This window comes from Planotetraspora kaengkrachanensis, from assembly GCF_016862895.1.
Taxonomy (GTDB): domain Bacteria; phylum Actinomycetota; class Actinomycetes; order Streptosporangiales; family Streptosporangiaceae; genus Planotetraspora; species Planotetraspora kaengkrachanensis.
Genome location: NZ_BONV01000003.1, coordinates 56,928 through 112,268 on the forward strand (window position 1 = coordinate 56,928; position 55,341 = coordinate 112,268).

Annotated in this window: 57 protein-coding genes (2 of these 57 running past the window's edge); 36 read left to right on the forward strand and 21 right to left on the reverse strand. The window is 70.7% G+C overall.

The features are described 5' to 3' along the window. Positions 1-549 carry the 5' portion of an alpha/beta fold hydrolase gene (locus Pka01_RS04905; RefSeq protein ID WP_203881377.1) on the reverse strand. The gene continues 321 nt to the left of window position 1, outside the view, so the window shows 549 of its 870 coding nt (coding positions 1-549); it begins with the start codon at positions 547-549; its stop codon lies beyond the left edge, outside the window. A 231-nt stretch (positions 550-780) separates the two neighbouring features. On the opposite strand from Pka01_RS04905, the gene Pka01_RS04910 reads away from it, so the two are divergent. Next, entirely contained in the window at positions 781-1,356 is a 576-nt protein-coding gene (locus Pka01_RS04910) for a flavin reductase family protein (protein WP_203881378.1), read from the forward strand. A 32-nt stretch (positions 1,357-1,388) separates the two neighbouring features. Here the strand turns inward: Pka01_RS04910 and Pka01_RS04915 are convergent, their stop codons facing one another. Both Pka01_RS04915 and Pka01_RS04920 read right to left on the reverse strand, forming a co-directional pair. Beyond that, positions 1,389-2,276, reverse strand: coding sequence for an IclR family transcriptional regulator (locus Pka01_RS04915; RefSeq protein ID WP_203881379.1), 888 nt, complete (start codon positions 2,274-2,276; stop codon positions 1,389-1,391). Positions 2,277-2,349: 73 nt separating this feature from the next. Continuing rightward, complete coding sequence (locus Pka01_RS04920; protein WP_239114746.1) at positions 2,350-3,513, reverse strand: acyl-CoA dehydrogenase family protein; 1,164 nt, start codon at positions 3,511-3,513, stop codon at positions 2,350-2,352. 50 nt (positions 3,514-3,563) lie between these two features. Here Pka01_RS04920 and Pka01_RS04925 point away from each other — a divergent pair, with 50 nt between their 5' ends. Both Pka01_RS04925 and Pka01_RS04930 read left to right on the forward strand, forming a co-directional pair. Beyond that, a complete protein-coding gene (locus Pka01_RS04925) occupies positions 3,564-4,637 on the forward strand; it encodes an acyl-CoA dehydrogenase family protein (RefSeq protein WP_203881380.1) in 1,074 nt (357 codons plus the stop codon). A gap of 151 nt (positions 4,638-4,788) precedes the next feature. Beyond that, positions 4,789-5,016 (forward strand): hypothetical protein, encoded by a 228-nt coding sequence (locus tag Pka01_RS04930; protein ID WP_203881381.1) that lies wholly within the window; start codon positions 4,789-4,791, stop codon positions 5,014-5,016. Between the two features lie 69 nt (positions 5,017-5,085). Here Pka01_RS04930 and Pka01_RS04935 read toward each other — a convergent pair whose 3' ends face one another. Both Pka01_RS04935 and Pka01_RS04940 read right to left on the reverse strand, forming a co-directional pair. Further along, positions 5,086-6,036 (reverse strand): hypothetical protein, encoded by a 951-nt coding sequence (locus Pka01_RS04935; RefSeq protein ID WP_203881382.1) that lies wholly within the window; start codon positions 6,034-6,036, stop codon positions 5,086-5,088. 276 nt (positions 6,037-6,312) lie between these two features. Further along, positions 6,313-8,595 carry an HNH endonuclease signature motif containing protein gene (locus Pka01_RS04940; RefSeq protein ID WP_203881383.1) on the reverse strand — a complete coding sequence of 761 codons (2,283 nt, stop codon included), beginning with the start codon at positions 8,593-8,595 and terminating at the stop codon, positions 6,313-6,315. 560 nt (positions 8,596-9,155) lie between these two features. Here Pka01_RS04940 and Pka01_RS04945 point away from each other — a divergent pair. Together Pka01_RS04945 and Pka01_RS04950 are read left to right on the forward strand one after the other, a co-directional pair. Next, positions 9,156-9,899 carry a sugar phosphate isomerase/epimerase family protein gene (locus tag Pka01_RS04945; RefSeq protein ID WP_203881384.1) on the forward strand — a complete coding sequence of 248 codons (744 nt, stop codon included), beginning with the start codon at positions 9,156-9,158 and terminating at the stop codon, positions 9,897-9,899. After that, positions 9,896-10,999 carry a Gfo/Idh/MocA family protein gene (locus tag Pka01_RS04950; protein ID WP_203881385.1) on the forward strand — a complete coding sequence of 368 codons (1,104 nt, stop codon included), beginning with the start codon at positions 9,896-9,898 and terminating at the stop codon, positions 10,997-10,999. The genes Pka01_RS04945 and Pka01_RS04950 overlap by 4 nt, the downstream gene beginning before the upstream one ends. Positions 11,000-11,019: 20 nt before the next feature. Here the strand turns inward: Pka01_RS04950 and Pka01_RS04955 are convergent, their stop codons facing one another. Beyond that, a complete protein-coding gene (locus Pka01_RS04955) occupies positions 11,020-12,162 on the reverse strand; it encodes an ROK family transcriptional regulator (RefSeq protein WP_239114747.1) in 1,143 nt (380 codons plus the stop codon). 104 nt (positions 12,163-12,266) lie between these two features. Between Pka01_RS04955 and Pka01_RS04960 the strand changes: the two genes are divergently transcribed. From Pka01_RS04960 to Pka01_RS04985, 6 genes are read left to right on the forward strand one after another with little or no spacing between them, the layout of a single operon-like run. Continuing rightward, positions 12,267-12,995 carry an amino acid ABC transporter ATP-binding protein gene (locus tag Pka01_RS04960; protein WP_203881386.1) on the forward strand — a complete coding sequence of 243 codons (729 nt, stop codon included), beginning with the start codon at positions 12,267-12,269 and terminating at the stop codon, positions 12,993-12,995. 21 nt (positions 12,996-13,016) lie between these two features. Beyond that, complete coding sequence (locus tag Pka01_RS04965; protein WP_203881387.1) at positions 13,017-13,937, forward strand: glutamate ABC transporter substrate-binding protein; 921 nt, start codon at positions 13,017-13,019, stop codon at positions 13,935-13,937. Continuing rightward, positions 13,937-14,581, forward strand: coding sequence for an amino acid ABC transporter permease (locus Pka01_RS04970; protein WP_203881388.1), 645 nt, complete (start codon positions 13,937-13,939; stop codon positions 14,579-14,581). The genes Pka01_RS04965 and Pka01_RS04970 overlap by 1 nt, the downstream gene beginning before the upstream one ends. Beyond that, entirely contained in the window at positions 14,578-15,387 is an 810-nt protein-coding gene (locus Pka01_RS04975; protein ID WP_203881389.1) for an amino acid ABC transporter permease, read from the forward strand. The genes Pka01_RS04970 and Pka01_RS04975 overlap by 4 nt, the downstream gene beginning before the upstream one ends. A 19-nt stretch (positions 15,388-15,406) precedes the next feature. Then, entirely contained in the window at positions 15,407-16,357 is a 951-nt protein-coding gene (locus Pka01_RS04980; protein ID WP_239114748.1) for an asparaginase, read from the forward strand. Continuing rightward, positions 16,354-17,100: a copper homeostasis protein CutC gene (locus Pka01_RS04985; protein WP_203881391.1), complete on the forward strand. Its 747-nt coding sequence runs from the start codon at positions 16,354-16,356 to the stop codon at positions 17,098-17,100. Before Pka01_RS04980 ends, Pka01_RS04985 begins: the two co-directional genes overlap by 4 nt. Positions 17,101-17,166: 66 nt before the next feature. On the opposite strand, the gene Pka01_RS04990 is transcribed toward Pka01_RS04985, so the two are convergent. Beyond that, positions 17,167-17,667, reverse strand: a complete 501-nt coding sequence (locus tag Pka01_RS04990; RefSeq protein WP_203881392.1) for a hypothetical protein — start codon at positions 17,665-17,667, stop codon at positions 17,167-17,169. Positions 17,668-17,852: 185 nt separating this feature from the next. Between Pka01_RS04990 and Pka01_RS04995 the strand changes: the two genes are divergently transcribed. Together Pka01_RS04995 and Pka01_RS05000 are read left to right on the forward strand one after the other, a co-directional pair. Beyond that, complete coding sequence (locus Pka01_RS04995; protein ID WP_203881393.1) at positions 17,853-18,449, forward strand: dihydrofolate reductase family protein; 597 nt, start codon at positions 17,853-17,855, stop codon at positions 18,447-18,449. Positions 18,450-18,490: 41 nt separating this feature from the next. Further along, positions 18,491-18,841, forward strand: coding sequence for a YciI family protein (locus tag Pka01_RS05000; RefSeq protein WP_203881394.1), 351 nt, complete (start codon positions 18,491-18,493; stop codon positions 18,839-18,841). A 32-nt stretch (positions 18,842-18,873) separates the two neighbouring features. On the opposite strand, the gene Pka01_RS05005 is transcribed toward Pka01_RS05000, so the two are convergent. Further along, positions 18,874-19,431 (reverse strand): TetR/AcrR family transcriptional regulator, encoded by a 558-nt coding sequence (locus tag Pka01_RS05005; RefSeq protein WP_203881395.1) that lies wholly within the window; start codon positions 19,429-19,431, stop codon positions 18,874-18,876. A gap of 83 nt (positions 19,432-19,514) precedes the next feature. On the opposite strand from Pka01_RS05005, the gene Pka01_RS05010 reads away from it, so the two are divergent. The 3 genes from Pka01_RS05010 to Pka01_RS05020 all read left to right on the forward strand — a co-directional run bounded on the left by Pka01_RS05010 (position 19,515) and on the right by Pka01_RS05020 (position 22,713). Continuing rightward, a complete protein-coding gene (locus Pka01_RS05010; protein WP_203881396.1) occupies positions 19,515-20,291 on the forward strand; it encodes an alpha/beta fold hydrolase in 777 nt (258 codons plus the stop codon). Between the two features lie 60 nt (positions 20,292-20,351). Further along, on the forward strand, positions 20,352-21,224 hold the full coding sequence (locus Pka01_RS05015; protein WP_239114749.1) for a D-alanyl-D-alanine carboxypeptidase family protein: 873 nt from the start codon (positions 20,352-20,354) through the stop codon (positions 21,222-21,224). Positions 21,225-21,321: 97 nt separating this feature from the next. Next, entirely contained in the window at positions 21,322-22,713 is a 1,392-nt protein-coding gene (locus Pka01_RS05020; RefSeq protein WP_203881398.1) for a pyridoxal phosphate-dependent decarboxylase family protein, read from the forward strand. Between the two features lie 64 nt (positions 22,714-22,777). Here the strand turns inward: Pka01_RS05020 and Pka01_RS05025 are convergent, their stop codons facing one another. After that, entirely contained in the window at positions 22,778-25,231 is a 2,454-nt protein-coding gene (locus tag Pka01_RS05025) for a M14 family metallopeptidase (RefSeq protein WP_203881399.1), read from the reverse strand. A 233-nt stretch (positions 25,232-25,464) separates the two neighbouring features. On the opposite strand from Pka01_RS05025, the gene Pka01_RS05030 reads away from it, so the two are divergent. Then, positions 25,465-26,007 carry a DUF4240 domain-containing protein gene (locus Pka01_RS05030; protein WP_203881400.1) on the forward strand — a complete coding sequence of 181 codons (543 nt, stop codon included), beginning with the start codon at positions 25,465-25,467 and terminating at the stop codon, positions 26,005-26,007. 8 nt (positions 26,008-26,015) lie between these two features. After that, complete coding sequence (locus tag Pka01_RS05035) at positions 26,016-26,378, forward strand: hypothetical protein (protein WP_203881401.1); 363 nt, start codon at positions 26,016-26,018, stop codon at positions 26,376-26,378. A gap of 17 nt (positions 26,379-26,395) precedes the next feature. Here Pka01_RS05035 and Pka01_RS05040 read toward each other — a convergent pair whose 3' ends face one another. After that, complete coding sequence (locus tag Pka01_RS05040) at positions 26,396-26,983, reverse strand: hypothetical protein (protein WP_203881402.1); 588 nt, start codon at positions 26,981-26,983, stop codon at positions 26,396-26,398. 113 nt (positions 26,984-27,096) lie between these two features. On the opposite strand from Pka01_RS05040, the gene Pka01_RS05045 reads away from it, so the two are divergent. Beyond that, a complete protein-coding gene (locus tag Pka01_RS05045) occupies positions 27,097-27,270 on the forward strand; it encodes a hypothetical protein (protein WP_239114750.1) in 174 nt (57 codons plus the stop codon). Positions 27,271-27,395: 125 nt separating this feature from the next. On the opposite strand, the gene Pka01_RS05050 is transcribed toward Pka01_RS05045, so the two are convergent. After that, on the reverse strand, positions 27,396-28,304 hold the full coding sequence (locus tag Pka01_RS05050; RefSeq protein ID WP_203881403.1) for an aldo/keto reductase: 909 nt from the start codon (positions 28,302-28,304) through the stop codon (positions 27,396-27,398). Positions 28,305-28,399: 95 nt separating this feature from the next. Here Pka01_RS05050 and Pka01_RS05055 point away from each other — a divergent pair, with 95 nt between their 5' ends. Beyond that, positions 28,400-29,065, forward strand: a complete 666-nt coding sequence (locus Pka01_RS05055) for a helix-turn-helix domain-containing protein (protein ID WP_203881404.1) — start codon at positions 28,400-28,402, stop codon at positions 29,063-29,065. On the opposite strand, the gene Pka01_RS05060 is transcribed toward Pka01_RS05055, so the two are convergent. After that, entirely contained in the window at positions 29,055-29,747 is a 693-nt protein-coding gene (locus Pka01_RS05060; protein ID WP_203881405.1) for a CDP-alcohol phosphatidyltransferase family protein, read from the reverse strand. The genes Pka01_RS05055 and Pka01_RS05060 overlap by 11 nt on opposite strands. Before the next feature lie 161 nt (positions 29,748-29,908). On the opposite strand from Pka01_RS05060, the gene Pka01_RS05065 reads away from it, so the two are divergent. The 5 genes from Pka01_RS05065 to Pka01_RS05085 are packed head-to-tail and all read left to right on the forward strand — an operon-like array spanning position 29,909 to position 34,231. Next, a complete protein-coding gene (locus Pka01_RS05065) occupies positions 29,909-30,895 on the forward strand; it encodes a zinc-dependent alcohol dehydrogenase (RefSeq protein ID WP_203881406.1) in 987 nt (328 codons plus the stop codon). Between the two features lie 12 nt (positions 30,896-30,907). After that, positions 30,908-31,306, forward strand: a complete 399-nt coding sequence (locus tag Pka01_RS05070) for a 6-pyruvoyl trahydropterin synthase family protein (RefSeq protein ID WP_203881407.1) — start codon at positions 30,908-30,910, stop codon at positions 31,304-31,306. Next, positions 31,279-32,391, forward strand: coding sequence for a glycosyltransferase family 4 protein (locus Pka01_RS05075; RefSeq protein ID WP_239114751.1), 1,113 nt, complete (start codon positions 31,279-31,281; stop codon positions 32,389-32,391). Before Pka01_RS05070 ends, Pka01_RS05075 begins: the two co-directional genes overlap by 28 nt. Further along, positions 32,388-33,248, forward strand: a complete 861-nt coding sequence (locus Pka01_RS05080; RefSeq protein ID WP_203881408.1) for a class I SAM-dependent methyltransferase — start codon at positions 32,388-32,390, stop codon at positions 33,246-33,248. Before Pka01_RS05075 ends, Pka01_RS05080 begins: the two co-directional genes overlap by 4 nt. A gap of 5 nt (positions 33,249-33,253) precedes the next feature. Continuing rightward, entirely contained in the window at positions 33,254-34,231 is a 978-nt protein-coding gene (locus Pka01_RS05085; protein WP_203881409.1) for a lysylphosphatidylglycerol synthase transmembrane domain-containing protein, read from the forward strand. Positions 34,232-34,283: 52 nt separating this feature from the next. Here Pka01_RS05085 and Pka01_RS05090 read toward each other — a convergent pair whose 3' ends face one another. The 4 genes from Pka01_RS05090 to Pka01_RS05105 form a co-directional block, all read right to left on the reverse strand. After that, the gene (locus tag Pka01_RS05090; protein WP_203881410.1) at positions 34,284-35,771 is read right to left on the reverse strand and encodes an FAD-dependent monooxygenase; all 1,488 of its coding nucleotides are present in this window, start codon (positions 35,769-35,771) and stop codon (positions 34,284-34,286) included. An 83-nt stretch (positions 35,772-35,854) separates the two neighbouring features. Then, positions 35,855-37,003, reverse strand: coding sequence for a glycosyltransferase family 4 protein (locus tag Pka01_RS05095; RefSeq protein WP_203881411.1), 1,149 nt, complete (start codon positions 37,001-37,003; stop codon positions 35,855-35,857). A 19-nt stretch (positions 37,004-37,022) separates the two neighbouring features. Beyond that, positions 37,023-37,898 carry a sulfotransferase family protein gene (locus Pka01_RS05100; protein ID WP_203881412.1) on the reverse strand — a complete coding sequence of 292 codons (876 nt, stop codon included), beginning with the start codon at positions 37,896-37,898 and terminating at the stop codon, positions 37,023-37,025. A 231-nt stretch (positions 37,899-38,129) separates the two neighbouring features. Further along, positions 38,130-40,424, reverse strand: a complete 2,295-nt coding sequence (locus Pka01_RS05105) for an FdhF/YdeP family oxidoreductase (protein ID WP_203881413.1) — start codon at positions 40,422-40,424, stop codon at positions 38,130-38,132. A 310-nt stretch (positions 40,425-40,734) separates the two neighbouring features. Between Pka01_RS05105 and Pka01_RS05110 the strand changes: the two genes are divergently transcribed. From Pka01_RS05110 to Pka01_RS05130, 6 genes are all read left to right on the forward strand, one after another. After that, positions 40,735-42,030, forward strand: coding sequence for an OFA family MFS transporter (locus Pka01_RS05110; protein ID WP_425571027.1), 1,296 nt, complete (start codon positions 40,735-40,737; stop codon positions 42,028-42,030). Next, a complete protein-coding gene (locus tag Pka01_RS41155) occupies positions 42,030-42,158 on the forward strand; it encodes an MFS transporter small subunit (protein ID WP_275414429.1) in 129 nt (42 codons plus the stop codon). The genes Pka01_RS05110 and Pka01_RS41155 overlap by 1 nt, the downstream gene beginning before the upstream one ends. A 133-nt stretch (positions 42,159-42,291) precedes the next feature. Continuing rightward, positions 42,292-43,029 carry an SDR family NAD(P)-dependent oxidoreductase gene (locus Pka01_RS05115; RefSeq protein ID WP_203881415.1) on the forward strand — a complete coding sequence of 246 codons (738 nt, stop codon included), beginning with the start codon at positions 42,292-42,294 and terminating at the stop codon, positions 43,027-43,029. A 160-nt stretch (positions 43,030-43,189) separates the two neighbouring features. Beyond that, positions 43,190-43,387: a hypothetical protein gene (locus tag Pka01_RS05120; protein ID WP_203881416.1), complete on the forward strand. Its 198-nt coding sequence runs from the start codon at positions 43,190-43,192 to the stop codon at positions 43,385-43,387. Between the two features lie 42 nt (positions 43,388-43,429). After that, on the forward strand, positions 43,430-44,497 hold the full coding sequence (locus tag Pka01_RS05125; protein WP_203881417.1) for a GNAT family N-acetyltransferase: 1,068 nt from the start codon (positions 43,430-43,432) through the stop codon (positions 44,495-44,497). Beyond that, on the forward strand, positions 44,487-45,344 hold the full coding sequence (locus Pka01_RS05130) for an SDR family oxidoreductase (protein ID WP_203881418.1): 858 nt from the start codon (positions 44,487-44,489) through the stop codon (positions 45,342-45,344). The genes Pka01_RS05125 and Pka01_RS05130 overlap by 11 nt, the downstream gene beginning before the upstream one ends. 12 nt (positions 45,345-45,356) lie before the next feature. Here the strand turns inward: Pka01_RS05130 and Pka01_RS05135 are convergent, their stop codons facing one another. Further along, positions 45,357-46,304 (reverse strand): helix-turn-helix transcriptional regulator, encoded by a 948-nt coding sequence (locus Pka01_RS05135; RefSeq protein ID WP_203881419.1) that lies wholly within the window; start codon positions 46,302-46,304, stop codon positions 45,357-45,359. A 235-nt stretch (positions 46,305-46,539) separates the two neighbouring features. Here Pka01_RS05135 and Pka01_RS05140 point away from each other — a divergent pair, with 235 nt between their 5' ends. Then, positions 46,540-49,467 (forward strand): AfsR/SARP family transcriptional regulator, encoded by a 2,928-nt coding sequence (locus Pka01_RS05140; protein ID WP_203881420.1) that lies wholly within the window; start codon positions 46,540-46,542, stop codon positions 49,465-49,467. Positions 49,468-49,489: 22 nt separating this feature from the next. Here Pka01_RS05140 and Pka01_RS05145 read toward each other — a convergent pair whose 3' ends face one another. Continuing rightward, positions 49,490-49,645 carry a hypothetical protein gene (locus tag Pka01_RS05145; RefSeq protein ID WP_203881421.1) on the reverse strand — a complete coding sequence of 52 codons (156 nt, stop codon included), beginning with the start codon at positions 49,643-49,645 and terminating at the stop codon, positions 49,490-49,492. Between the two features lie 275 nt (positions 49,646-49,920). Here Pka01_RS05145 and Pka01_RS05150 point away from each other — a divergent pair, with 275 nt between their 5' ends. Next, on the forward strand, positions 49,921-50,868 hold the full coding sequence (locus Pka01_RS05150) for a DNA polymerase domain-containing protein (protein ID WP_203881422.1): 948 nt from the start codon (positions 49,921-49,923) through the stop codon (positions 50,866-50,868). A 25-nt stretch (positions 50,869-50,893) separates the two neighbouring features. On the opposite strand, the gene Pka01_RS05155 is transcribed toward Pka01_RS05150, so the two are convergent. Next, positions 50,894-51,283, reverse strand: coding sequence for a hypothetical protein (locus Pka01_RS05155; RefSeq protein WP_203881423.1), 390 nt, complete (start codon positions 51,281-51,283; stop codon positions 50,894-50,896). 113 nt (positions 51,284-51,396) lie between these two features. Here Pka01_RS05155 and Pka01_RS05160 point away from each other — a divergent pair, with 113 nt between their 5' ends. Together Pka01_RS05160 and Pka01_RS05165 are read left to right on the forward strand one after the other, a co-directional pair. Further along, positions 51,397-52,566, forward strand: coding sequence for a M24 family metallopeptidase (locus Pka01_RS05160; protein ID WP_203881424.1), 1,170 nt, complete (start codon positions 51,397-51,399; stop codon positions 52,564-52,566). Between the two features lie 74 nt (positions 52,567-52,640). Next, a complete protein-coding gene (locus Pka01_RS05165) occupies positions 52,641-52,910 on the forward strand; it encodes a hypothetical protein (RefSeq protein WP_203881425.1) in 270 nt (89 codons plus the stop codon). Between the two features lie 29 nt (positions 52,911-52,939). Here Pka01_RS05165 and Pka01_RS05170 read toward each other — a convergent pair whose 3' ends face one another. Beyond that, positions 52,940-53,332 carry an MmcQ/YjbR family DNA-binding protein gene (locus Pka01_RS05170; RefSeq protein WP_203881426.1) on the reverse strand — a complete coding sequence of 131 codons (393 nt, stop codon included), beginning with the start codon at positions 53,330-53,332 and terminating at the stop codon, positions 52,940-52,942. 164 nt (positions 53,333-53,496) lie between these two features. Between Pka01_RS05170 and Pka01_RS05175 the strand changes: the two genes are divergently transcribed. Then, positions 53,497-55,179, forward strand: a complete 1,683-nt coding sequence (locus Pka01_RS05175; RefSeq protein WP_203881427.1) for an alkaline phosphatase D family protein — start codon at positions 53,497-53,499, stop codon at positions 55,177-55,179. Positions 55,180-55,206: 27 nt separating this feature from the next. On the opposite strand, the gene Pka01_RS05180 is transcribed toward Pka01_RS05175, so the two are convergent. Continuing rightward, a protein-coding gene (locus Pka01_RS05180; protein ID WP_203881428.1) for an anti-sigma factor family protein crosses the window boundary here: on the reverse strand, positions 55,207-55,341 show its 3' portion. 105 nt of this gene lie beyond the right edge of the window; only the last 135 of its 240 coding nucleotides appear in the window; its start codon lies beyond the right edge, outside the window — the gene reads right to left on this strand; its stop codon occupies positions 55,207-55,209.

Consider the following 55,341-nt stretch of genomic DNA (forward strand, 5'->3'; position numbering starts at 1 on the left):
GGTCCAGCGCTCCTCGATCAGCTCCTCGGTGACCAGCGCCGGGTCGTGGACCATGGAGTAGAGCCACCGGATGAGCGCCTCCCTGGTGGGGTTCTCGGTGAACTCTATGAGGAGGTTGATGCCTTCACCCGGGCCCGGGCTGAACAGGTTCCTGCCGATGCCGCCGATGGTGACGAGCCTGCGCACCCGATCGGGGTGGGCGATCGCCACCTGGGCGGCCACCACGCCGCCCATCGAATTGCCGATCACGTCGACCTGCTGGAGCCCGAGCCCGTCGAGGAACCGGATCACCGCGCCGTTCGCCGCCGCCATGGGATGCTCTCCGGTCGGGTCGCTGACCCCGAACCCGGGGAACTCGAGGACCAGGCAGCGGAAGTGGTCGGCGAACACGGGCAGGTTGCCGCGGAAGTTCCGCCAGCCGGTGACCCCGGGACCCGATCCGTGCAGGAGCAGCAGGGGCGGCCCCTCACCCGCCTCGTGGTACCGCAGCACCCCCTGGTCGGTCGTGAGCTCGCGCGCCGTCGACTCATAGGTCAGCTCTGTGGTCATGTCGCCCCAGTCATCGCAATGTCGGCTCCCGGGGACGGTAATCGACGTCGCCCGCCCGCCGTGATGATCATCCCGATGAGCGAGACCCGGCCCCCGCCGTCGTCGGGGCGGGGCGCGCCGGGGGCGCCCACTGAACGGGATCCGCCGTCGGCCGCGATCGGGCCGGGGCTTAACGTCATGTTTCAGACGCCGCGACACGGCGCGACGAGAGGCCGAACTCGAGGTGACCGCATGACAGCTGAGCCCGCCCTGACGACAGACCCTGTCGGCGTGGCTCCGCCCACGCCCGCGGAGTTCCGCCGCGCGATGGGGATGTTCGCGAGCGGCGTGACGATCGTCACCGGTGTGGACGAGGACGAGCCGGTCGGCTTCGCGTGCCAGGCGTTCGCCTCGGTCTCCCTCGAGCCGCCGCTGATCCTCTTCTGCGCCGATCACAACGGCCGCACCTGGCCGAGGATCAGGAGATCGGGTCGCTTCTGCGTCAACGTCCTCGGCGAGGAGCAGGTCGACCTGTGCGGCCGGTTCGGCTCCAGCAGGGGGAGGAAGTTCGACGGGCTCGACTGGGAGCGGTCCCTGTGGGGCACCCCCGCGCTGCCCGACGTGCTCCTGCGGATCCACGCCGAGGTGTACGACGTGCACGTCGCGGGCGACCACGACGTGGTGATCGGCCGGGTCCTCCAACTGGAGCAGATCGCCGAGCAGCGCCCGATGCTCTTCTTCCGCGGCCGGTTCGGGGTCGACGGCCACGAGCCCGCCGTCCAGCCCGCGCTCGCCAACCTCTGGGGCTGGGGCGACCACTGGGGGTAGCCCCCGGGCTGGTCAGAGCCAGTCAGAGCCAGTTAGAGCCAGTCGCCGTCCTGGCCGACGGTGAGGAACCGGTTCATGCTCTCGGAGGACCACGTTCGGTCCGGCGCGCGCCCGGCCCGGCGGGCCCGCCGCGGCGACTCCAGGTCGGGGAAGAAGGCCAGCGAGGCCTGCCGGGCGGCGTCGGCCACGAGGGGCGCCACCTTCTCCAGCGGCATGCGCGCGTCGCCCACCAGTGAGATGCTCGCCACCGGTCCCTCGGGGCCGCGGATCGCCGCCGCGACGCAGGCGATGTTCGGGAAGCACTCCCCGCGCTCGAAGGCCAGCCCGCGGCGCTGCCGGATCCGGTTGAGCTCCTGGTGCAGGGTGCCGATGTCGCCGATCGTGCGGCTGGTCAGCCTGCTGATGGAGCGGCCGACCAGCGCCTCGACCTGCTCCGGCTCCAGCCACGCGAGGATCGCCTTGCCCAGCGCCGTCGAGTGCGCGGGGGCCCGGCCGCCCACGCGGGAGGGCACCGACAGGGCGAACCGCCCGCCGACCTTGTCCAGGTAGAAGACATCGGACCCGTCGAGTACCGCCAGATGGACGACCATCCCGGTCTTGATCTGCAGGTCGTGCAGGAGCGGCGCGGCCGCCTCGCGGACCTCTCCGTGGCTTCCGTTCCTGCCGCCCAGCCCGAGCGCCCGCCGTCCCAGGCTGTATCCGAAGGACGTGTGGTCGAGCCAGTCCAGCCGTACGAGCTGGTCGAGGATCCGGTGCGCGGTCGAGCGGGGCAGGTGGGTGGTGCGGGCCACGTCCTCCAGGGTGAGACGGGTGGAGCGGCCGGCGAAGGCATCCATGATCAGTGTCATCCGCTCGACCATCGAGAGCGGCAGCTCCGGTCGTGCGGGTGTCGGTTCGGGCTCGGCGCTGAGGGCGGTCATCGAACCTCCCGAAACTGAAATGAATTCTTGCCGTGGAATCTAGCAACGGCATGCGCCCGAGGGAAGGGCCGGTTCACCTGGCCTCCCGGGGCAGGCCGAGCACGCGCTCGGCGATGACGTCGCGCTGGATCTCGTTGGTGCCGGCGTAGATGGTGTCGGCGCGGGAGAACAGGTAGAGCCGCTGCACGTCGCTCAGGTCGTACGGCCGGCCGTCGGCGACCATGCCGGCCGCGCCGAGCACGTCCATGGCCAGCTCGCCCAGCTCCCGGTGCCAGGTTCCCCACACGAGCTTCGAGATGGACGACTCGGGGCCCGGCGCGCCCGCGGCGACGCCCGCCATCGTCCGGACCGCGTTGAGCCGCATGACCTCCAGCCCGATCCAGGCCCGGACGAGCCGGTCGCGCAGCAACGGGTCGTCGGCGGCCCCGGTCGTGCGGGCCAGCGCGATGACGGCCTCCAACTCCGCGCGGAAGCCCACCTGCTGGCCGAGGGTGGCCACCCCGCGCTCGAAGCCGAGCGTGGCCATGGCGATCCGCCAGCCGTCGCCGGGCGCGCCCACGATGTTCGCGCCGTCGGTCACGGCGCCGTCGAAGAAGACCTCACTGAACTCGCTCGTCCCGGTCATCTGGACGATCGGCCTGACCTCGACCCCGTCCTGCCGCATCGGCACCAGCAGGTAGGACAGCCCCCGGTGGCGGGCCGATCCTGGCTCCGTGCGGCAGACGGCGAAGCACCAGTCGGCCTGCGCGGCCAGCGAGGTCCACACCTTCTGCCCGTCGATCCGCCATCGTCCGCCGTCGAGCTCCGCACGGGTCCGCACGTTGGCCAGGTCGGAGCCCGCGCCGGGTTCGGAGTAGCCCTGGCACCACAGCTCCTCGACGGCCACGATCGGCGGCAGGAACCGGCGGCGCTGCTCGTCGGTGCCGAACGCGATGATCGTCGGGCCGAGCAGGTTCTCGCCGATGTGGTTCACCCGGGCCGGGGCCCGCGCGAGCGCGTACTCCTCGTGGAAGACGACCTGCTCCTCGACGCTCGCACCACGCCCGCCGTACGCCTCGGGCCAGCCGAGGCACGTCCAGCCGGCCGCGGCCATGTGCCGCTCCCAGGCGAGCCGGATGTCGAACGCCTCATGCTCGCGGCCCGGGCCGCCGAGCCCGCGCGCCTGCGCGAACGCGCCCGTCAGGCCGTCCTCGAGCCAGGCCCGGACGTCGCGCCGGAACGACTCGCCGCGCTTCACGCTGATAATCTACCAAACAGTTGTTAGACACATAAGATCCTGGGGCCGCCATGATCACCACCGACGAGCAGGAGGAACTGCGCCGCACCGTGCGCGCCCTCCTCGAGCGCAACCCCCCGGCCAGGCCCGCGCCGGACGCCGAACCCGGCTACGACAAGACCGCGTGGCGGCTGCTCGCGGAGCAGGTCGGCGCCTTCGGGCTCGCCGTGCCCGAGGCGTACGGCGGAGCGGGCTGCACGGCGGTGGAGACCCACGTGGTGTGCGAGGAGTTGGGCCGCGCCCTCACCCCGGTGCCGTACCTCGGCTCGGCGGTCCTCGCCACCGAGGCCCTGCTCGCGTGCGGGGCGACGGACCCGCTGCCCGGCCTGGCCGACGGCAGCCGCGTCGGATCCTTGGCCTGGGCGGAGAACGGGACATGGGATCCGGCCGCGATCCGGGCCCACGTGGAGGACGGCAGGCTGACGGGAGTGAAGGACCACGTGCTCGACGGCGCACACGCGGACCTGTTCGTCGTGCCCGCCCGGACACGGGAGGGCGGCCTCGGGGTCTACCTCGCCGAGGCATCCTCTCCCGCCGTGCGGATCGAACCACTGGTCACACTCGATCGGACGAGGCTCCAGGCACGTGTGACATTCGACACAGCACCCGTGCGGCTGATCTGCGCCGACGGACACCGCGTCCTCGAACGGCTCATCGCCGTGGCCGCGACCGCGCTCAGCGCCGAACAGCTCGGCGGCGGCGAACGCTGCCTGGAGATGACACTGGCTCATGTGAAGACCAGAGAGCAGTTCGGACGGCCGATCGGTTCCTTCCAGGCGGTCAGGCACCGGCTGGCCGACCTGTACGTCCTGGTCGAATCCGCCCGCTCGGTGAGCTACGACGCCGCCCACGCCCTCGCCGCCCACGCCCCGGACCTTGCGGTGCGGGCGGCGACCGCCCAGGCCTACTGCGCCGAGGCGTTCTCCGCGGTGGCCGCCGAGACCATCCAATTGCACGGCGGCATCGGCTTCACCTGGGAGCACGAGGCGCATCTGTACTTCAAACGGGCACACTCCGCCGCCGAACTTTTCGGCGACGCGGCCTGGCACCGGTCCCGCCTCGGCCCTGTGGTGCTCGGGCGCTGACATCGGCGCTGACATCGGCGCTGACGTGGGCGCTGACGTGGGCGCTGACATGGGCGCTGACGTCGGGGCGCAACAAATTCGTAATGTGCTGTTCCCCTAACCTGCGGCAATACGTCGCGAGTGGTCTTTGCGACAGGACATACTCAGAAGGGTGAAGTCAGCAAGCGGGGCGCCCAGGCGCCATCTGCCCACGAGTCCCTTCAAGCCCCCGCCCCCCGCGCCACCGCTGGAGCAGTACAGCGTGGACGACCGGGTGAGCCACGATCGTTATGGCCTCGGCGTGGTCATCAGTGTCGAAGAGGGCGCCGCCGTCCTCGTCGACTTCGGATCACGGCAGGAGCGGATCCCCGCGCCTTACTCCAAGCTCGTCAAGCTCTGACACCCGCGCGAACGGGCAGTACGCGGATCGCACGATCGGCGTACTGAAGACACCCGTCGCCGGGTTCCGTCACCGGCCTGCTTTCCTCCTGATCCTTCTCGTTCGGCTGCCCGTCTCGCCCTTGCCCGTCTTCGTCGGCGGCGCTGGTCGAGCGGGAGCGGACTGAAGTGGTGGGGATTCCAGCCGCGTGTCCTTGTCCGCGCGCCCCCATGGCAGGAGGCCGCCGAGCCGGGCCGTCAGCCTCTCCTTGTAAATGCCGACGACGATCAGCAACAGGGCCAGGATGACGGTCAGCACCCACACCTGTGGTCCTGCTGTCACGACCGCGGCGAGTTGTTGCTGCCGGAACTTGCCGGCCAGGACATCTACTGCCACGCCACCGTCGTCGAGCAGGTCCGGGTCGCCGAGACCTATGACACGTTCCTCCCTCCCCTGCGCGATGGGATGAGCATCGGACGACGGCGTCGTCGCCGTGACGCCGAAGACCGGATAGCGGAGTGTGAGGGACGAGGCCGGGTCGAGGCCGAGGTTCACCTTGAGGGAGCCCTTGCGGGTCAGCCATTCTCGCTGCTGGTCCGACAACCAGCCGAGGTTCTCCTTCGCCAGGTCGGTCTCGCGGAGATCGAAGTAGCTGTGCGGTTGCACAAGCGGCGCGAAGACGGCGATCCGATGCGTGACCGTGGGCGGCCACAGGCTCGGCAGGGGGATCTCGGCGGTCGTCGTGTGCCGGGTGAACTGCAACTCGACGCTATCGAGCGCGCCCGGATGTACGACCGACCGTTCAAGCTCCCAGTTGCCCTGGCCAAGCGCGGACGTGAGCCGGTCGGCCAGGGTTTCGGCGTGCGATGCGAGCCCGAAGGTGATGCGTTCTGTCCCGCTCCAGCGGACACAGTCAAGTTCGCACGAGAAGACCCCTGAATATCGGGCGTCCAGGGCGATCGCCGGCGACGGCGCGGCGAAATTACCCGGAGGGCCGGAAGCGAACCAGATCGCGGCCGCCACACCCAGTGCGCCGATCACGGGCGCCAAGCGGACTGCCAATCTGCCCCGACCACGCGACCGCGGTCGCGTTCCTTCGGAGCTTTCGTCCCGCACGCCGGGGTCCCTCTCGTTCACCGTGCGATGGCCCCCGTCCCTTGTCGCTCCCCGGCTTCTGCGCGCCGCATCTGATCGATCGCCGACTCGTCCGCACGCAACATACGGCCGTGCCCGTCATACGTCGACACCTGACGTGGATCATCGGTGCTCGTGTGCGGCCTCGGCTCGATCGCCCCGCGCCCTGGCGGCCCTCGGCCATCAGAGGGTCGGATCACCGGCTGCGGGATCCGGAGGCGGTCGACCCGGCTGCTCGTGCCGTTCCCGCCGTGGCCCAGCCGCCGGATCGGGATTCGACCCGGCGGCTGCCCGTTCGGCGAACGCCGGTTCCCACCAGATGGGGCTGCCCTCCCGATGAGAGAGGAGATACGCCGAGGTATCGAGGGCGAACTCATCGGTATCACCGGTGATGGCGCCATAGTGGCGGGCCGCCTGGACGTCGGCGATATCCGGCCAGGTCGGGATATGAGGCGGGAAGGATTCGATGATCGGCGAAGTGTGTGCCGGGTAACGATGCCCGGTCCGGCTGATCCAGATCACCTGACCCGGCTCCGGCTGGACAACTCGCCAGCCGTGATCCCTTAGATCGTGATCATGGGAGCAGGCGATCTCGAGGTTGTGCGCGGTGGTGAGCCCGCCGTGGCTGTAAGGATCGACGTGATCGAGCTCGGAGTTGCTCGCGGGCGCGCGGCAACCCGGGGCCGTGCACACCCGGTCGCGGATCTGCACCCACCGCCGCAGTCCGGCCGTGGCGAATCGCCGCCGCGCATCAGCACCGGTGCCCGCGTCGGCGTCTGCATCGGCGTCTGCATCGGCCGGCGCCTCTCCGGTCGGTACGCATGCGGCGTCCACCTGCCGGATGACATCGGTGACGACAGATGCCCAGCCTTCGAGCCCAGGCAGGTCGGCCTGCCATTCGCGCAGTTGGGCCAGCGGGATCTGCAGCTCCACGATCCCATTGCGACTCGACGGGCCGCCCGTGCCACCTGTTTCACCACTCCGACTTGGCGGACGAGGCCAGCCTGCGGGACGACGCCGGGTGATCCCTGCATACAGAAGCCCTCCGTCGTCGTCGCAAACGGCGAAACGCCATTCCCCGCAGATCTGCCGTTTCACCAAGCGGCGGGCCAGGTGAGCGGGGATCGGTCCCCACCCGGCCAGCTCACCGGGGAAGTCGTCCAGATGGAAGAGCGTGGAGACCCGCACCCGGATCTCCCCCACCGCGCCGACCCGAGATGGGCCGACCTGAGATCGGCCGACCCGAGATGGGCCGCTCACGGACGCGCCATCTCGGGACGCGCCATCTCGGGACGCGCTGCTCGCTCCGTCGCAAGGTTCTGGGCCGCTCTCAGCCGCGGGGATGAAATCCGATCCCGGCGGCCGCTCCCTACTGCTCCCGGCGCCACGCGGCGGATCACCAGCAGGACCGGACCCTGAACCGCCCCCAGGCCCAGCATCACCCCCAGGCCAGGCATCACCCCCAGGCCAGGCATCACCCCCAGGCCAGGCATCACCACCGGGACCGGTATCGCCACCGGGACCGGTATCGCCTCCAAGATCGAAGTCGTCGTCGCCGGAAACATTGAAATCCCGACCGGCATCGGCATCGGCATCGGCGAAGGTCTCACCGGAAAGCTGGTCGTCGTAGTCGTCCTCATCCCCTTGGGCGGCCTCTTCAGCGGCATGGATGAGTACTGCGATGATCTCGTCGTCGTCCAGGCCGGACAGCTCTCCATCGAGCAGACCGAGGAACACGTCGGCCCTGATGTGGTCGATCGGGCTGCTCAGCCCCGCCCGCTTGGCCTTCTGTGCGAGCGCGTTGACCCTGCATATCGCCGCAGCGGCCTGATCCACCGGCAACTGCTGCCCGGTGATGGTCACCGTCCCGTCATCGTGAGGCGTGCCCTCCACCCGTCGCCGCTGTACGGCACGCTCGTACCTGCGTCGCGCCCATTCCGGATCGGCGGCCAGCAACAAGCGTTTGATCTTGTCTTTCAGCTGGCTGGTCGTCCACCCGCCGGCCTTCGGCAACAGCGCGGCGACCACCGCGTCGGCCACGTGCTCGGGCGCATCCTCCAGCCAGTCGCAGAAGACCCTGGCCCGCGCCTTGTCGATCCGTCCACACGAAAGCGCGTCACGCACTGGACGAAATCGGGTCGCCAGAAAATATGAAAACCAATATTCGTATTCCGCCGCACGACGCGTGAGAGTAAGCGCGGCACGCACCTCGTCAGCCGAATACTTATCCGGTTCGGCCATTTTCTCCATGTCACCCGGCGAGGGCCGATACAGCCCCACCTCGGCCATCACCTCGGCCTTCCGGGCCTGAACGTAGCTCTCCAATCGCGCATACGCCTGCAACACGACCACGGCGTCGTAACCGCTCAAGCGGCCCAGGTCCAGCTCATGCAGCACGGCAGCCGCGTCCGGCCCGGGCGTCGTTTCAGCCAGGCCGGAGGGAATCAACTGCCGCTCAACAAACACACCGCGAAATTACCAACCGCCACCGACAAAAAGCCTCGCTCCAGCGGCGCCCATCAAAAGAAATGACCAGCAGAAATATCACGGCATATGCCGGAAAATTGGACAGCCTGCGCGCGAGTCGCGCACGCCAATACCCCGCACGCCAATACCCCGCACGCCAATACCCCGTACATCAACACCACACAGGCTGAACCCCGGCACGCGCCCGGGGGCCGGAGAGTCGCGAGCCGGGAAGCCGGTGTGCCGGAGAGTCGGTGTGCGGGGGGAGCCGCAGAGCCGCCGAGCCGGGAAGCGCCGAGTCGGCGTACCGCGGAGCCGGAGAGCCGGTGTGCCGCCGAGCCACCGAGCCAGGCATCCGCGGATGCCGACCGGAGGAATCTCACCAAACCCCCAATATCACCCCGTCCTGGAACTCCATTTCGGACGATCTTTGGGGTTGAATCGAAGGCGACAGAGCTGATCGACGACGACGTCCCCCACCCCGTCGAGGAGTCACCTATGCCCCCCTGCCGGTGTGACGAACGACGAGCGGCTCGACACGGAACAGGAGCGATGAAGCGATGAGCAGACCACTGGGCGTCCAGCTCTACACCGTCAGGGAACGGCTCGCGGCCGACCGCGACGGCGTGCTGAGCCGGATCGCGGAGATCGGCTACGACGCGGTCGAACCGTTCGACCCGACCGAGGACCCGAAGGGCTTCCGGCAGATCACCGACGACCTGGGGCTGGCGGTGCCGTGCACGCACGCCTACGCCCTGCTCTCGCATGAGCCGGCGGCCGTGCTCGACGCGATCGCCACGATCGGCGCCGACATGGTCGTCATCCCGGGCGGCATCCCGGCCGAGGATTTCACCACCCGGGACGGGCTGGCCCGCACGGCCGACCTGCTGAGCGGCCTGGCCGAGCACGCGAAGCCGTACGGCATGCGGCTCGGGTACCACAACCACTGGTGGGAGATCGAGCCGCGCGTCGACGGCAGGCACGCCCTCGAGGTGCTGGCGGAGATGTTGCCTCCGGAGGTCTTCCTGGAGGTCGACACGTACTGGGCCGCGGTGGGCGGCGCCGACGTGCCCGCGCTGCTCGGCCGTCTCGGCGACCGGGTCGCGGCGTTGCACGTCAAGGATGGTCCCGGGGTCAAGGACGAGCCGCACACGGCCGTGGGCGCGGGGGTGATGCCGGTGCCCGAGATCCTCGCCGCCCGGCCGGACGCGTGGCGGATCGTCGAGCTCGACAGCTGCGCGACCGACATCGTCGACGCCCTGGCCGCGAGCCGCACCTACCTGACCTCGCTGGAGGCGGTGTGAGAAGCGGGCCCGTTGGCGTCGCCGTCGTCGGCGCGGGCGTGATCAGCAGCCACTACCTCCGCCATCTCTCGGACTTCCCCGACACTCGTGTGCTGGGCGTCGCCGACCTCGACACCGGCAGGGCTGCCGCGGCGGCCCGCGAGTACGACGTGCCGGTGTCCGGCGACGTGGACACCGTGCTCGCGTTCCCCGAGGTGGAGATCGTCGTCAACCTCACCGTCCCCGCCGCCCACGCGTCCGTCGCGATGGCGGCCGTGCGCGCGGGCAAGCACGTGTACGGCGAGAAGCCGCTGACGCTCGACCTCGCAGAGGGCGAGAAGCTGCTGGCCGAGGCCGACGCCCGGGGGCTGCGGGTCGGCAACGCGCCCGACACCTTCCTGGGCGCGGGCATCCAGTCGGCCGTCCGGGCGCTGCGCGCCGGTGTCATCGGCACGCCGATCGCCGCCACGACGATGATGCAGAACCTCGGCCCCGAGTCGTGGCATCCGAGCCCGGAGTTCCTGTACCAGCGCGGCGCGGGTCCGCTGTTCGACATCGGGCCCTATTACCTGACCGCGCTGGTCTCCCTGCTGGGCCCCGCCTGCCAGGTCGCGGCGACCACCCGGCGTACGGGGACGCATCGGGTGATCGGTTCCGGCCCCAAGGCGGGCACGAGCTTCGAGGTGGAGGTGCCGACCCACGTCACCGCACTGATCGACTTCGCCGAGGGTCCCACGGCCTCGTCGACCTTCAGTTTCGACTCGCCGTTGCGCCGGACGATGATCGAGATCACCGGTACCGAGGGCACTTTGTCGGTTCCCGACCCCAACACCTTCGTGGGCCCGTTGCTCGTCCGCGGCGGCCGCGACGACGAATGGCGTGAGCTGCCGGTCGAGGGGACCACCGCGGGACGGGGGCTCGGCGTGCTCGACATGGCACGCTCACTCCGTGCGGGGACGCCGCACCGGGCTTCGGGGGCTCTCGCGCTCCACGTCCTGGAGACGATGACGGCGATCATCGAGTCCGCGGAGCGCGGCGAGTTCCTCCCGGTCCGCGGCGACGTTCCGCCGGTCGACTCGCTGCCCGAGACGTGGGATCCGTACGCGCCGACACTCGTCTGATCCGCCGGAACACCGGACGCTCAGCTGAGTACGGCGTCCAGGAGCAGGGTGCCGGCGCCGAGCAGCGCGGCGTCGGGACCCGAGCGGGTCACGGCGATCTCGAGGTCGCGGGTGGCGAGCGGCAGGCACCGCTCGTAAACGGCGGCGCGGATGGCCGAGATGAGCGGCTCCGCCTTCGACAGGCTGCCCCCGATCACGATCGCGTCGGGGTTGATGAAGTTCACCAGGACGGTGAGCACCTCGCCGATGAGGCGGCCGGCGTTCATCACCAGGGCGGTCGCCTCCGGTATGCCGTCGTCGACCAGGGCGACGACGTCGGAGGGCCGCTCCACGGCGATCCCCTGCTCGGCGAGGACGCTCATCAGCGCGGCTCCGCTCGCGTACGCCTCGAGGCAGTCGAGGTGCCCGCATGAGCATGTGACCGACGAGTCGGTCCTGACGCGGACGTGGCTGATGTCGCCGGCCGCGCCGCGTCCCCGGTGCAGGACCCCGTTGACGATCACGCCGCAGCCGATGCCGCTGCCGGCCTTCAGCACCATGACGGTCTCGCAGCCCGGCCATGCGCGGGCCTCTCCGACGGCCAGGAGATTGGCGTCGTTCTCGACGAGCACCGGCAGGTCGTAGTGCGCGCCGAGGTGTTCGGCCACGGGGAAGTTGTTCCACCCGGGCATGCGTGAGGGCGACACGACGCGGCCGCTCGCCGGGTCGACGGGACCGGGGAGTCCGGCGGCGATTCCGCGCAGGGGGACGCCGGCCGGTCCGTGCGCCGCAAGCAGGGCGTCGAACGAGGCCGCTATCCAGTCAAGCGTCGCCTCGGGTCCCAGGGAGATGTCGCAGGGAAGTTCCTCGACGACGAGCGGAGCGCCGCTGAGGTCGAGCAGGCCGAGCCGCGCGTGGCGGCCCCCGAGGTCGGCCACCGCGAGCAGGCCGGCGGTGGGACTGACGCGCAGCCGTCTCGGCCGCCGCCCTCCGCGTGAGCTGGCCGATCCCTCCTCGACGAGGAGGCCGCTCCCGATGAGCTCCTCGACGCGCAGGGAGACGCTCGACGCCGCCAGGCCGGAGAGACGGGCCAACTCGGCTCGTGACTCGGCATGACCGCCGGCGATGAGCCGCAGGAGATCGCCTTGCGCACCCCGCACCGGCAACCTCTCTTTGCCTGACATGGACAGAGGAATACCACGGGTTAACTTTGTACGGCAACACGTTGACCTACGCCGGAATCATCCATTACGGTCCGCTTTATCTTCGATTTCGAAAGAAGATGGCGATGATTCGAGTTCAAGGGCTCAACAAGTGGTTCGGTGATCACCACGTGTTGCGCGACATCGATCTACACGTGGCCCAGGGTGAGGTCGTCGTGGTGATCGGCCCGTCGGGGTCCGGCAAGTCCACACTGTGCCGCTGCCTCAACCGGTTGGAGTCGGCCGGTTCGGGCGAGATCCTGATCGACGGCGTGCCCGCCCCCGTGGAAGGCCGGGAACTTGCCCGGCTCAGGGCCGACGTCGGGATGGTGTTCCAGTCGTTCAACCTGTTCCAGCACAAGACCGTGCTGGACAACATCATGCTCGCGCCCATGAAGGTGCGCGGTGTCAGCCGTGCCGAGGCGGAGAAGACCGCCCGGGATCTGCTGGCCCGCGTCGGGATCGCCGAGCAGGCCGGCAAGCTGCCCGCGCAACTCTCCGGCGGGCAGCAGCAGCGGGCGGCCATCGCCAGGGCACTCGCCATGAGGCCCAAGGTGATGCTCTTCGACGAGCCGACCTCGGCACTCGACCCCGAGATGGTCGGCGAGGTGCTCGACGTCATGGTCCAGCTCGCCGCCGACGGCATGACGATGGTCGTCGTCACCCACGAGATGGGCTTCGCCCGCAGAGCCGCCGACCGGGTCGTCTTCATGGACGACGGCCAGATCGTCGAGACGGCGGAGCCCAACGCGTTCTTCGAATCTCCCACGACGGACCGGGCCAGGAACTTCCTGGCCAAGGTACTCACTCACTGATCGCAAAGGATGGTGGGCCCGATGGTGTCCATTAGGCGGGTGGCCGCTGTCGCCGCCGTGTCGATGGTCGGCCTTTCGGCGGCCTGTTCCGGAACGGATTCGACGAGCTCGGCGGTGCCGGGCCAGCCCAAGGACAACAGCGTCATCGCGCAGGCTCCGGTGGCCGCGGCCGCCGACATCCTGCCCGGCTCGACGATGGAGAAGATCAAGCAGCGCGGCGAGCTGATCGTCGGCGGTTCACTCGACGCGCCGCTGCTGTCCCAGCAGAACCCCACGACCGGCGAGATCGAGGGCTTCGACGCGGACATGGGCAAGGCCCTGGCCAAGTACATCATCGGCCAGCCCAAGGTGAAGATCGTCAACGCGGCGTCCGAGACCCGTGAGGCGCTGCTGAGCAACGGCACCGTCGACGTCGTCTTCCAGACGTACACGATCACGCCGGAGCGGGCCGAGCAGGTCGCCTTCGCCGGGCCGTACTACTCCTCCGGCCTGACCATCGCGGTGAAGAAGGGCACGACGGGGATCGCCAAGCCCGAGGACCTGAACGGCAAGACCGTCATCGCCGGCGCCAACACCCCCGCCATCCCGGCCATCAAGCAGCTCGCGCCGCAGGCGACCATCGTGACGTTCGGCAGCGACCCCGAGTGCGTCCAGGCGCTCAAGCAGGACCGCGGCGTCGCCTACGTCCAGGACGAGACCCTCCTCGTCGCGGACGCGCAGAAGGACCCGTCGATCCAGGTCGTCGGCTCGCCGTTCACGACCGACCCGTACGGCATCGGCCTGAAGCACGGCGACGACCAGTTCAAGAAATTCGTCAACGACTGGCTCACGAAGATCCAGGGCCAGGGCGTCTGGCAGCAGATCTGGAAGGGCTCCCTCGGCACGGTCGTGCAGGGTGAGGCCCCGACCCCGCCGCAGATCGGATCGGTTCCGGGTTCCTGATGTCCGCGTTACTCGATCACCTGCCCGAGTTCTGGCAGGGGCTGATCGTGACCCTCCAGCTGACCGCGGCGTCGTTCGCCGGCGCCGCGGTCATGGGTCTGGTGATCGCCGCCATGCGGGTCAGCCCGGTCCCCGTTCTGCGCGGGATCGGGACGGCCTACGTGGAGACCCTGCAGAACCTGCCACTCCTCGTCCTGCTCGTTCTCGCGGTCTTCGGCCTGCCGGAGATCGGCCTGCAGGCCGGTCTGCAGGTCACGGCCACCGTCGTCATCGCGCTCTATGAGGGCGCCTACATCGCCGAGGCCCTGCGCTCCGGCGTCAACGCGGTCTCCTCTGGTCAGGGCGAGGCGGCGCGCGCGCTCGGGCTGAACTTCACCCAGTCCCTGCGCCACGTGGTGCTGCCCCAGGCGCTGCGGACGGTCATCCAGCCGATCGGGAACATCTTCATCGCCCTGACGATGAACACCTCGCTCGCGGCCGCGGTCGGCGTCGTCGAACTGACGGCGGCCGCCAACCGGGTCAATCTGCTGGAGGCACAGCCCATTCCGATCTTCGTGGGCGCCGGCGTCGCCTACGCGGTCATCGCGGCCTGCGCCGGCTTCGTGACCGGCCGGCTCGAACGTCGACTGGCGGTGGTCCGGTGAGCAATGTGCTTTTCGACGAGCCCGGCCCGCGGGCCCGCCGCAGGATCAGGATCGCGACCATCGCGGGAGCGGTCGTCGTGCTCGGCCTGGTGGCCCTGGCCGTACGGCAGTTCGCCGACAACGGCCAGCTCACGGCCGACCGCTGGCAGCCGTACGCGACCTGGCCGATGTGGCGCTACCTGCTCGGCGGGCTGTGGTCCACTTTGCTCGCGGCGGTCGTCTCGGCCGCGCTCTCGATGGCGGCGGGCCTGGCGCTCGCGCTCGGGCGGCTGTCGCGGCGGTCGTGGGTCCGGATGCCGTCCGCCGCCTACGTGGAGACCGTCCGGACGATCCCCGTGCTGGTGCTGGTCTACGTCGTGCTGTTCGCGCTGCCCCGGTACGGCCTGGACCTGCCGCTGTTCTGGAAACTCGTGGTGCCGCTGACCGTCTCGAACGCCTCGTTGTTCGCGGAGGTCTTCCGGGCGGGAATCCTCTCGATCGAGCGAGGCCAGAGCGAGGCCGGGCTCGCCGTCGGGCTGACACACGGGCAGACCATGCGCCTGATCGTGCTGCCGCAGGCGGCCAGGCGCGTCCTGCCCTCGATCGTCAGCCAGTCGGTCGGGCTGCTGAAGGACACCTCGCTCGGCTTCGTCGTCAGCTACGCCGAACTGCTCTACAGCGGCAAGGTGCTGGCGAACTACAACGGCCTGCTCATCCAGACCTACATCGTCGTCGCGCTGGTCTACCTGGTGGTCAACGCGTCCCTGTCCAAACTGGCCCGCACTCTCGAGGCGCGCCAGCCGCGAAGGAGGACCGCCCGTGTCTGAACTCGTACATGAATCTGAAGTGCATGAATACGTGCCGCTCGCCGAGGTCGTGCGGTCGGGATTCGTGGAGAGCCTGCATTTCGGCAGCGCCGTCGCGCTCACGCCCGACGGCCGCACCGCCGTCGCGCGCGGCCGGGTGTCCGCGCCTGTGCTGCCCCGCTCGTCGGCCAAGCCGTTCCAGGCGCTCGCCTGCCTGCGGTCCGGCGCCGACCTGTACGGCCCGCGCCTGGCGATCGCGGCGGGAAGCCACACGGGTGAGGACTCCCACGTTCGGCTGGTCTCCGAGATGCTGGCCGAGGCCGGGCTCGGGTTCGACGCCCTGGGCTGCCCCGCCGACTGGCCGGAGGACGAGGCCACCCGCAACGCTCTTGTCCGGGACGGCCTGGGACGCTCCCGCGAGCGGATGAACTGCTCGGGCAAGCACGCGGCGATGCTCGCCGCGTCGGCGGTGAACGGCTGGGCCGTCGACTCCTATCTCGACGCCGGTCATCCCGTGCAGCGGCGGGTCCGCGACGTGGTCGAGGAGTTGTCGGGAGAGAAGGCGGCCCACGTGGCCGTCGACGGCTGCGGCGCGCCGCTGTTCGGCATCTCGCTCGAGGGGCTGGCGCGAGCCGTACAGGCCCTGGTGCTCGCCGAGCCGGGGACGGCGCCGCGGGCGGTCGCCGACGCGATGCGCGAGCACCCCGAGTACGTGGGCGGGACCGGTCACGTGAACACCACGCTGATGCAGGCGCTGCCCGGCGCGGTGGCGAAGGGCGGGGCCGAGGGCGTGCTCGTCGTCGCGCTCGCCTCGGGGCACGCGGCGGCGGTCAAGGTCATCGACGGGAGCCCGCGTGCCACGACCGCGATCGCTCTGGCGACGCTGCGGGCCGCGGGCGGGGACGTCTCGCCCGCCGCGGAGTTCGCGACTGTTCCGGTGCTGGGCGGGGGATCCCCGGTCGGCGAGATCCACGCTTTGGGGGAATCATGAGTCTCACGTACGAGATCTGCATCGACAGCACGGTGGGCGCGCTGGCGGCCGAGCGTGCCGGTGCGCACCGGGTCGAGTTGTGCTCGGCGCTCTTCGACGGTGGCCTGACCCCGACCCTCGGAACGGTGGAGGCGACCCTCGCGGCGGTCTCGTCGATCCGGGTCCACGTCATCATCCGGCCGCGGGGCGGCGACTTCGTCTTCGACGAGCATGAGATCGCCGCCATGGAGCGCGACGTGGCCACGATCCGGGAGGCCGGAGCGCACGGTGTGGTGATCGGCGCGCTCACCCCGGCCGGCGAGGTGGACACCGACGTCGCCAAGCGGCTCATCGCGGCGGCGGAGGGGCTCTCCGTCACCTTCCACCGCGCGTTCGACATGGCCGCCGACCCGTTCGCCGCGCTGGAGACGCTGGCGGAACTGGGCGTCGACCGGGTGCTCACCTCGGGGCAGGACAGTTCGGCGCTCGAGGGCGCGCCGCTGATCGCGTCGCTGGTCGAGCAGGCCGGCGACCGCCTGATCATCATGCCCGGCGGGGGGATCACGCCCCGCAACGTCGGCCGTGTGGTCGAATCGACCGGGGCCAAGGAGATCCACTTCGCCGCCCTGGTGGACGAGGAGAGCCCGGCCGTCCACCGCAACCCGCACCCGTTCATGGGCGGGGAGCTTCGCAGGCCCGAGTACGTCCGCCAGGTCACCTCGCCCGCGCTGGTGTCCCAGGTGATCGCCGCCTCCGCGCGTTAGCCGTCCGACCTTGTGCGTGGCCTGGCCGGCTCCCGGCCAGGCCGCGTCACGTCATGTCATGTCACATCACGTCGTGGGTTCTGCCGCGCCGACGCCGGCCTTGCGATCCGCGCGCCAGGCGAACAGGACGTGGATGAGCCCGCCCGCACCGGGGATCGCGGTCGCCAGGAGCACCCCCAGGGCCGCGTATTGGAGGACGCCGGTCGGAGGGTCGTCACCGGGAATCGTGAGGACCGCCGTCACCGCCGTCACCGCCGCGACGCCGAGCAGGGTGAGGCTGAGAGCCAGGTACTGCCGCAGCGGCCGGGTCCTCCTGAGTTCCCGCAAGAGGGACAGGACGATCGGAGCCGCCAGCATTCGGGAGCCGCTGGTGACATACCCGAGGGCGAGGAGCGGGTGGGCGATCATGTAGCCCCCGAACGCCGCGATCCCGGCGTTCCAGACATGCGCGGGCGGGTCGCAGACGTCCTTGAGCCAGATCCCCCCGCCGAACAGACCGGCAAGGCCGGCGAGCGTGAGGGCGTACCGGCTCCACGGCCGGGGTTCCGACGTCGACTTTCCGATCACGACGCCAATCATGGCGGCCGCACGTTCGGCGGCCGTACACCCTGGACGAATCCGGGCTGTCTCCCTGGAGCCTGAGACGTTCTCGTCGAATTGGTCGCGTCCGATGTCGATCGCGCCGGAGGCCGTTCGTCTAGAGGATGAGAGCCGGCACCGGGCCGGCCGCGGACGGCGGAGGAAGCAGGCGTATGCGGAAGATCGTGGTGATCGAACACCTGACTCTTGACGGTGTGATGCAGGCGCCGGGCGCGCCGGACGAGGACGTCCGCGGCGGATTCGAGCACGGCGGCTGGGCGCAGCCGGGCAACGACGCGGTGATGGGCGGCGAGATGGCGAAGGGGATGGGAGACGCCGATCTCCTGTTCGGCCGGCGGACCTACGAGCGGTTCCATGCCTTCTGGCCCGCTCAACCGGAGCCGAACCCCTTCACCGAGGTACTGAACAAGACCCAGAAGTACGTCGCGTCGACGACGCTGACCGAGCCTCTCCCCTGGATCAACTCCACGCTGCTGGCGGGCGACGCCGTGAAGGCCGTGGCCGAGCTCAAGGCGCAGACCGGCAAGGACCTCGGGATCCTGGGCAGCGGGGAACTCGTCCGGTCACTCATGCAGGGGGATCTCATCGACGTGTACAAGCTGCTGATCCATCCGTTGGTCCTGGGATCGGGGCGGCGCCTGTTCCCCGACGTCGGCCCGCCGGCCGGACTCCGGCTCACCGATTCGGTGACGACGACCACCGGCGTGGTGATCGCCACCTACCGACCGGCCGCCCGCGTCGGTGCCTGACGTCGACGCCCCACTCGTCCGAACATGAAAAGGAGCACCCTGTGAAGCAGTACATGCTCAGCGTGATCCAGCCAGACGGGGACCCGCCCCCGCCCGAGATCATGGATCCGATCACCCGGAACCTCGACGCTCTGAACCAGGAGATGAAGGCCGCCGGCGTATGGGTCTTCGCCAGTCGTCTGCACCCGGCGAGCACGGCGACCGTGCTGCGGGTCAGGGACGGCGACGTGCTCATGACCGACGGGCCGTACGCCGAGGGCAAGGAACACCTCGGCGGGTTCACGATCATCACCGCGCCCGACCTCGACGCGGCGCTCGTATGGGGCAGCAAGCTCGCCCAGGCGATCGGCCTGCTCCCGATCGAGGTGCGGCCGTTCGAAGAGGAGGCCTGATGCCTGGAAGCCGGGACCCGCGGAGACGGTGATCAGCCGGTCGGCCGTGCCCCATGGAGGACCAGGGCCACCGCTCTGTCGGTGAAGTCCTGGTCCAGGGGCAGCCGCCGGAAAACGGCCCGCAACCAGACGGCGCCGGCGAGCAGGTCGACGATCAACATGGGATCGGCCGAGGCGTCGATCTCCCCCCGCTCGCGGGCCCGCTCGAAGATCGGCGCCTCACGGGCGAACCGGTCGGCGAAGAAGCCCTTCGCCGCCTCGGCCAGGGCGGGGTCGTGTACGGCGGCGCCCAGCGCGGCGACGGCGATGTCCGACGACGGAGAGACCGTGAGCAGTCGCGCGACCCCCTCGACCAGACCGCGGAGATCCCCGGCGAGGCTGCCGGTGTCCGGCGGGTCGAACTCGAGCGCCTCGGCCCCGACGAGCGCCGCGCCGAGCAGGGCGGCCTTGGACGGCCACCAGCGGTAGATCGTCGTCTTGTTGACCCCCGACCGCCCGGCCACCCCCTCGATGGTGAGGCCCTCGTACCCCTTCTCCGCGAGCAACTCGAGCGTCGCGTCCAGGATCTGCCGCTGCTTGCGAGGAGCCATGCCGGAAGTCTAGTGCGACGCACCGTTGCGTCGTACTCTGAAGAAAACACCACGCACCGTTGCGTTGCATTCGAGGAGGCGGCATGGCACTGCCGATCGTCTTCATCCACGGGATCCGGGTAAGCGGCACCATGTGGGACCCGGTCAGGTCGCATCTCACCGGCCCGTCGGCCGCCCCCGACCTGCCCGGGCACGGTTCCCGGCGTGGCATGCCGTATGACATGGACGCCGCGTGCGCGGTGGTCGCCGAGTGCATCAGGGGACTCGGGGGCCGGGCTCTCGTCGTCGGATTCTCCCTGGGCGGCTACGTCGCAATCGCCACCGCAGCACGTCATCCCGGCCTCGTCGCCGGCCTGGTGGCGATGGGCTGCACGGCCAGGCCCACGGGGAGACGCGCCACGAACTACCGCCTGGCCGGCCGGCTTGCCGCACGCGCTCCCTCACTGGCCGGCCGGCTGAGCGTGTACGGCTTCCGCAGAACGCTTCCCGGACCGACGGCGGAGGCGTTCTCCGCCGGCGGCCTGGCCTGCGAAGTGATCCCGTCGGTGGTGGAGTCCGTCACCGCCGAGGACCCCGTGGCGTCGCTCGCCGCCTATCCCGGCCGGGTGTGGCTGGTGAACGGCTCCCGCGATCCGTTCCGCGCCGACGAACTGGAGTTCCTCCGTGCGTGCGCCCACGGCAGTCTCACCTGGTTGCCCGCCCGCAATCACCTGAGCGTGCTCGCCGACCCCGCCGCAATCGCCGACCTCGTGGAGGGCGCCGCTCGGGCCGCCGCTTCCGTCTCGCCAGTCACATCATTCGCGCAAACTCCATCCGTACATCAAAACGCCGTATTTTTACCCAAATATGGTCAGAAGTGACGTTAATGTCATGGCAGCCTCAAATGCATGCATACAAGGAAATCAATCCCGGTCGTGTGCATGGCCGTTCTTGGCCTGTTCACCGGGTTCTCCGCCCCGGCGCTGGCCGAGTCCGCACAGGCGCCGGCCACGGCCGCACAGATCCGCACGGTCGACGCTCCCCCGGTCTACGGGCGGGCCACCTATCTGCTCGACGCCTCCACGGGGGCGGTGCGGCTGAACGACGACGGCGCCCAGCGCATGCCGATCGCCAGCCTCACCAAGGTGATGACGGCCTACGTGGTCCTCAAGCAGGCCAAGCTGACCGACACCGTCACGATCACCGCCGGCGACGTGCGCTACGCCAACGACAACGGCGGCACGAGCGCCGACCTCGAGCCCGGCGACCGCGTCCAGATCAAGGACCTGCTCTACGGCCTGCTGCTGCCGTCGGGCGCGGACGCGGCGCACGCGATGGCCCGCACCTACGGCCCCGGCGTCGACGGGTTCGTCGGCAAGATGAACGACGCCGCCCGGCAACTCGGGCTGAAGGACACCCACTACGTCAACCCCGACGGACTCCCGATGGAGGGGGGCGACGGCTACTCCACCGCGCAGGACCAGGCCAAGCTGGCCGCGGCGGCGCTGCGTGACCCGACGTTCGCGAAGGTGACCTCCACCGAGCAGTACAGCATCGGCGCGACCGCGGCCCACGGCGCGCACACGTGGAACAACACCAACGAGATGCTCGACCTGCCCGGCGCCCTGGGCGTGAAGACCGGCTTCACCCGGGCCGCGGGCTACTGCCTGACGTTCGCGGCGGACCGCCAGGGACACCGGCTGATCGGCGTCATCCTCGGAGAGGACGTCTCGAGCAGGCGCTTCAGCACCGCCGAGTCCCTCCTGGACTGGGCGGCGGACAATCCCGCCCCCCAGCGCAACCCCGCCGCATAGGGCCGACCGCCGGGTGCCAGACTGGCGAGCCGTCGGGCATGTGCGTCGCCGTACGCACCTTTGAGATCGGCGCCCGGCGGTCAGCGAGGAGGACGTGGTGGAGAAGCCGGACTGGGACGCACCCCTGGCCGAGGCGTACGACAGGGCACTGGGCTATCTGACGGCCCTGCCCGACCGGCCGGTGGGCAGCACGGCGACCCGGGCCGATCTGCTGGCCGCGCTCGGCGGGCCGTTGCCCGAGGGGCCGCGGGACGCCCGCGAAGTGGTCGCGGACCTGGCCGTCGCGGCCGAGCCCGGTCTGGTGAACACGCCGAGCGGCCGCTTCTTCGGGTTCGTCGTCGGAGGCGCGCACCCCGCGGCGCTGGCCGCAGACTGGCTCGCCGCCACCTGGGACCAGAACGCCTGCCTGGCCGCGCTCTCCCCGGCAGCCTCCGCTGTGGAGGAGGTGGCCGGGGAGTGGCTGGTGCGGCTGTTCGGGCTTCCCGCCCAGACCTCGGTGGGGTTCGTCACCGGTGGCCAGATGGCCAATTTCACCGCGCTGGCCGCCGCCAGGCACGAGGTGTTACGACGGGCCGGCTGGGACGTCGAGGCCGACGGGCTGGCCGGGGCGCCCCGCCTGCGAGTGCTCGCGGGCCGGCATCGGCACAGCACGATCGACCGCGCCCTGCGCTTCCTCGGGCTGGGCCGCAACGCGATCATCCCGATCGACACGGACGACCAGGGGCGGATGCTCCCCGGCGCGCTCGCAGAGGCGCTCGCCGGGGGCGACGGCCCGGCGATCGTCTGCGCCCAGGCCGGCGGCGTGAACACGGGCGCGTTCGACCCCTTGGAGGACGTCTGCGCCGTCGCCCACGAGGCGGGGGCCTGGGTGCACGTCGACGGCGCGTTCGGATTGTGGGCCGCGGTCACACCTCGCCTGCGGCACCTGACGGCGGGTTTCGAGCAGGCGGACTCGTGGGCCACCGACGCGCACAAGTGGCTCAACGTGCCCTATGACTCCGGGCTGGTCTTCTGCGCCCATCCGGAGGCGCACCGGGCCGCGATGGGCGTGCGGGCGGGCTATCTCATCCACGGCGCCGACGGGGAACGCGACGCGATCGACTACACGCCCGACTTCTCCCGCCGCGCCCGCGGGTTCGCCGTGTACGCCGCCCTTCGTTCCCTCGGCCGCGGCGGCGTCGCCGACCTGGTGGAGCGGTGCTGCACGCTGGCCGGCAGGTTCGCCGAGCGACTTGCGGCGCACGACGGCGTCGAGGTGCTCAACGACGTGTCCCTCAACCAGGTGCTGGTGCGCTTCCTGTCCGCCGACGGCGACCACGACGGCCACACGCGTGCGGTGGTGGAACGCGTCCAGCGGGACGGAACCTGCTGGATGAGCGGGACGACCTGGGAGGGCCGGGCGGCCATGCGGATATCGGTCTCGAACTGGACGACCGATCAGGACGACGTGGACCGGTCGGTCGAGGCGATCCTCCGCTGCGCCGGGTGAGCACAGCACGACGGCCGCCGGTCGGAGGACCGGCGGCCGTGCGGGACATCAGGACGGGGAGAGGTCAGCGGACGTTGCGGACCTTGACCGTCTCCTTGCGGTAGCTGTTGCTGTGTCCGTCCGGCTTGTAGTTGCCCTCGACGTTGCCGGCGATGTCCACGGCGAACCAGCGGACCTCGGTGGTCTTGCCGACGGTGATCTGCTGGGCGCCCTCACGCATGCCCGCGGCGGCGAGCCTGGGTGAGTTCAGCGTCGGACGGCTGCCGTCGAGCGTGTAGTACACGTTCGCGGGTTCGTCCGTCGAGAAGGTGAACGTGGCCGAGGAGTCGGTGCGGCCGGTCACCTCCAGCTTCGACTTCGGCCGGTCCTTGTCGTCGGAGAAGGCCCGGGCGACCTCGAGGATGGCGATCTGGCCGTTGGCGAACTCCATCGCCTCCTCGTGGCCTTCGGCGAAGTCCGGCTGGAAGCCCACCGGCTCGAACTGCTTGGTGGTGGCGTTGTAGACGTCCGCGCCCACCTCGAAGTCCCAGCCGATGATGCCGCGGTTGAACCAGTGCTCGTCGGCGCTGTTGCCCGCCGCCGAGTACAGCACGTCAGGGACGGGACCGGTCTGGCCGGGCCAGATCCCCGTGCCGCGCCACGCCTGCACCGCCGACAGGATGTGGGTGGAGGCGTCCCAGAAGTAGTTCTCCGTGCCGAAGTCGACCCGCGGCAGCAGCTCACGGCCGGCCGTCTTGTAGGCGCCCGGAGGCCACATGAAGTAGCCACCGTAGGAGTGCGTGTTCATCGCGAACTTGATGTTCGGGTACTGGTGGGTCAGCCACACCTCGTTGCTCGACTCCGGCTCCGACAGCTCGGACGGACCGGCGAACGTGCCGCTGGTGCAGCTCGACGAGGCGCCGCTGTACCCGTCGAAGAACGAGCCGACGGTGAAGTTGCGGTTGAGGTCGACGCCCCACGAGTTGCGCGACGCCGGGTCACCGGAGTTGGTGCCCGCGCAGTAGTTGGTCATGTTCTTGCGCTGCATGTTGTAGTCGTAGAAGCTGTACGTCCCGCCGTCGGGGTTGACCGTCGGCATGATGAAGATGTCGAGGTTGTCGACCAGCTTCCGCGTCGCCGGGTCGCGGTCGTAGTTGCGCAGCAGCCGCTCGGCGGTCTCCACACAGGTCAGCGGCGTCACCCATTCACGGGCGTGCTCCTGGCAGTAGAGGAACACTCCGACCTTCGAGCCGTCGCGCTTCTTGCCGATGCGCAACACCTTCATCTGGAACGGATCCCGCGAGACGCTCGCCGGCGCCTTGAGGTTGTCGGTCAGCTTCGTCGCCGGAGCGGCGGCCACCAGGCCCGCGCCCGCGTTCCCGCGGTAGGTCGACGCCGTCAGCAGCGCCGCGACGGCCGTGTCGGCGTTGAGCGCGTCCACCACCTGGCGGGCGGTGCTGCTGATCGCGCCGGAGGCGTCGGTGGCCAGGCTGACCGTGACGTTCTTACCGGCGACCGCGACGGACAGCGGGGCGGAGGCGGCGGCGGGCTGCGTCAGCGTCACGCCGATGTCGTTGCCCCCCTCGCTTCCGTACGCCTTGGAGGTCACGTAGAAGGTGCTCGCGGCGGCCGTACCGAACTGCGCCTGGGCGGCGCGGCGGTAGCCGTTCGTCTTGTTCGGCAGGTTGACGATCTCCGAGATCTTCGGGAACTGCCGGGCCAGCGAGCTGATGCGGCCGGTGACCTCCGTCGGGTCCATGTAGTGGTCGACGAAGTCCTCGACGTAGTGCCTGCTCGGCGGCTTGCGCTTCTCACCCAGCCACTTCGCCACCGGAACGGTGACCGAACCGCCGCGGCTGCTGGTGATCGTCACCTTGGTGGGCGCGGCGGTGATCGCCAGGGGCGCGCTGAACCGGTGGTACATGTACTGACCGGCGTCGGTGAAGCGCGACATCGTCGCCGTGCCACCGGAGTCGGGGGCGGTCTTCGGGCCGCTGTCCCAGGTGGCCGTGAGCACTGTCTCGGCGTCCGTGGCGCTCGACTTGACCTCTACCGAGAGGAAGCGCTGGTCGTCGAGGCTGGTGAACCATTCGGCGCGTAGCGGGGTGAGCGTGTCGGTCTCGTCGGCGGACGCCTCGGCCGACATGATCGCGGACTTCCGCTCGGCCTGGTTCTGCGCGTAGTCCGTCTGGTCGGAGATCGCGCCCCGGACGTCGAAGCCCTGGTCGCGGAGGTCCTGGGCCTCCTGCGGGCTGAGCACGGCGTGGACCTCGATGCCGTTGTCCAGCGGCTTCTTGTATTCGGCGAGGTCGACGCCCATGGAGTTGAGCCGGTCCACCGCGTCCTGGTCGGGGACGACGATGCGCAGCAGCGCCACACCGTTCTGGTCGGTGCTGGGCAGCCGATCCGGCACGACCTGACCGGCCTGCGGAGAGGGATCGGCGAGAACGGGGTTCGGACTGAGGGTGAGGGTGAGGGCAATGGGCAGAGCCAGTACGACCGCTACGCGGCCGACCCTGCCATTGATGGAACGCCCCATGACAGATTCCTCCAGTTGGCACACGGTTTCCCGGGGAGGGGGTTATCCCGGCAGAATGTGCACAATTGTCAAGATCTTCGCTAAGTAAAGAATCATCGTCAAGGGTCCCAATATCCATATTTGGTGCGTCCGGTAATGTAACAGAATCTTTATCTGGAACTTATGGACCAAGGTCAAATTTCGCGATATTGGCTTGTTTTTCGGAACATTCGCGACCGTTACGCTCAGCGAGCATGAACACCGATGACGTGTGGCGCCTCGTCGACGAGGCGCGATCAGAGCTCGACGAGGAGGCGCGCGCAGACGCCGACGCCGTGGCCGCGCGGATGACCGCCCTGCTGTCCCGGCGGACGCCCGCTGAGATCGTCGCGTTCGCGCAGCCCCTGTGGGACGTGCTCACCGCCTCCTATCGGGCCGACCTGTGGGCGGCGGCATACGTGATCAACGGCGGGGCCTCCGACGACGGCTTCGACTACTTCCGCGGCTGGCTCGTCGCCCAGGGCGAGGAGGTGTACGGCCGGGCGGTGGCGGACCCCGACTCCCTCGCCGGCCTGCCCGCCGTCGAACGCGCGCACGCCCAGGGTGAGGACATCGAGGGCGCCGACGTCCTCAGCGTGGCCTGGAACGCCCACATAGCCGTCACCGGTGAGGAGTTGCCCGACGGGGCTTTCACGATCCGCCATCCCCGGCTCGATCCGGACTGGGACTTCGACTTCGACGACAAGGACGAGATGCGACGCCGTCTCCCCCGTCTCACCGACCTCTTCTACGGGTGACCGGACTCGTGCCGGCCCAAGACGTCCTGACGACGCTCCGCCGGGAGTTCGAGGCGGAAGACGACACGTTCCTGCTGAAACTGCGGGGCGCGCACCTGGAATGGGACAGGGACGCCTTCAGCCGGCTGGAACAGGCGATGCGCGCGGCCTGCGAGCTGTACCAGGGGCGTGACGTAATGGAACGCTGGATCGCCGAGGGGTTCTACGAGGTTTCACACTTCGTAAGAGGCTGGACCTCCCATCCGCATTTTCCCCGGCCCGAACCCGGCGAGTACTACGACGCGTGCCTGGAACGGCTCGACGACCTCGCCGACTGGTTCTTCCGCGGCGTTCACAACTACATCGAGCCGCACACCTGGTCAGACCTCTGACGGCCACTGCCGGGACGTCAGCCGTCGCATTCCTCAGGGAGATCACGGCGCGGGCCGCAGAGCACGATGTTGAAGGGAATGTGCAACCGGCGCTCCACTCCGTCGGAGAGATAGGTGACGACGACGCCCCTGCCGAACGCGGACTTCTCCGTTCGGCGCGAAACCTGCACCACGAGCTCCGCGAACTCGACTCTGGGAGAATCCTCCGGCTGGCACACCTCGGAGACCGAACGGTTCGCGGGGAGGCCGCGTCGCTCCATGCTGACGGGGTCGCCGAGGCCGATGCCATCGCTGTCGATCGGGCGGTGGAACGGCCGGAAAGTGAAGCCGTCCACATCGAGCCGGCCCAGTGTCTCCCCGAAGCCGACCTGTGTGACGGTGACCGATCCGCCACGGTCGAGGCAGAGCCCGAGATTGCCGAACAGGTAGGGGTCTCCCAACCGGTTCACCATAATGCCGACGGTGATCTCGCCTGCGTCCTCGGCTCCAGGCGGCAGGACCAGCGCCGGCCCGAGGCCGTCACCCTTGAGGGCCGGCACACCCGCGAGCAGCGCACACGCGAGAGCCGTACGCACGGCGAGTTTCCTGTGGTCGTTCAAAGCCACCCCGTCTCACGACGCCCCGAATTCAGTGATCACTGAGGCCGCGCTCATCATCGCCGGTCCTGTGACGCGGCGGTATACGGGTTTTCCCGTCATCTCACCGCCTGGGCATTCAGGTGGCGCCGCCGACACGGATCCTCGGCCAGTCGTCCTCGGAGATCACCGGGCCCGCGTTCTCCCCGGACGGCAGGCGGCTCTACTTCTCCTCCCAGCGCGGCACCTCGGGCCACTCCACCGGCAGCGGCGGCATCACCTACGAGGTGACCGGCCCCTTCCGCACCCAGGCCTGACGACGAGCCACCGCGGCCGACCCCCCGGACCCGCCTCTCGAGGTTCTAGGCACCTGAACGGAAGTCCTCCCCTCGGAGGCGGAGGCGGGATGCACCTGGGGCCGGGCGGGGCGGTCTCCCCGGCGTCATGCGTCGAGTGCGGCCAGATCCTCGCGCGTCAGGCGGATCCGCCCGGCGGCCATGTTCTCCTCCAGGTGCTCGAGGGAGCCGGTGCCGGGGATCGCGAGCATGACCGGTGACCTCGCCAGCAGCCACGCGAGCGCCACCTGCGGCGTCGTGGCCCGGTGGCGGTCCACGACTCCGGCGAGGCGGGCCGCGTCGATCGGCCGCCACCCGCCGCCGAGCGGGAAGAACGGCACGAAGGCGATGCCGGCCTCCTCACATCGGTCCAGGACCTCGGCGTCTCCCCGGTCCTGCACGTGGAAGTTGTTCTGCACGGCCGCCACCGGTGCGATCCGCCGGGCCTCGGCCAGTTGGGCGGCGTCGACGTTGCTCACGCCGAGGTGCCTGATCAGCCCTTCCTCGCGCAGCTCGGCCAGAACCGCGAACCGGTCGGCGATCGACACTCCGCCGGGGGCGGCCATGCCGCCCACGCGCAGGTAGACGAGGTCGAGCCGGTCCACGCCCAGGCTGCGCAGGTCCTCCTCCACGAGTCCGCGCAGCTGCGCGGGGCTCGCCTCACTGCTCGGCACCCCGGAGGAGTCGAGCAGCGGCCCCACCTTCGTCGCGATCACCAGCCCGTCCCCGTACGGCGCGAGCGCCGTCCTGATCAGATCGTTGGCCGCCACGCCACCCCGGCGGTAGAACCACGCCGTGTCGATGTGGTTCACGCCCAGTTCGACCGCGCGGCGCAGGACCGCGACGCCCGTCTCCGGGTCGCGGGCGGGCCCGGCGAAGGTGCCGGTCGGCAACCGCATCGCGCCGAATCCGAGCCGGTGAACCGGCAGATCCCCGCCGAGGTGGAACTCCCCCGTGAGCGCGGCGGGGGAAACCGAGGCCGAATGTCCGTTATCCGAATGTCCGTTATCCGTCATGCAGGCAACGTTCCCCCGCCGGTGGGAGGCGGGGCCACCCGATGACAACAAGCTGCCACCTCGGCCGATCCGGCCATAGTGGCCATAATGGACGAATGGCTGCCGATGAGGTCATCACCGTACGCGGCGACGCGGAGCTCGTCGCTCGCGCGGGTCACCTGTTCGCCGGCGTCCGGCACGAGTTCGTCTGCGCGGCCCGCGACCTGAACACGTGGTCGCAACCCGAGGCGCGGCACGCGATCAACGGCCGGCTGCGCGCGGGGGGCACGGCCGGCGTCACGGTGCGCAAGCTGCTCACCCCGGCCGCACTCGCCGACGAGGTGTCCCGGCGGCACCTGGACCACGTCACGGCCGCGGGCGGCCGGGTGCGGATCAGCTCGGCGCCCCTTCCCCACGAAACGATCATCATCGACGGGCGGGTGATGATCCTCGCGGGTCCCGACGCTCCCGGCCCGCGCGAGTTCACCGTCACCACCTCGGCCGCGCTCGTCGGCGGCGTGCACGCGCTCTTCCTCGCCGCGTGGGACAACGCCGCCGACGTGGCCGGCTACCTCTCCGGCGACCGGCCCCACCTCGACGACGACGAGCGGGCGGTCCTGCGCGCTCTCGGCGCCGGATACACCGACGAGACGGCGGCCCGGCGTCTCGGCCTGTCCGTGCGCACCTACCGCAGGCGGGTCGCCGAACTCATGGCCGCGCTGGAGGCCGATTCCCGGTTCCAGGCCGGACTGCGCGCGGGCGAACTCGGTCTCACCGGCTAGCCGTCGACGCCGCCTCCGTCCGCGGAGGGCGGTTGCGCCACAGCCAGACGACGTCGCGGCCGAAGGACCACACCAGGGACGCCAGCGCCGCTCCCACCGAGACGACCGCGACCAAGTACGGCAGAACGTCCGAGGCTGCGACGACGAGCACGATCCCCTGCGTCGCCGCCACGACCTTCCTGGCGAAGCTCGGCGGCAACGTTCCCCGCAGCCACGGCATCGTCCAGCCGGCCACGACGAAGGCGTACCGCATGGCGCCGATGACCAGGACCCACGCACCCAGGGAGCCCGCGACGTGGACGCTGAGCACCAGGATCAGGAAGGCGTCGACCTCCATGTCGAAGCGCGCGCCGAGCTTGGAGACCGTGCCGGTGCGCCTGGCGACCTGGCCGTCGACGGCGTCCAGGATCAGGGCCACCGTGGCGAGTGTGACGAGAATCACCAGCGGCAGGCCGCGGGCCGGGTGGCCCGTCATCACCAGGACCGCCACGAGCGCCGTCACACCCCCGACGAGCAGCGCGCGAGCCAGTGTGACATGATCGGCCGGGCCGAGCGAGCGGGTTCCCGACCGCCGGGCGGCGACGGCGAGGAACGCCCACAGGGCGGCCATGTAGACGACGCCGGCCGCCACACTCGCCGTGCTCAGGCCCACCAGGGCGTTCAGCAGACACAACAGGCCCATCTGGACGCCCGCTCCGGCGGCCTGTTCCCAGTGGATTGAACCCGCGCCGAATTGTGCACGTGTTGTTGGAGTAGTTCGTGCGGACGGTGCCGTCATTCGGAACCCCTGTACTCATACGTACCCATATGCACCATCTATCCACCCAGTCGAGGAGACGCTCGGTGATACGTACGGCACGTGCCTTCTGGTTCACGTCTCCCGGGGAGGGCGAGATCAGACCGGTCGCCCTGCCGGAGCCCGGCCCAGGCGAGGTGCAGGTCCGTGCGCTGTGCTCGGGGGTGAGCCGCGGCACCGAGACCCTGGTCCTGCGGGGCGGCGTACCCGAGAACCAGTACGACGTGATGCGTGCCCCGTTCCAGGAGGGCGACTTCCCCTGGCCGGTCAAGTACGGATACCTCAACGTCGGGATCGTGGAACACGGGCCGCCGGACCTGCTCGGCCGCGCCGTCTTCTGCCTCTATCCCCACCAGACCCGCTACGTGGTCCCGGCCGCCGCGGTCGTCCCCGTGCCTGACGGCGTGCCCCCGGAGCGTGCCGTGCTCGCCGGGACCGTCGAGACCGCGGTGAACGCCCTGTGGGACGCCGCCCCGCTGGTCGGCGACCGGATCGCCGTCGTCGGGGCCGGGATGGTCGGCTGCGCCGTGGCGGGGGTGCTCGCCGGCTTCCCCGGCGTCAGGGTGCAGCTGGTCGACGTGAACCCCGCGCGGGCCGGCGTCGCGGCGGCGCTCGGCGTGGGCTTCGCGTCACCCGGCGAGGCCGAGGACGGATGCGACCTCGTGATCCACGCCAGCGCCACCGAGGCGGGGCTGGCGCGCTCTCTGGAGTTGCTCGCGCCCGAGGGAACGGTCATCGAGCTCAGCTGGTACGGCGACCGGAGGGTCAGCCTGCCCCTGGGCGAGGCCTTCCACTCACGCCGGCTGACCGTACGCGGCAGCCAGGTGGGCATGGTGTCCCCGGCACGGCGTTCGCGCCGGAGCTTCACCGACCGGCTTTCGCTCGCGCTGACGCTGCTCTCCGACCCCGTGTTCGACGCGCTGATCACCGGCGAGAGCGGGTTCGAGGACCTGCCCCGGGTGATGGCCCGGCTCGCCGGCGACGATCCCTCCGCCCTGTGTCACCGAATCGTCTACGACCCCGTCCAGTACTGAAAGGCTCCACCCTTGTTCAGCATCACCGTTCGCGACCACGTCATGATCGCCCACAGTTTCCGCGGCGAGGTCTTCGGCCCCGCGCAGCGCCTGCACGGGGCGACGTTCGTGGTGGACGCGACGTTCCGCCGCGCGGAGCTCGACGACGACAACATCGTCGTCGACATAGGGCTGGCCACGCAGGAGCTCGGCGGGGTGCTCGCCGAGCTCAACTACCGCAACCTCGACGACGAACCCGCCTTCGCCGGCGTCAACACCTCGACCGAGTACCTGGCCAAGGTCATCGCCGACCGCCTCGCCGACCGCGTCCACGCGGGCGCGCTCGGCGAGGGGGCCCGCGGGCTCGCCGGGATCACGGTCGCCCTCCACGAGTCGCACGTCGCGTGGGCGAGTTACGAGCGCACACTTTGAGCACGGCCGGCGTCTTCGCCGTCCTGCCCGGTGACGTCGACGACGAGGCGGCGCCGAGCGGCGGCAACGTCTACGACCGCCGCGTGTGCCGGGAACTGGCGGCGGCCGGCCTGCCGGTCCACGAGATCGCCGTGCGGGGCGCCTGGCCGCGCCCGGACGCCGACGCCCGGGCCGCGCTCGCCCGATCACTCGCCGAGGTGCCCTCCGACGCGGTCGTCCTCCTCGACGGGCTCGTCGCGTGCGGGGTGCCCGACGTCGTCGTGCCGCAGGCCGGGCGACTGCGCCTGGCGGTCCTGGTCCACCTGCCCCTGGGCGACGAGATCGGGCCGGAGCCCGGCGCGGCGGCCGACCTGGACGCGCGCGAGCGGGCGACCCTCCAGGCCGCCGGAGCCGTGGTGGCGACCAGCCCATGGACGGCGAAGCGGCTGGCCGGCCACCACGGGCTGGCGGAGGATCGGATCCATGTGGTCTCACCCGGCGCCGACCGCGCCCCGGCGGCGTCCGGCACCGACGGCGCCTCCCGGCTGCTGTGCGTCGGCTCGGTGACCCCGACCAAGGGCCATGACCTGCTCGTGGAGGCCCTCGCGGCCGTCCGGGAACCGTCCTGGCACTGCGAGATCGTCGGGCCGCTGAGCCGGGATCCCGCGCACGCGGAGCGGCTGCGGCGGACGGTCGGGCGGCTCGGGCTCGGCGACCGGGTGCGACTGGCCGGCCCCCTCACGGCGGAGCGGCTGGCCGAGCAGTACGCCCGCGCCGACCTGGTCGTGCTTCCCTCCCGCTCCGAGACGTACGGCATGGTCGTGACCGAGGCGCTCGCGCGCGGGATTCCGGTGCTGGCCACGGCCGTGGGCGGCGTCCCGGAGACTCTCGGGCAGGCTTCCGATGGCGGCGTGCCGGGAATCCTTGTATCTCCGGAGGACCCCGCGGCCATCTCGGCGGGGCTTCGCCGCTGGTTCGGCGATCCCGGCCTGCGACGCCGGCTCCGGCTCTCGGCACTCGACCGCCGTGACCGGCTGGCACCGTGGCAGGAGACGGCAAGGGGCTTGGCCGCAGTGCTGGAACGACTACGAGGAGTGACGCGATGAGCACGCCGCCGACCGGCGACGAACCGGTCCGAGTCACCCCGGGCTGGCTGGCCCTGCGCGAGGGCGCGGACGCGGCCGCCAGGGCGCCGGAGCTGCTCGATCCGCTGCGGGCCTACCTGGCGCAGACCGCACCGGAGCGGCTGGTCATCCAGGACCTCGGCTGCGGCACGGGTTCGCAGGCCCGGTGGCTCGCCGGGCGGCTGCGCGGGCCGCAACACTGGATCCTCCGTGACCGCGACCCCGATCTGCTCGTCCACGCCGGCGAAAGCCTGCCCGGCTCGGCCTCCGACGGGGGCCCGGTGACGGCCGAGACGCGCCAGGGCGACCTCACCGACCTCCGCGCGGCGGATTTCAGCGGTACGTCGCTGGTGACCGCTTCCGCGCTGCTCGACCTGCTCACCTTCGACGAGGTCGACGATCTCGCCGCGGCCTGCGTCGAGGCGGGATGCCCGGCCCTGCTCACCCTGTCCGTCGCGGGCCGGGCCGACCTGACCCCCGCGGAACCGCTCGACGCCGAGATGACGGGGGCCTTCAACGCGCACCAGCGGCGCACGACGGGCGGCCGCCGCCTGCTCGGTCCCGACGCTCCCGCCGCCGCCACCAAGGCCTTCGAACATCGGGGCGCGGTGGTGCGCAGCAGTCCCAGTCCCTGGCGCCTCGGCGCGGACTCCGCCGCGCTGACGGAGGAGTGGCTGCGCGGCTGGGTGGCCGCCGCCTGCGAGCAGCGGCCAGATCTCACCGCCGAGGCGGACTCCTACCTGCGGCGACGGATCCGGGCCTGCGAGGCGGGCGAACTGGAGGTCGTCCTGCACCACACCGACCTGCTCGTGCTCCCCCCGCGGAAGGCCGCCGCGTGACGGCGATGCGCAGGCTCTGGCCCTGGCTGCGGACGCTCATCGGAGCGGGCATCCTGGGGGTCCTCGTGTGGCGGGTCGGCACGGGCGCCTTCGTGGACGGGTTCCGCGTGATCGACGGCTGGTCGGCGGTCGCGGCCCTCGTGATCGGCCTGGCGACCACCGTGGTCAGCGCCTGGCGCTGGTGCCTCGTGGCCCGCCGCCTCGACCTGCGGCTGTCGCTGCCGACGGCCGTCGCGGACTGCTACCGCGCGCTGTTCCTCAACGTGCTGCTGCCCGCGGGGGTGCTGGGGGACGTCCACCGGGCGGTCAGCCACGGCCGGAAGTCCGGGAACGTCGGGCGGGGTGTCCGCGCGGTCGTGCTCGAACGCCTCGCCGGTCAGACGGTGCTCATCGTCGTCGGGGTGACGGTGCTCCTGACGCAGCCCACGCTGATCACGGCCGTGGTCGACGGCCTCGCGCCGGGCCGCGCGCCGGCGGCCGCGGCGCTGGTCCTGTCGGCCGTCCTGCTCGTGATCGGCGGGTGGGCGCTCGCCCGGCGCGGCGGGGCGTGGCACCGCGCCCTTGCGGCGGCGTGGGCGGAGGGCCGCACCGCCCTGCTCGCCCGCGACGTCTGGCCGCGGGTGGCGCTGCTGTCCGCCGGGGCGGTCGCCGGGCACCTCCTCCTCTTCGTCGTCGCCGCCCGCGCCGCGGGATCACACGCGACGCTCCTGCAGTTGCTGCCGCCGCTGGTCCTGACGCTCCTCGCGATGGGCCTCCCCGTGAACATCGGGGGGTGGGGCCCGAGGGAGGCCGTCTCCACTCTGGCGTTCGGCGTCGCGGGACTGGGCGCCGCCCAGGGGCTCACCGCGGCGGTGGTGTACGGCGTGCTGACGTTCGTCTCGACCCTTCCCGGCGCCGTGGTGCTGTTCCTGCGCCGCGGCGGCCGGGCCCGCGGCCCCGGCGAGTCGTGGCCGGGCGGCACGGTCCGCCCCGCCGTACGGTGAACGCGCGGCGGGCCCTTCATCGGCTCCCGTTCGCCGCTCTCAGGGGGACCGATCAGCGGGCGATCGGGGTCGGCGGCGGGCCGCACCACTGCGCCAGAGCCCCGCGGATCCGGTCGGCGGACGACTCCGAGCCTGCGGCGGCCGCCCAGGCGACGTAGCCGTCCGGCCGGACGAGCACGAGCGTGCGGGCGGCGTCATTCGCCGTGACGACCCGCACACGGCCCTCCCACCCTGCCGCCGCCTGCGCGGGGACCCGAGAGCCTGGAGGCACGACCAGCAGCCAGCACCTGCAGCGCAACGCCTGGTAGACGCTCTTCGGGCCGGGACCGGCCAGCGGGAGGTCCGGCGCGCGCCGGCCCACGAGCGGGTGGGCGCCGGCGGCGGCCGGGTAGGTGAGGCCGATCCCCGAGATGGTCTCCGCCATGCGGAGGGCGACGTGCGGGTCGCGCATCGCCGTCCGCAGAAGCACCCGCCAGGCCGCGCGCAGCGTCCGGGGCCTGGCCATGGCGCTGCGCAGGAGCCTGCCGCTGATGCGCAGGGAGATGTCGCCCGCGTGGTGCCGCTCGCTGCCGTAGGTGTCGAGCAACCATGCCGGCGCTCCGTCCCTGATCACGGCGGCGAGCTTCCAGCCGAGATTGGCCGCGTCCTGCAGGCCCGTGTTCATCCCGAGGCCGCCCGCCGGGGAGTGCACGTGCGCGGCGTCGCCGGCGAGGAAGACCCGCCCCACGCGATAGGCGGGCACCTGCCGCTCGTCACAGCTGAACCGCGATATCCAGCGGGGATCGTGCATGCCGAAGTCGGTGCCGAGCACGCGCCGGGTGATCTCCCGGATCTCGCCGAGCTCGATCGGGGCGGCGTCCGGGCGCCGCCGGCGCCTGCTCCACACGATCACGCGGTACCAGCCGTCGCCGAAGGGCAGCACGAAGGCGAACCCGTCCTTGCGCGCGTCCGCCGTCAGCACGTTCGGCGGCGGATCGGCCATCCGCACGTCGCAGAGCAGGAGCGAGCGCGCCACGGACATGCCGGGGAAGGGCAGGCCGAGCGAGTGCCGCACCGCGCTCCGCGCGCCGTCGGCGCCCACCACGTAGTGCGCCCGCCACGTGCAGTCCCGGCCGTCGTGGGTGCGCACGTCGAGATCCACTCCGTCGGCGTCCTGGCGGAGCCCGGTCACCTCCGCGCCCGGCACGAACTCGACGCCCATCTTCCTGGCCCGCTCCGTGAGCAGCCGCTCGGTCGTGAACTGCGGCATGGCCAGCAGGTACGGAAAGCGGGTGGCCAGGCGGGACAGGTCCAGCACCCCGCTCCCGAACACTCGCAGCGCGTCGACGGGAAGGCCGACCGCCACGAAGTCGTCCGCGAGGTCGCGCGCGTCCAGTTGCTCGAGGGTCCGCGCGTGGACGCCGGCGGCCCGGCTGAGGTTCGACTCGCCGTGGCGGCGTTCGAGGACGAGGCAGGACAGACCGGCGGCCGCGAGGTCACCCGCGACGAGCAGCCCCGTCGGACCGGCCCCCACGACCACCACGTCCGTCACGGCATCCATGGCGTCCCTTTCCCGTGGATCTCGCTGAGAGACCCACTACCGGGGGACGAAATACCCTAAACCAGACAAATGACACTTTCCATTTAGCGCGTGGCGGCGAGGTCGGCGAACATGCGCTCCCACATCGGCATGACCTTCTGCGGCGAGTACTCCAGGGCCGTCGCTGCGGCCGCGGAGCCCATCCGGACCCGCAGATCCCGGTCGGCGATGAGCCGGTTCATCCCGGCGGCCAGGGCGTCGACGTCCCTGGCCGGGACGAGCAGGCCGTCGTGATCATGCGTGAGCACGTCGCCGGGGCCGGTCGGGCAGTCGAAGGCGACGATCGGCAGCGCGTGGGCCATCGACTCGATCATCACCATCGGCAGCCCCTCGAACCGGGAGCTGAGCACGTAGATCGAGGCCTTGGCCAGCTCCTGGTCGAGCCGGTCGCTGCGGCCCATGAGCGTGACGCTGTCGGCCAGCCCGTGCTCGGCGATCAGCTTGGCGAGGCCGTCCTTCTTCGGGCCGGTGCCGAAGATGCGCAGGCTCCACGCCGGATTGCGGGCCGCGACCTGCTTGAACGCCGGGATGAGCAGGTCGAAGCCCTTCTGCGCGACGAGCCTGCCCGCGGCGACCACGATCGGGTTCTCCTGCCGGGTGGGCGCTCGGCCGACGGTGGCGACGGCGTTCGGCACCCACTCGACGCGGGCGCCGGGCAGCAGTTCGCGGTAGTCCTCGCGATCGCTGGCCGTCAGCGTGACGACGGCGTCGAGCCGGCCGTAGTAGCGGGCGATGTCGCTGCGCACGGTCTCCGGATAGGTGCCCAGGTTCATGTGCTCCTGGGCGACGCGGACGACGCTCTCGGGGGTGCGGCGGGCCGAGATGAGGTTCAGCGCCGGCCGGGTGGTCACCAGGATCCCGTCCTTCAGCGACGAGACGTAGTCGATGACCGCCCGTTCCACGCGCTCGGTGAACCAGTCGGCCTTGAACTCCCCGACGGGAACGATCCTGCCGCGCATCATGCGCCAGGCACGGCGCCCCACCGAGTCGGTCCGCACCCCGCCCCTCTGGTCGGCCAGCGCGGTGACGCGGACACGGGAATCGATCTCGAACTGCGGCTCGTCGCGCCGCCGGACCGTGCTGATCACCTCGACGTCGTGACCGGCGGCCGCCATGGCGCCGGCCTGGTTGAGGACAGTGCGTATGGTGCCCCCCATGCCGTAGGCGTGGAGGAGCATGTAACGGATCTTCATCACACCGTCCCGGGAAGGCTCATGTCCGCTCCGCCGTACGGGGGAGGTAGTCCCAGCTCACGCTCATCGGCCGCAACGATTCCGGAATCTCGTCCTCGGAGGGGAGATCACGGCCCGGCTGCACGGTGCCGCTGCTGATCTTGTCCTTCCAGTCGCCGAGTCCCTTTTCCTTGACGGACAGCTCGCCGTAGGTGAGCATGCCGTCCTCCCACGGGATATCGAGGAATTCGCAGATCCGGCGCGTCTCCTTCTCCGGTTCCACGGTCAGGTCCTCGTATCTCACGACCAGGCCGGGAAGCGCCTTCCGAGCCCGCTCGACCGCCTTCATGTAGCGCAGGGCGTCAAGCGCGGCCTCCTCGGGGGTGCGCTTGGCCGGGTCGGCCTCATGCCACGAGGTCGCGATGGACGCCGGATGACGCAGGAGGAAGATGAACCGCGCGTCGGGCCAGCAGGCCTTGATCCGCTTGTAGGCGAAGGCGTTGGCCGGAGTCTTGTCCACCATGAACCGCTTGCCGCTCTTGACCAGTTCCCGGTGCAGCACCCGGTCCCAGAGCAGATGTTCCAGGTCGGCCCTGTTGTGGCCGAGCGCGCTCATCGCCGACTCGGCCAGCGGCGTCCCGTAGTTCACGAAGAGCCGCCGCACGTGGAGCTCATGGGGAGCGTGCAACATCGAGTGGGCGTTCAGCATCGCCCTCAACAGGGTGGAACCCGAGCGAACCGGCGAGAGGATGAAGATCGGCGCGGTCAGAAGCCGATCGACCTGAGGATCCTCCGGCGGCCGTACCAGGTCGTCCGGCGCGGCCTCAGCCGTGGTGGACCCCGTTTTTCCTACTCGATTTAGCTGGAATCCCGCGTACTTAATGAAGGCGTTATTGACCTTCCGCTGCCAGGTCATAGCGGGAAAGACTACTCGATTTTTCTAATAATTCACTGAGCGTTCCTTGTGAATATCCACATATACGCCCGCTTAACTTCCGCTAAACCTACCTTTTATACATTGAATACCTGACGGACCGGCTCCGGTCATGTCCGGAGACCTCCGGAGGGGGACTCGGAGGGGGACGCGGAGGGGACGCGGCGGGGGACACCGAACCCGGCGGGCGGATCGCCCGCCGGGTTCGGCCGGTCAGCCGGTCGCCGCGGCGTGCCGCTCGAGCCGTACGACGACGCTCTTGGAGGTGGGGGTGTTCGAGGTGTCCGCGGTCGAGTCGAGCGGCACGAGCACGTTGGTCTCGGGGAAGTAGGCCGCGCAGCACCCGCGCGCGGTGGAGTAGGCGATCACGCGGAACGCCTCCGCCGTCCGCTCCCCGTCGGGCCACTCGCTGACCAGGTCGACGAGCTCGCCGTCCGCGATGCCGCGTTCGGCCAGGTCGTCGGGATTGACGAACACGACCCGGCGGCCGTTGTGCACGCCGCGGTAGCGGTCGCCCATGCCGTAGATCGTGGTGTTGTACTGGTCGTGGCTGCGCACCGTCTGGAGCAGGAGGCGTCCCGGGGCGAGTCGCAGGACCTCGAGGTCGTTGGCGGTGAAGTTGGCCCTGCCCGTGTCGGTCGGGAAGCGGCGCTCGTCACGGGGGGCGTTGGGCAGGGCGAAGCCCCCGGGCCTGCGCACCCTGGCGTTGAAGTCCTCGAATCCCGGCACCACACGCTCGATGCGGTCGCGGACGGCGTCGTGGTCGGCCTCGAACCGCTCCCAGGGGATGCCGGACGGGCCGTCCTGCTCGAAGAGCCTCATGGCCAGCCGGCTGACGATGGCCACCTCGGAGAGCAGGTCCGGCGAGGCGGGAGCCAGCCGTCCCCGTGAGGCGTGCACCATGCCCATAGAGTCCTCGACCGTCACGAAGCGGTCGCCGTCCCTCTCCGTACGGCCCAGCGTGGGGAGGATGAGCGCCTCCTCCCCGCACACGGCGTGCGACCGGTTCAGCTTGGTCGACACCTGGACGGTGAGCCTGGCCCGGCGCATGGCCGCCTCGGTCACCGCCGTGTCCGGCGTCGCGGAGACGAAGTTGCCGCCCATCGCGACGAAGACCTTCGCGTGCCCGTCGCGCAGCGCCCTGATCGACTCCACCGCGTCGGCCCCGTGCCGGCGGGGCGGCTCGAAGCCGAACTCGTCACGCAGCGCGTCGAGGAACGCCGCCGACGGCTTCTCGTAGATGCCCATCGTCCGGTCGCCCTGGACGTTGGAGTGCCCGCGCACCGGGCAGACGCCGGCTCCCGGGCGTCCCACGTTGCCGCGCAGCAGCAGGAAGTTGACGACCTCCCGGATGGTGGCGACGGAGTTCTTGTGCTGGGTCAGGCCCATGGCCCAGCACACGATCACCGACTTCGCCCCGAGGACGTCCTGGACCGTCTCCTCGACGGCCGCCCGGGGCAGGCCCGTCGCCTCCTCCACGTCCGCCCATTCGAGCTCGCGGACGTTCTTCTCGAAGTCGTGGAACCCGTGCGTGTGGGTCTCGACGAACTCGTGGTCGATCACCGACCCCGGGTTCGCGTCCTCGGCCTCGAGCATCAGCTTGGACAGGGCCTGGAACAGCGCCATGTCTCCGTTGAGCCGGATCTGCAGGAACCGGTCGGCCAGCTTCGTGCCGCGCCCGGCGACCCCGCTCGCCTTCTGGGGGTTCTTGAACCGCAACAGGCCGGCCTCGGGCAGCGGATTGACCGCGACGATGCGGGCGCCGTTCCGCTTGGCCTTCTCCAGCGCCGACAACATGCGCGGGTGGTTGGTGCCGGGGTTCTGCCCGACCACGAAGACGAGGTCGGCCTTGTGGAGGTCGTCCAGCGAGACGGTCCCCTTGCCGATGCCCAGTGTCTGGGTGAGCGCCGAGCCGCTGGACTCGTGGCACATGTTGGAGCAGTCCGGCAGGTTGTTGGTGCCGAAACGACGGACCAGCAACTGGTAGAGGAACGCGGCCTCGTTCGACGTGCGCCCGGAGGTGTAGAAGAGCGCCTCGTCCGGCGACTCGAGCGCCCTGAGCTCCCTGGCGATGATCGAGAACGCCTCGTCCCAGGCCACCGGCTCGTAGTGGTCGGACCCTGCGGGCTTGTACATGGGCTCGGTGAGCCTGCCCTGCTGACCCAGCCAGTAGTCGCTGCGCCCGGCCAGCTCCGACACGGTGTGCTCGGCGAAGAATTCGCCGGTCACCCGGCGGAGGGTCGCCTCCTCCGCGACCGCCTTGGCGCCGTTCTCGCAGAACTCCGCGGGGCTGCGGTGGTCGCCTTCCGGCCAGGCGCAACCGGGGCAGTCGAAGCCCTGCTTCTGGTTCACGCGCACCAGGGTCAGCAGTGAGCGCCTGACGCCCATCTGGGAGTAGGACATCGCCAGCGAATGAGCCACCGCGGGAACTCCCGCGGCCCATTCCTTCGGTGGTCCAACCTGCAGACGCTCATCCCCGGCGTCACGCCTGGGAGCTTTTTTTGCCACCCGATACCCTCACTTTCGGCCACCTGCCGTGTCCAAAATACGCCGTCTTGACATGCGGGTGTGGACGAGGGTCATGGGAAGCGGGGCGGGGCCGGCCGAGGGGCCCGGTTGTGAACCACCCACAAAGCAGGCGGGTTTGACTTTGCATTGTTAGCGTAGACAAGAACATTCGACTGAGACATACTGCCTGTTCATGCCCGATGATGGCCAAAAGCTGATATCTCCCACTTCAGGTGGGTTTCTCAGTCGCTCACGAACGATCGCACCGCCCACGTGGAGCCGGTGGCTCGTCCCCCCCGCCGCCCTTTCCGTGCACCTGTCCATCGGTCAGGCCTATTCGTGGAGCGTCTTCAAGCCGCCCCTCGAGAAGGCGCTCGACCTGTCAGGCACGCAGAGCGCGCTGCCCTTCCAGCTCGGCATCGTCATGCTCGGCCTGTCCGCCGCCTTCGGCGGGCCGCTGGTCGAGCGCAACGGCCCCCGTTGGGCGATGTTCGTCTCGATGGTCTGTTTCGCGTCCGGCTTCCTGATCTCCGCGCTCGGCGTGGCGACGAGCCAGTACTGGCTCGTCGTCCTCGGGTACGGCTTCGTGGGCGGGATCGGCCTCGGCATCGGCTACATCTCACCGGTGTCCACGCTGATGAAGTGGTTCCCCGACCGGCCGGGAATGGCCACGGGCATCGCCATCATGGGCTTCGGCGGAGGCGCGCTCATCGCCTCGCCGTGGTCGACGCAGATGCTCGGCTCCTTCGGCGCCACCACGGGTGGGATCGCCGGAGCCTTCCTCGTGCACGGCCTGGTCTACGCGGTTTTCATGACCCTCGGCGTCCTCCTGGTGCGGGTCCCGGCCGACGGCTGGCTGCCCAAGGGCTTCGACCCGGCGAAGTCCGCCGCGAAGGCACTGGTCACCACCGCGAACGTCTCGGCGCGCAACGCGATCCGCACGCCGCAGTTCTGGTTCCTGTGGGTCGTCCTGTGCTTCAACGTGACCGCGGGCATCGGCATCCTGGAGAAGGCCGCACCGATGATCCAGGACTTCTTCGCCCACACGGCCACGCCCATCTCCGTGAGCGCCGCCGCGGGCTTCGTCGCGCTCCTCTCGCTCGCCAACATGACCGGCAGAATCGTGTGGTCCTCGACCTCGGACCTCATCGGCCGCAAGAACATGTACCGCGTCTACCTCGGCGTGGGCGCCGTGCTGTACCTGGTCATCTCACTGTGGGGCGACTCGCACACCGTCGTGTTCATCCTGTGCGCGCTCGGCATCCTGTCGTTCTACGGAGGCGGCTTCGCCACGGTGCCCGCGTACCTCAAGGACCTGTTCGGCACCTTCCAGGTCGGCGCCATCCACGGCCGCCTGCTGACCGCCTGGTCGGTCGCCGGCGTCCTCGGCCCGCTGATCGTCAACGCCATCGCCGACTCCCAGGAGGCGGCCGGCAAGACGGGGCCCGATCTCTACACGACGTCGCTGTACATCATGATCGGCCTGCTGGTGGTCGGCTTCCTGTCCAACGAGCTGATCCGTCCCGTGAAGGACAAGTACCACGAGCCGCAACTCGCGACGGTCGGCGGACCGGAAGCGATGGCCACCCCGCAGGGAGGTTCATGATGACCGAGCAGACCGAGACGCGCTCGCACACCCCGTTGATGATCTTGGCCTGGCTGTGGGTGGGCCTGCCGTTCGCCTACGGCGTCTACGAGCTGCTGCTCAAGCTCAGCCAGCTCTTCTCCGGTTGATCCCGACGGCGGGCGCAACGCCCGCCGTTCCGGGTACGAACACGGCAAACGCCCCTTCGCCGGGGGCCGGCCCTCCTGGTGGGCCGGTCCCCGGCGAAGGCCTTTTACGGCCATATGCGGAAGGAGGCACGCGATGACCGGAACGGACCTCGCGGGCCGCGTGGCCCTGCTCACCGGGGCCTCCGGCGGCATCGGCGGCGCGCTCGGCCGGCGTCTGATCTCCGCCGGTGTGCGGACGGCCTTCGCCTACGGCACCCGCGCACACGAGGCCGGGCTCCTCGTGGCCGAAGCCCGAGCGGCCGGGCTGGACGCGGTCGCCCTCTCCGGTGATCTCGCCGACCCCGAGGTGCCCGCGCGCCTGGTCGCCGAGACCGTCGACGCCCTCGGCCCCGTCGACCTGCTGATCCCCAACGCGGGCCACGCCGTACGGCAGGCGTACACGGACGTCGACCTGGAGACCTGGGAACGCACCGTCGCCGTCAACCTGCGCGCGCCGTTCATGCTCGCCCAGCAGGTGATGCCCGCGATGGTGGAGCGGGGGTTCGGCCGGGTCCTGTTCGTCTCGTCGATCGCCGCCTTCACCGGCGGCGTCGTCGGCCCGCACTACGCCGCCTCCAAGGCCGGTCTGCACGGGGCGCTCCATTACCTCGCCGCCAGCGTGGCGGGCCACGGCGTGACGGTGAACGCGATCGCCCCCGCGCTGATCGAGGACACGGCGATGATGCCGACCACGGGCCAGAGCCCCGGCGCGATCCCCGTCGGCCGGTTCGGCCGGCCCGAGGAGGTCGCCGACCTCGCCATGGCCATGCTGCGCAACGGATACCTCACCAATCAGGTCGTGAGCCTGGACGGCGGCATGCACCCGCGTTGACGGCCGGCGATCGGGGCGGGGCTCCACGCCGGTAAGCACCTCGTAAGGATTGCGATCCCTTCGGTGGGCGGGCGGGACGTACTGTTTGGTGGCGCTCGGACGCCACTGGTTGTTCGGTGGCGCGGGACGCCACCGGCGGAGCGCAGATCGGAGCGGGAACATGTGGGTTCGCGGTGTCGTCGGGGTGCTCTTCATCCTCATCGGAGGCGTCTGGATCGCCCAGGGCACGGGCGCGCTCGGCGGTTCCATGATGTCCGGCCACGGCCAGTACGCCGTGCTGGGCGCGATCGTGGCGCTGATCGGGCTGGCCATGCTGTGGTGGGCGTGGCGGATCCGGGGCCGCCGCGGCGACGGCTGATCCGCCTCGCCCCTCCGGCGCGGACTCGGATAGGTTGCGGCCGTGGCAGTGACGATCGTGTACGAAACGCACTCGATCACGACCGACAACGAGGCCGGGATCGCGACCGGGTGGCTGCCCGGCGAGTTGTCGGCGCGCGGCCGGGCGCTCGCCGCCGAACTCGGCGCCCGCCGTCGTGACGACGGGATCGCCGCGGTGTTCACCTCAGACCTGCGCCGCGCCGTGCAGACCGCGGAGATCGCCTTCGCCGGCTCCGGGATCCCCGTCTTCCAGGACGTACGGCTCCGCGAGTGCGACTACGGAGACCTCAACGGCGCACCCGTGGAGCGGCTCGCGGCGGAGCGGTCCCTGCACATCGAGATCCCCTGGCCGGGCGGGCAGAGTTACCGCCAGGTCGTCGGCCTGACCCGCGACCTCCTCAGGGACCTCGTCGCCGCGTGGGACGGCGCCCGGGTCCTGGTGATCGCGCACTCGGCCAACCGATGGGCGCTGGACCTGCTGATCGGCGGGGTGGCGCTGGGCGAGTCCATGGCCGTGCCGTTCGACTGGCAGGCGGGCTGGGAGTACGTCGTGTCGGCGGCCGACGTCCGCCGCGCGGAGGGCCGGATCACGACGAGCAGACTCGAACTGTCGCCGCTCACCGCCGGGGACGCCGACGAGATGGCCGGGGTGCTCGCCGATCCGGCGTTGTACGCCTTCATCGGCGGCCGGCCGCCGAGCCTGGACGCGCTGCGCGCCCGCTACGCCCGGCTCGCCGCCGGCCACTCCCCCACCGGCGACCAGGAGTGGCTGAACTGGATCGTCCGCGACGGCGGCGGGCACGCCGTCGGCACCGTCCAGGCCACCGCCGTGGACGGCGGGCGGCGGGCCGAGATCGCCTGGGTGATCGGTGCGCCGTGGCAGGGCCGCGGCTACGCGTCGGAGGCCGCCGAGGCGCTCGTCGGATGGCTCGGCGCCCGTGGCGTCCGCCGTGTCGAGGCACACGTGCATCCTGATCATCATGCGTCGATCGCGGTGGCGGTCAGGGCCGGTCTGCGACCGACCGGCCGGTTCGACGACGGAGAACGTCTGTACGTCCGCGAGAACGGGGCTGAATCTCATGTCATCTGAACGGCGATCGGTCATGGTCACCGGCGCCTCGACCGGCATCGGCCGCGCCTGCGTCGCCCACCTGGTGCGCGCCGGCTTCCACGTCTGGGCGGCGGTGCGCAGGACCGAGGACGAGGAGTCACTGCTTCGCGAGCACCCGGACAGGGTGAGCGTGGTGCGGATGGACCTCACCGACGAGGCGTCCGTACGGGCGGTGGGCGAGGTCGTCCGCGCGGCCGGGCCGCTGCACGGTCTGGTGAACAACGCGGGCGTGGCGCTGGCCGGGCCGCTGGAGCATCTGCCGATCGAGGTGTTCCGGCGGCAGATCGAGATCAACCTGACGGGTCAGCTGATCGTCACGCAGTCCGTGCTGCCCGCGCTCCGGCAGGAGGCCGAAGCCGGCGGTACTCCGCGCATCGTGATGGTGGGATCGATCGCGGGCAGGATCGCGGGCCCGATGCTCGGGCCGTACCACGCGGCGAAGTTCGGACTCGCCGGGCTCAGCGACAGTCTTCGCGCGGAACTGGCCCCGTTCGGCATCGGCGTGATCCTGGTCGAACCCGGCGTCATCGCCACGCCGATCTGGGAGAGGGGGACTGCCGCGGCCGATGACCTGCTGGAACAACTGCCGGCGGCGGCCGACCGGTACGCCGGCCAGATCAGCCGGGTGCGGGCGAGCGCCGCCAGGAACGCGGAGACCGGCATCCCCGCGGACCGCGCGGCCGAGGTGATCGTCGACTCGCTGACCTCCGCCAGGCCGCGGCCGCGGCGGCTCGTGGGCCGGGATGCCAAGGTGGCCGCCGTCCTCGCCCGTTTCCTCCCCTACACGCTGCTCTACCGTGTGACGGCGGCGAGGAGAGCCGGCTGACGGCCACGCGGGTCATCGGGGCCGGACGCGGTGCCTCAGCTTCGCCGCCGCCTCCTCGATGTCGGTGGGGCCGGGATGGCCGGGATCGGGATCCTCGTCGTGCTCCGGGCGTCCGGACGGCCGCGCGCCGCCGCGGCTCCGCTTCCGCATGCGGTCGGAGAGCGCGATCAGCGCGGCCTCGGACGGGCTGCCGGGCTCGGCCTGGAAGACGATCAGCTTCTGCCCCGGCGAGCCGTCGACGGTGAGGACCTCCATCGTCGTGATCACGTCCCCGATGTCGTCACGATGGAACCGGACGGGGGCGCGCGTCCTGCCCCGCACCTCGTGCAGGGCCCACATCCGGCGGAAGTCCTCGCTTTCCGACAGCTCGTCCAGAAGTTCGAGCATGTCGGGATCGTCGGTGTCGAGGCCGGCCATGGCGCGCAGGTGAGCCACCTTGGAACTGGTGTCCATCTCCCAGTCGAGGTAGAAGCCGCGGGCCACGGGGTTGAGCAGAGCCAGCCGGAGCAGGTTGTCGCTGTGCTCGAGACCTTCGTAGAGGCCCTCGGCCACAAGGTTTCTGACCAGCACGTCCAGCCGGCTGTTCACCACGTAGGCGGGCACGTGGTCCCAGCCGTCGATCAGCCGGACCAGGCTCGGCTCGACCCGGTCGGCCGGCCCCGCGGCCGTACGCCGGTGCGGCCGTGCCCGCGCGAGCTCGTGCAGATGTTCTGTCGCCTCCTGGTCGAGCTGGAGTACGCGGGCGATGGCCTCGATGACCTGCGGAGAGGGACGGCGCTCCCGTCCCTGCTCGAGGCGGCTGTAGTAGTCGATGCTGATGCCCGCGAGCATGGCCACTTCCTCCCGGCGCAGCCCAGGGGTCCTACGGCGGGGCCCGACCCCTGCCAGTCCCACCTGTTCGGCGGTCGTGGCCTGGCGCCGTGCGCGCAGGAACTCGCCAAGAGGGCTCGCGCCTTCCATCCTCACAGGCTAAGCGGGGGTCTCGACCGCAAAGGTGGTGGGATCGCACCCACCCTGTCCGCGGCCGCGGCGGCGCCCCGTCCGGACCGGGCCGGCGGATGTCCGGGATCGCCTATGCCCACGGGATCATCCGGGCTATTCTCGCCGAATCCGTCCACCATGGAACGGATCACACCGGTTCTGTAGGACGCCGTCGTTCGGGGAAGCACCGATGAGGTTCCGAGTACTTGGCGATGTGACACTGATCATCGACGGGGGTCCGGCTCATCTGTCATCCCGGAGACAGGAGCAGTTGCTCGCGCTGCTCGTCTGCGCCCAGGGCCGGGTGGTCTCAGCCGAGACCCTGATCGACGCGATGTGGGGCGAGCGGCTCGGAGTGCGCGGCGGCAAGAACCTCCAGGTGCTGGTCCACCGTCTGCGGAAGAACCTCGACGACCCGGGACGGATCCGGCACGACCGTTCCGGTTACGCCCTGGCCGCCGGACCCGAGGAGGTGGACGCGTGGCAGTTCGCCGATCTCGCCGAGCGGGCCAGGACCGCGCTGGAGTCCGCGGATCTGGAGACGGCGGCGGCGCTCCAGCGTGAGGCACTCGCGTTGTGGCATGGCCGGCCCTTCGCCGGCCTGGACGACGTGGCCGTCCTCGCCGAGGCAGCGGAACGGCTCGAGCAGGAGCGCAAACGGGTGCTGGCCGAGCGCATCGACGCGGACCTGGCCCTCGGCGGGCACGCTGAGATCATCCCCGAGCTGATCTCCCTGGTGGCGGCGGATCCGCTGGCGGAGTCGATGGGCGCGCGACTGATGCTGGCCCTGCACCGGGCGGGACGCCGTACCGAGGCCCTGGACGCCTACCGGCGCATCCGCGCCGCCCTGGCTGAGGAACTGGGGCTGGAACCGGGGCCGCAACTACGCTCGCTGGAACAGGCCGTCCTGCGCGGGGACCCCCACGCCAGTCTGGATTCGACGGCCCGTGGCAGACCGGCGGAGGACAGGCAACCGGCCGCCCCGCCTGAACCGCCCTGCATGCTCCCGCCGCGGGTGGGCGACCTCACCGGCCGCGACGGCGAGATCGGCGGGATCGTCGAAGTGCTGCGCGGCAGACCTCCGGGAACCCCGGCGATCTGCGCCGTGTCCGGCATGCCCGGCGTGGGCAAGACGGCGCTGGCCGTACAGGTGGGGCACGACGTGCGCGACGGCTTCCCCGACGGGCAGCTCTACGTGAACCTCCGCGGCGCGGGACCCGAGCCGGTCGGCCCGTCGCAGGCGCTCGGCCGGTTCCTGCGTGCGCTGGGGACGCCGGGCACCGCGATCCCCGACGGCCTCGACGAGCGCGCCGAGGCGTTCCGCGCCCGCCTGTCCGGCCGGCGCGTCCTGGTGCTGCTGGACGACGCGGCCGACGAGGCCCAGGTCGAACCGCTGCTTCCCCCGGGAGACGGCTGCGCGGTGCTGATCACGAGTCGCGCCGCGCTCACCGCGCTGCCCGGCGCCCGCCGCCTCGTCCTCCAGGTCCTCGGTCCGTCCGCCTCCGTCGAACTGCTGGACGCGATCACCGGCCGGGCCGAGCTGACCACGGACGCCGCGACCGCCGCGCGGCTGGCCGAGCTGTGCGGGTGGCTGCCCCTCGCCCTCAGGATCGCCGGTGCGCGCCTGGCCGCGCGGCCCCACTGGACCGTCGACCGGCTCATCTCCCGGCTCGAGGCCGAGCGCGACCGGCTCGACGAGCTCACGCACGGAACGCTGTCCGTCCGGGCCAGCCTCGCCCTCGGTTACTCCGGGCTCGCCGAGCGCAGCCAGGTCCTCTTCCGCCGGCTGGGCCTCCTGGAGATCCCCGACTTCGCCGGATGGGTCGCGGCGGCGCTTCTCGACGACGAGCCCCGGGACGCCGAGGAGGTGCTCGAGGGCCTGGTGGAGGCGCGGCTCGCCGAATACGCGGGCATGGACGACCTCGGGGAGCCCCGCTACCGGATCCATGACCTCGTCCGGCTGCACGCCAGGGAGCGCGGCGAGGCCGACGAACCGCCCGGCGCGACCGCGGCGGCCCTGGCCCGGCTCACCGGGGCGTACCTCCACCTCGCCGAGCGGGCGCACCGGCGCCAGTACGGCGGCGACTACACGGTGCTCCACGGGGCCGCCCCACGGTGGGACTGCGGCGAGCCGACCGCCATCAGGCTCCTCGCGGATCCGGGAGGCTGGCTGCGCAGCGAACGGCTCGGCCTGGTCGCGGCCGTCGAACAGGCGGCCAGGCTCGGCCTGAGCGAGACCTGCTGGGACCTGGCGATGACCACGATCACGCTGTTCGAGGCGCAGGGCCTGTTCGACGACTGGCGGCACACCTCGCAGGTCGCCCTCGACACGGCGCGCCGGGCCGGCGACGCCCGCGGTGAGGCCGCGATGCGCTACTCGCTCGGGACGCTCGAGCTGTTCCGGCAGCACTACACCGCCGCGCGCCCGCACCTCGACGCCGCCCTCACGCTCTTCGAAGCCGTCAACGACCATCATGGGCAGGCCCTGACCCTGCGCAACGCCGCCCTGATCGAGCGGGTCGAGGGACGGTCGGGAACGGCCCTGCGGGGCTACCGTCACGCGCTCCGGATGCTCCGCGAGACCGGCGACCGGCATGCCGAGGCCCACGTGCTGGGGGGCATCGCCCAGATCCACATCGAGGGGGACCGTCCCGATGCCGCGGCCCGCCTGCTGGAGACGGCCCTGGCGGTCTACCGCGACCTCGGCAACACGCGGGGCGGGGCGCAGATCCTCAACCGCCTGGGCGCGCTTCACCTCAGCCAGGGCGCGGCCGGCAAGGCGGAGGACGCCTTCCGGCAGGTTCTGGCCGCCTCCCAGGCCGTCGGGGACCTGATCGGCGAGACGTACGGCCTGCTGGGAATCGGCGAGGCTCTTCTCCTGGTGCGCGACCTCGACGGTGCGGCCGAACGCCTGGAGCACGCCCTCGCCACGGCGACCGAATTGGGCGAGCCGTTCCTCACGGCCCGCGCCCACCTGGCCGGCGGCCGCCTCGCCGCCGCGCGAGGAGACCCCGATCTCGCCGGAACGCTTCTGGACACGGCCGCGGTGGCTTTCGCCGAGATCGGCCTGCCCGTCTGGCACGAACGCGCACGAGCGGAACTGCGCGCCGTCGAGGAGGCCAGGCCGTTCCTGCCGTCCTGACCCGGTCACCGAACGCTCAGCATCACTGGCCGTTGGCGGGACCGGGATCCATCCAGGTGCTGTCGCAGGTGAGACCCTTTTCGCCGCACGGTGAGACCGCCGCGGCGGGCGACGCGCTCGCTCCGAGGATCGCCGCAACGACGAGCGCGAGGAGCGCCGCCGCCGTCTTCTTCTTCATCGGTGTCCTCTCCCAGGGTCCTCGAGCACGTCGTCGACCGCTCTCCCGCCGGCGCCGCCACCGCCGGGAGAGCGGTCGATCACCAGAGCCCCCGTATCCGGTGACGTCCAGCGCGGCGCCGGCCAGGGGCCCCCGTGGTCCCATCTGACGGACGTCGTGCTGGTCGGGGCAAAGGTATCCGCCGCCGGTTTCACGAGGGTTTCATCCCGGCCGTCGCCCGGTATCAGGGGCGAAGCGTGGTTGACCTCTCGCCGCGGCGTCGGCATGGTGGGCTGGTGACCAGCGATGAGGTGCGGGACGGTGTGTCGCTCACGAATCTCGACCAGCCGCTGTTCGACGGGGCGGGTGCGAGCAAGCGCGATCTGGTGGACTACCTGGACGCCGTGAGCGATCGTGCGGTGGCAGCCCTGCGCGGCCGGCCGCTGTCGGTGATGCGGGTGCGTGCGGGCCAGGACCCGTTCATGCAGAAGAACGTCCCGAAGTACGCTCCGTCGTTCGTGCGGACGGTCTCGGTGTGGGCCGAGACCTCCAAGCGTGAGGTGTCCTACGCCCTCTGCGACGACCGCCCCACCCTGTTGTGGTTCGCCAACCAGCGGGCCGTCGAATACCACCCGGCGCTGATGCGCGCCGACGAACCGGGCCGGCAGACCCACCTCGTGCTCGACCTCGACCCACCGGAAGGCGACTCCTTCGGCATGGCCGTACGGGCCGCCCACCTGGTGCGGCAGGCCCTGTCGGACGCCGGGCTGGCGGGCGCGGTCAAGACGAGCGGCGCCAAGGGCGTGCACGTCTTCGTCCCGCTCGCAGCGGCGGACGTGTGGGACGTGGCCGCGGCGACCCGCGCGGTCGCCGCGCGCGCGGAACGCCTCGACCCCGCCCTGGCGACGACGGCGTTCATCCGGGAGGACCGGGGAGGCAGGGTGTTCCTCGACTCCACCCGCGCGGGCGGGGCCACGGTGGTGGCGGCCTACAGCCCGCGCGTACGGCCGGGCGTGCCGGTGTCGTTCCCCGTCGCCTGGAAGGACCTGGACGACGTCTCCCCGTCCGACTTCACCGTGCACACCGCGGCGGCGATCCTCGGCGGGCGGGACCCGTGGACGGAGCTCATGCCCGAGCCGCAGGAGTTGCCGGCCGACCTGGTGGAGGAGGGCCACACGATCCCGGTGGCCCGCGTCCAGGCCATGCACGAAGGCAAACGCCGCGCCCGCGCCCGCCGCAGCTGAGGCCGCGCACGCAGCCCGCATCGTCCTATTCTTCAGCATTCACCAAAGCAGGCCCTGGAGGCCCCACCTCGATCACCACAGAAGCGACAGGAGTGAAGAGATCTGGCGAAGCAACGCATACACACGACCAGCACCCATTGGAGAATGAGAAGATCACGATCTCCAGAAGGCTGCTGCGCGCGATTGCTTCGTTGAACCGATCCAGGTCAACCGCTCGTAATCCTGCTTCCCTCACGCTCTCCGCTCGGGCTACATAAACTCCCTCGATCTCGGATTTCATCAGCGGAACCGCACGGTTGGCATAACCCGTCACATCATCCAGAATCTCCAGGCCAAGTCGGGCGGATGCCCATCTCTCGCCGGCAAGCCCGGACAGGACGCTCCGAGCAGCGTGCTCGTCTATTTGAACCGACATCGTTCGCCATCCTTCTTACGCACCAGCGCCATCACCGTAGACGGAATACGGTGGCCCACTCGCGATCAGTGCCGTCTAGTGCAAACGAGTGCATAGCCGTTACAGTGCACTCCATGTCGACGCGACCGAGTCTTCTGCTCCCCGGCGTTGGTACGCCGCCGCCCGACTTCACCGACGCGGAGATGGCCCGGAGGCGGGCCGCCGTGGACGAGCTCGCGGCACGGCACGAGCTCGACGCGGTCATCGCCTACGGGGCGAACAAGTTCGGCAACGCGGTGCCCTGGCTGACCGGATGGCCGGTGACGCGGGAGGCGGTGGCCGTGCTCCGTCCGGGCGCCCCGCCGGCGCTCCTGGTGAGCTTCCCCAACCATGTGCCGAACGCGCGGCGCCTGGCGAAGGGCTGCGAGGTCGCCGCGATCGTCGAGCGGACGCCGGACGCGGTGCTGACGACGCTGGGCGCGGTCCGGCGGGTCGGCACGATCGGCCCGGTGCCGGTGAGCCTGCGGGCCGCCCTCGACGGCGCGGCCGCCGTGGTGGAGCTCGACGGCGAGTACGGCAGGCTCCGCGCGCGCAAGAGCGACGAGGAACTGGCCTGGCTGCGGCACGCCGCGGCGCTCACCGACCAGTCGGCCGCCTCGCTGGTGTCGGCGGCGGTGCCGGGCGCGACCGAGCTGGACCTCGTGGCGGCGGTCGAGTCGGCCTACGCGTCGGCGGGTGGCGCGAACCACATCCACTACGTCGCCGCGACGTCGATGGAGGCGCCGGACCGGTGCGCACCCGGTCAGTGGCCGACCTCCCGTCGGCTGGAGTCGGGCTCGGTCGTGGTCTTCGAGCTGAGCACGACGTGGGGCCCCGACTATCCCGGCCAGCTGCTGCGGACCGTCACCGTCGACACGGAACCGACGCCTCTGTATCGCGAGCTGCACGACGTCGCCGACGCGGCGCTCGCGGCCATGTCCGCACTGCTCTGCCCCGGCGCCCTGCCGGTCGACCTCCGGGCGGCGGCGGACCTGGTGCTCGACGCGGGCTTCACCACGGTCGACGACCTCGTGCACGGGCTCGGCGGCGGCTACCTGCCCCCGGTGCTCAGCCATCGGTCCGAACCGTCCGGCCGGGACCTGCTCCCGCTGGAGGAGGGGATGACGGTGGTCGTGCAGCCGAACGTCTGCACCCCCGACCTGAGCGCCGGAGTGCAGACGGGCGAGATGTTCGAGATCACGGCCGACGGGGCGCGGTCACTGCACCACTTCCCCACCGGCCTGATCCGCGCCGACGCCTTCTGATCGCCCTGCTCACCGCTTCAGGGGCTTCGCGGGAACCTCGGGCGAATTCCTCCATTCGCGGGCAACATGGCTTCATGTGGCCATTCATCGATGACGACGCCGGCTATCTGGAGTGGCTGGCAGCGCATCCCGAGCAGTTCGTCGTCAACACTGCGCGTAAACCTCACCCGAATTACCTGATCCTGCATCGGGCCACATGCACGTTCATCACCGGCAGCCCGACCAGGGGGACTCGCTGGACCGGGGAGTACGTCAAGTACTGCGGCGGCCTCAGCGAATTGCAGTCCTGGGCGCTGACCGAAGTCGGTGGCAATCTCCAGCCCTGCGGACACTGCCTGCACTGACCGCTCGGCGCTTCCGCGCGCGTCTCAGATCAGCGGGAGGCGTCGAGGTAGGCGGCGGCGAGGCGCTTGGGCGCACGGTCCAGCCAGGAGTCGACGATGAGCTCCCGCAGTTCGGGGACGGCGATGCGGTCCAGCCGGATGAGGACCGCGGCGTACCCGTTGAAGTGCGGCGTGGTGAAACAGACGTCTCCATCCTCTGCGACCAGCGCCTCCTTGACGCCGAGGTCGGGGACGCGTACGGCCAGGATGGGCCCGTCGGGGGCGGCGTCACCGAGCGCCTCGAAGTCCGCGCGCCGCAGCGGCCTCTCCCAGGCGAACAGCTTGTCCTTGACCCGCCACTGCTGCGCGCCCTCCCCGGACGTCCGCTCGGACGTCTCGGGCAGGTCCAGTGCGATCCGGCGTACGTCGTCCCATGTCGCCATTCCCACACCCTAAACAGCGCGACCCGGGCACGCACGGTTTCCCCGGCGGGCGCGCGCCAGAGGCCGAAGATCGCCTTTTACGTGACGGTTGGAGTTAACCGCGGAGTCATGCCGCGCGGTCAGGCTACGGTGGTCCCCCTCCCGGATCGCCCCTAGGAGCACTCGTGCCGCACCTCGATCGACGATCCTTCCTTGTCACCGGTCTGGCCGCGGGAGCGGTCACCGCCCTGCCCGCCGTTCCCGCCTTCGCCGCACCCGACCCGGCCGCGGAGACCGCGAAGAGCCTGGCCTCCAGGGGCCTGGTCACCGACCCGTTCACCCTCGGCGTCGCCTCGGGCGACCCCGACCACTCCGGCTTCGTCATCTGGACGCGCCTGGCCCAGAACCCCCTCGCCGAGGACGGCATGGGCGGCATGCCGCTGCGCACGTTCCCGGTCCTGTGGCAGGTCTACTCCGACGAGCGATGCCGCCGCCTGGTGCGCGCCGGCATCGCGGAGGCCACGCCCCAGTGGGGCCACAGCATCCATGTGGAGGTGAACGGCCTGTCTCCCGACCGGGACTACTGGTACCGCTTCCGCACCGGCCCCTACGTGTCCCCCATCGGCCGTTCCAGGACCGCTCCGCATCCGTCGTCCTTCGGCGGGGCCCTCACCATGGCGTTCGTCTCGTGCGCCCAGTACGAGCACGGGTACTTCACGTCGTACGGGCGGCTGGCCGAGGACAACCCCGACCTGGTCCTGCACCTCGGGGACTACCAGTACGAGTACACCAGGAACACCTACACCATCCCCGGCGGCAACGTCCGCGACCACGAGGGCCCCGAGACCGAGACACTCGCCGGTTACCGGCAGCGGCACGCGCAGTACAAGGCCGACCCGGACCTGCAGAACGCCCACGCCGCCGCGCCGTGGCTCGTGGTCTGGGACGACCACGAGCTCGACAACAACTGGGCCGACGAGATCCCCGAGAACCCCGCGATCCCGCAGCCGAACTTCCTGGCCCGTCGCGAGGCCGCGTTCCGCGCCTACTACGAGAACATGCCGCTGCGCCGCGCCTCCATTCCGCACGGCATCGACATGCAGCTCTACCGGCGGATCCGCTGGGGGCGCCTGGCCACCTTCCACATGCTCGACACCCGCCAGTTCCGCGACGACCAGGGGTGTGGCGACGGGTACGACGACTGCCCCGAGGCCGTCGACCCGGCGCGCTCCATCACCGGCGCCGAGCAGGAGGCGTGGCTGCTGGACGGCTTCCGCAGGTCCGAGGCCCGGTGGGACGTCATCGGCCAGCAGGTCTTCTTCGCCCAGCGCGACAACAACGCCGGTCCGGCCAAGGTGACCAGCCAGGACGCCTGGGACGGGTACGTCGCGTCGCGTCAGCGCATCACCCAGGGATGGGTGGACGCCGAGGTGCGCAACGCCGTCGTGCTCACCGGCGACGTGCACGCCCACTGGGCCAGCGACCTCAAGCTCGACTACGACGACCCGACGGGCCCGTCGGTGGGTTCCGAGCTGGTCACCACCTCGATCAGCACCGGTGGCGACGGGGCGGACTCCGACCCGGCCGCCCATCCCTTCCTGGCGATCAACCCGCACCTGAAGTTCTACAACAACCAGCGCGGATACGTCCTGACGACGATCGATCGGGACGCCATGACCGCCGACTTCAAGGTCGTGCCGTACGTGCAGACCCCCGGCGCCCAGGCGTACGTCAGGGCCACGTACGTCGTGGAGGACCGGGTGCCGGGCGTCCAGCAGACCTATCTGCGCCCGCTCGACCCCGCCCTGTGGGCCTCGGCCGAGATCTCCGCCGACCTGACGACGCGGCTGGAGACCGAGCGCCCCTGACGCGCGGATGACCCACTGTCGACAGGCCTACCTGGCCGACCAGTCGCGGAACGCCTCGAGCAGGTTTTCCCGCGACCGGTCGGTCAGGTTGCGGGCGGGCAGCCGCCCGACCTCGGCGACGGTGACGCGGATCTGCCGGAGATAGACGTCGCAGCCGCCGCA

Excerpts from the sequence above, each read along its gene's own strand:
- Pka01_RS05080 (WP_203881408.1), top strand. The coding sequence starts at position 32,388 with ATGAGCACGCCGCCGACCGGCGACGAACCGGTCCGAGTCACCCCGGGC.
- Pka01_RS05055 (WP_203881404.1), top strand. The coding sequence starts at position 28,400 with ATGGCTGCCGATGAGGTCATCACCGTACGCGGCGACGCGGAGCTCGTC.
- Pka01_RS05100 (WP_203881412.1), bottom strand. The coding sequence starts at position 37,898 with ATGACCTGGCAGCGGAAGGTCAATAACGCCTTCATTAAGTACGCGGGA.
- Pka01_RS05155 (WP_203881423.1), bottom strand. The coding sequence starts at position 51,283 with ATGTCGGTTCAAATAGACGAGCACGCTGCTCGGAGCGTCCTGTCCGGG.
- Pka01_RS05165 (WP_203881425.1), top strand. The coding sequence starts at position 52,641 with ATGTGGCCATTCATCGATGACGACGCCGGCTATCTGGAGTGGCTGGCA.
- Pka01_RS05025 (WP_203881399.1), bottom strand. The coding sequence starts at position 25,231 with ATGGGGCGTTCCATCAATGGCAGGGTCGGCCGCGTAGCGGTCGTACTG.
- Pka01_RS04910 (WP_203881378.1), top strand. The coding sequence starts at position 781 with ATGACAGCTGAGCCCGCCCTGACGACAGACCCTGTCGGCGTGGCTCCG.
- Pka01_RS05005 (WP_203881395.1), bottom strand. The coding sequence starts at position 19,431 with ATGGCTCCTCGCAAGCAGCGGCAGATCCTGGACGCGACGCTCGAGTTG.
- Pka01_RS04925 (WP_203881380.1), top strand. The coding sequence starts at position 3,564 with ATGATCACCACCGACGAGCAGGAGGAACTGCGCCGCACCGTGCGCGCC.
- Pka01_RS41155 (WP_275414429.1), top strand. The coding sequence starts at position 42,030 with ATGACCGAGCAGACCGAGACGCGCTCGCACACCCCGTTGATGATCTTG.
- Pka01_RS05160 (WP_203881424.1), top strand. The coding sequence starts at position 51,397 with ATGTCGACGCGACCGAGTCTTCTGCTCCCCGGCGTTGGTACGCCGCCG.
- Pka01_RS05030 (WP_203881400.1), top strand. The coding sequence starts at position 25,465 with ATGAACACCGATGACGTGTGGCGCCTCGTCGACGAGGCGCGATCAGAG.
- Pka01_RS04995 (WP_203881393.1), top strand. The coding sequence starts at position 17,853 with ATGCGGAAGATCGTGGTGATCGAACACCTGACTCTTGACGGTGTGATG.
- Pka01_RS04965 (WP_203881387.1), top strand. The coding sequence starts at position 13,017 with ATGGTGTCCATTAGGCGGGTGGCCGCTGTCGCCGCCGTGTCGATGGTC.
- Pka01_RS04970 (WP_203881388.1), top strand. The coding sequence starts at position 13,937 with ATGTCCGCGTTACTCGATCACCTGCCCGAGTTCTGGCAGGGGCTGATC.
- Pka01_RS05135 (WP_203881419.1), bottom strand. The coding sequence starts at position 46,304 with ATGGAAGGCGCGAGCCCTCTTGGCGAGTTCCTGCGCGCACGGCGCCAG.
- Pka01_RS04960 (WP_203881386.1), top strand. The coding sequence starts at position 12,267 with ATGATTCGAGTTCAAGGGCTCAACAAGTGGTTCGGTGATCACCACGTG.
- Pka01_RS05130 (WP_203881418.1), top strand. The coding sequence starts at position 44,487 with ATGTCATCTGAACGGCGATCGGTCATGGTCACCGGCGCCTCGACCGGC.
- Pka01_RS05010 (WP_203881396.1), top strand. The coding sequence starts at position 19,515 with ATGGCACTGCCGATCGTCTTCATCCACGGGATCCGGGTAAGCGGCACC.
- Pka01_RS05060 (WP_203881405.1), bottom strand. The coding sequence starts at position 29,747 with ATGGGCCTGTTGTGTCTGCTGAACGCCCTGGTGGGCCTGAGCACGGCG.
- Pka01_RS04985 (WP_203881391.1), top strand. The coding sequence starts at position 16,354 with ATGAGTCTCACGTACGAGATCTGCATCGACAGCACGGTGGGCGCGCTG.
- Pka01_RS04915 (WP_203881379.1), bottom strand. The coding sequence starts at position 2,276 with ATGACCGCCCTCAGCGCCGAGCCCGAACCGACACCCGCACGACCGGAG.
- Pka01_RS05145 (WP_203881421.1), bottom strand. The coding sequence starts at position 49,645 with ATGAAGAAGAAGACGGCGGCGGCGCTCCTCGCGCTCGTCGTTGCGGCG.
- Pka01_RS05170 (WP_203881426.1), bottom strand. The coding sequence starts at position 53,332 with ATGGCGACATGGGACGACGTACGCCGGATCGCACTGGACCTGCCCGAG.
- Pka01_RS05050 (WP_203881403.1), bottom strand. The coding sequence starts at position 28,304 with ATGACGGATAACGGACATTCGGATAACGGACATTCGGCCTCGGTTTCC.
- Pka01_RS05090 (WP_203881410.1), bottom strand. The coding sequence starts at position 35,771 with ATGGATGCCGTGACGGACGTGGTGGTCGTGGGGGCCGGTCCGACGGGG.
- Pka01_RS05115 (WP_203881415.1), top strand. The coding sequence starts at position 42,292 with ATGACCGGAACGGACCTCGCGGGCCGCGTGGCCCTGCTCACCGGGGCC.
- Pka01_RS05095 (WP_203881411.1), bottom strand. The coding sequence starts at position 37,003 with ATGAAGATCCGTTACATGCTCCTCCACGCCTACGGCATGGGGGGCACC.
- Pka01_RS04955 (WP_239114747.1), bottom strand. The coding sequence starts at position 12,162 with ATGTCAGGCAAAGAGAGGTTGCCGGTGCGGGGTGCGCAAGGCGATCTC.
- Pka01_RS05085 (WP_203881409.1), top strand. The coding sequence starts at position 33,254 with ATGCGCAGGCTCTGGCCCTGGCTGCGGACGCTCATCGGAGCGGGCATC.
- Pka01_RS05015 (WP_239114749.1), top strand. The coding sequence starts at position 20,352 with ATGGCCGTTCTTGGCCTGTTCACCGGGTTCTCCGCCCCGGCGCTGGCC.
- Pka01_RS04945 (WP_203881384.1), top strand. The coding sequence starts at position 9,156 with ATGAGCAGACCACTGGGCGTCCAGCTCTACACCGTCAGGGAACGGCTC.
- Pka01_RS05120 (WP_203881416.1), top strand. The coding sequence starts at position 43,190 with ATGTGGGTTCGCGGTGTCGTCGGGGTGCTCTTCATCCTCATCGGAGGC.